Raw genomic sequence first — 56283 nt, 5'->3', positions numbered from 1 at the left:
ACGCCCACAGGACTGCGCCCAATCCGGCACAGAGGCTGAAGCCCCGGACGGAGACGTTGGCGATGCCGGAGGCGGCCGACGTGGCCAGCCTGCCGCCCGGGATGAACCGGGCCCCGATGATGGTGCCGTAGGTGGACGAACGGCCTGCCTTGGCCAGTGCCGCATGGATACCGGAATGGACGCGGCGGCCCCATTTCCAGCGGTCCAGCACGTGGCTCAGCCGCCGCCGGAAGAGGTGGAACACCACCATGTCGCCCAGCCACGACGCCAGGGCGGCGAGGATGAGGACCAGGAACACGTTGGCCCGCCCGTCCGCGGACAGCGCGCCGCCCGTGATCACCACCATTTCCGACGGGATGGGCGGAAAAATGGCATCGCCGAGGACCACCGGGATGACCCAGAAATAGAGGGCCGTCCCCCAGCTGTCAACGCTGCCGAAGTCCATTGCCTCAACGTACCGCACTTGGGAAACTGGCGGCATGCGGGTCTCGGTTCTGCAGGGTGACATTACGGAGCGGCGCGTTGACGTGCTGGTGAACGCCGCGAATGCGTCGCTGTTGGGCGGCGGGGGAGTGGACGGCGCTTTGCACCGGGCGGCCGGGCCGGAGCTGCTGGCCGCGTGCCGGGAACTGCGGGCAACGCAGCTGCCCCATGGCCTCCAGACCGGGGCCGCCGTGGCAACACCGGCTTTCCGGCTGCCGGCCCGCTGGGTGATCCACACGGTGGGACCCAACCGCCACGCGGGCCAAACCAACCGCGCGCTCCTGGTGTCCTGCTTCAGCGAAAGCCTGCGGCTGGCAGACAGCCTGGCGGCGGGAACGCTTGCCTTTCCGGCGGTGGGAGCCGGTGCCTACGGCTGGCCGGCTGCGGCGGTGGCGCAAGCAGCGCTGGACGCGGTTGTGGGCTTCCGGGCCACGCATCCGGCGAGCAGGCTGGAGTTGGTGGAGTTCGTGCTGCACACCGGGGAGGCGGAGACAGTGTTCAGGGACGTGCTGGAGCCGCTTCGCTAAGTTCCAGGCTGCTGCGGTACTCCACCGGGCTGCCGGAGACCGGATCCACGAACCGGATGCCGCGGGCCAGGAGCTGCAGGGGTTTGGCGTAGTTGTCCGGTGCCTTGTCCAGCAGGTCGGGGTAGAAGGCGTCGTTCACGATTCCCAGCCCCAGCGAGGCCATATGAACCCGGAGCTGGTGGGTCTTTCCGGTGTGCGGTTCCAGCCGGTACCTGGCCAGGCGCTGCCCGGCGCCGTCGGCACCTGCCGCAGGCACGCCGTCGAACGTTTCCAGCCGCTCAATCCTGGTTTCCGCGTTCGGCTCGCCGTCAATGACCTCGGCCAGCAGGTAGCTGCGGGACTTGGTCATCCGGTTGCGGACCACCACGGGAAATTCGACGGCGGGGTACCCCGGCGCGGGCTCGGCGGCCGACACGCACTCGTACTCCTTCTGCACCTGCCGCTTCTCGAACAGCACCTGGTACTTGCCGCGGGTGGCCGGGTTGGTGGAGAAGAGCAGGACGCCCGCGGTCATCCGGTCCAGCCGGTGCATGGGGATCAGGTCCGGCAGGCCCAGTCGGTTCCGCAGCCGAACCAGGGCCGACTCCTGAATGTAGGTGCCGCCCGGCGTGGTGGGCAGGAAGTGAGGCTTGTCCACCACCAGCAGGTTGCTGTCCTGGTGGAGGATGCTGATGTCCACGGGCAGCCGCGTCTCCGGCGGCAGGGTGCGGTAGTACCAAATGAAGGTGTGGTCTTCGAGCTTGGTGTGCCGGCTTAGGGGTACGCCGCCCTCGCCAACGATCTCGCCGGCGTCGAACCTGTCCTCGATGCCCTGCGGATCGATGTGCCCCCAGCGGGTGCATCATGTAGTCCATTGCGGTGTCCCACGGCCCCTCTTCCGGGAGGCGCAGGCGGGTGGCGTTGACGCCGTCGCGCACGGGGAGGGGGGATTGCATCACCGGTCCATTCTACCGGCGCCTGTGTGGGCCGCTCCCGCCAGGGGTTGCAGCCGCCGAATCGTGGGAAAGCGTCCAGTTTGCCGGAACGTTCCGGCGATCCCGGCGCTTTCCGGCGGGTCCGCTTCCGACGATAAAAAAGTTCTTGACAATAAAAGTTGTCGGTTGCCACACTGGAGGCATGCAGGACATCGCAGTCATCGAGGACCCGGCCGCAGCCGAGGTATCCCTGGATCCCATCCGCACCCGGATCCTGCGGGAGCTGGTCCAGCCGGCCTCCGCCACGCAGTTGGCGGTCCGGGTGGGACTGCCCCGGCAGAAGGTGAACTACCACCTCAAGACGCTGGAGCGGCACGGGCTGGTGGAGCTGGTGGAGGAACGCCGCAAGGGCAACGTGACCGAGCGGGTCCTGCAGGCTACGGCAGCCTCCTACCTCATCTCACCCTCAGCGCTGAACGAAGTTTCCCCGGATCCGCGCCGGTTCGCCGACCGCTTCTCCGCCTTCTGGCTGCTGGCGCTCGCCGGCCGGATGGTGCAGGAGGTGGGGAAGCTGATTGCCGGCGCCGCCGCTGCCCGGCAGAAGCTGGCCACCTTCGCCATCGACGGTGAGATCACCTTCCGCACCGCCGCCGACCGGGCGGCCTTCGCAGAGGAGCTCGGCACCGAGGTCACCCGGCTGGTGGACAAGTATCACGACGGCGGGACGTCACCAAAGGGGCGGCGGCACCGGCTCGTCGTGGCGCTGCACCCTGCACTCAAAGAGACCAGTGCCCTCAAGGCAACCCATGAATTTCAACCAGGCAACGAATCCCACCCAGGCAAGGAGCAGGACAAATGACCGACAACCGCAACTTCGAAATCGACTACGACACGGAGCTCCCCGGCACTCCCGAACGGGTGTGGGAAGCGGTGACCAAGGGAACGCCCGGGTGGATGTTCCCCACGGACCAGTGGCCGGACGTCAAGACGGTGGAGGACTACCCGCACCACCTGGTCTCCCGGATGGACGGGCCGGACGGCTGGTTCAACCAGCTGGAACACGTGCTGGAACCGCTCGAAGGCGGCAGGGCCCGGCTGCACTACGTCCACAGCGGCATCTTCGCGGACAACTGGGACCAGCAGTACGACGGCGCCAGCCGCCACACCGAGTTCTACCTGCACACGCTGGGCCAATACCTGCAGTACTTCGACGGCAGGCCGGTGGTGTTTACGGACATCCAGGCGCCGTCGGCCTCCCAGGCCCCGGACGGCTTCATGCGGCTCCGTGAAGCACTGGGCGTCAGTTCCGCCGGGCAGGGGGCTCAGGTGGATGTGGAGCTCGACGGCGTAGGCCGGCTTGCGGGCGAGGTGGACTTTTCGAACGAGCACTTCCTGGGCCTGCGCGCAGCGGATGCCCTCTATCGGTTCTTCGGCCGCAACGCCTTCGGCGCCCCTGTGGGCATGACCGTCCACGACTTCAGCGGCGCCGGTGACTCCGAAACCACGGCCAAGGCCTGGGTCGGCTTCCTGGAGCGCGTGTACGCGTAAAGTGCGCTGGGGCGCAGCGACGCGCAAAATACTGATCGACCCGGGAAATACCTGGCGCGGTGGAATGTCCGCCGCGCCAGGTATTTTTGCATGCCGTGCTCGAACATGCGCCTCGAAAAGCGGTGGCGTCAGGCGGCCCAGCCGCGGGCTATCGCGTCCAGGGCGGAGTTGTAGGCGCCGGACCAGTCGGCTTCCGGCGGCCCTACCTGCGCCAGTTCGAGGCTCACAAGGCCGTGCACTTGGCCCCAGATGGCGATGGCCACCATTTCCACCGGTTCACTCCTCAGCGTGCCCGCGACTTGGGCCGCAGCCACGGCCTCCATCAGGGGATCCATCGCGCCCGCGGTGACTTCAGGGCTCGGCTCGCAATCCACGTAGGCGGCGAGGGCTCCGCCGAACATCAGCCGGTAGAGCGCCCTGTGCTCCAATGCCCATGTCCGGTAGGCGGCCCCAAGTCCCTGCAGCCCATCCGGGGCTGCCGCCACTTGCGAGTCCCGGAAGGAGCGGAACCCATCCTCCACTACGGCAGTGAGGAGCTGCGACTTGCCGCCGAAGAGGGAGTAGACGGCCGTGGTGGAAGTTCCCACGGCAGACGCCACGTCCCGCAGCGTCACCTTGGCCGGTCCATCCCGGTCCACCAGCTCTGCGGTCACCGTGAGCAGTTCCTGCCGCAGGGAATCGTTATGGATCACAGGTCTTGCCATGCGCTCCATTGTTTCATAACCTTGTTTCATAACAGTGTTACGAAACTATTTGTACAACCCAAGGAGCTTCCCATGGCGCAAGGTGTCTTTCCCGGCCGCTACACCGCAGATCCCGGCCGGGACTCTGTGACGGTCTTCCTGATCGGCATGCGGGCCAACAGGTGGTGGAGGCTGGGAACGGTCGGCAAGGTGGCAAGCGCCATGCCCCGGATGCTCCAGCACTTAGCGGGGGACCCGGCGTCGGGAATGCTGGGGTACCAGCAGTGGTTTGGCCGGACCACCATGCTGCTCAGCTACTGGGAAAGCCCGGAACATCTGCGGAAATTCGCCGCCGACCGGGAATCCCCCCACCTTGAACCCTGGCGGCGGTTCATGAAGGAGACTGCCGGAAGCGGAGATGTCGGCGTGTGGCACGAGACCTACCAGGTGCCTGTTACCGGAATTGAAGTCATTTACAACGGGATGCCGCTCTTTGGCCTGGCCAAAGCGACGGCCCATGTTCGGGTGGGAGCCGGGACCAATACTGCCACGCAGCGGATGGGCCGGTTTGGCAGTCACCCGGCACCGGTCAGGCAATAGCCACGTCGGGGGCCTTCTTGAGGCTCCGGCGCAGTTGCGGGGCGGCGTCGAGCCGGTTCTGGGCTGCCCTCAAGGCCAACACTGCGGCTTCCAGCTTGTCCGGCGGCAGCGTAAACGGCACGCGAAGATACCGTTCGAACGCGCCGCCGATTCCAAACCGTGGCCCCGCCGCCAGCCGGATGCCGAAGTCCGGGGCAATGACCGTCAGGGCAGTGCTGGTGGGGCCGGGCAGCCTGCACCACGCGGACAGGCCCCCGGACGGGTAGAGGGTTTCCCACGCCGGGAGGTGACCCGCGAGGAGTTCCAGCAGGACTGCCCGGTTCTCGCGGAGTCCAGCGAGGCGGGCCGGGAGCGGCTCGTCCAGGGCACGGACCAGATGGGCTGCCGCAAGCTGCTCCATGACGGGGCCGCCCAGGTCCAAGGATGTCCTGGCGGCTGCAAACCGCTGGATCATGTCCCCTGATGCACGGATCCAGCCGGTCCGCAGGCCGCCCCAATGGGACTTGCTGAGCGTGCCGATGGTCACCACCGCAGGGCTGAACGCTGCCACCGGAGTTGTGGGAGCGCCGTCGAGGTTCAGTTCCCGCAGGGTCTCGTCCACCACCAGGATGGTACCGGCGACAGCAGCCGCCTTCACCAGCTCGCGGCGCTGGCTGTCCGGCATGAGCTGGCCGGTGGGGTTGTGGAAGTCCGGCACCACATAGGCCATTTTGGGCCGCTGCTGCACTAGTGCGGCCTTGAGCCCCTGCATGTCCCAGGCCACGGTGGCCAGGTTGCCTGTCCTGCTGGCATCTGCGGGTTGAAGGACGTGAGGAGGTGCGAATGCCACGGGCACTGCACGGCACCCCGCGGCACGGATCGCATCCAGTGCGTTCGGATAGCTCGGATGTTCCACCAGCACCTTGTCCTGCCGGCCGGTCAGGGCGCGAAGGATAATGTTCAGGGCGTGCTGGGCACCGGAGGTTACCAGTACCTGGTCTGGGGTGGTGGGCACGCCTGCAGCCATGTAGCGTGCCGCGACTGCTTCGCGCAGGGGGAGCAGGCCCATGGCGTCGTAACCGAACCCGGGCAAAAGCGCCGGAAGTTCGGTCAGGGCCGCCGCGAAGGCCCGGTGGACCAATTCGCCACTGGCGGGCAGGGACGAATAAGCCAGGTCGATCAAACCCTCCGGCGCTGCCAGCCCGGGCGCTGCCAGTCCCAACTCGCCGGGGCCCGGCGCGTCGGCTACTGCCGCCGCCTTTCCCTGCCGGGACCGCCCCGGGTTGCCATTCAGTGGGCCACGAAGCATCATGGTGCCCGCCGCCGTCGTGCGCGGAATCCTGGTGCGGCTCCTGCTGCCCTGTCCGCTGCTTAGGAAACCCTGTTCGCGGAGGTGGCCATAGGCTGCCGTTACCGTGGTCCGGCTGACGCCCAGGGCTGCGGAAAGGGCACGTTCGCTGGGCAGCGCCGTGTCCAGGGCTACCCGGCCGTCCAGCACCAGGAGGCGGACGACGTCGGCGAGCTCCCGGTAGGCGGGCGACGTCCCGGGATTCCAGGTGCCAAGGAGGCGCGCAAGTGCCGATGCGGGGAGGGAAGACATCAGGCCAGTATCTCAAACTGGCTATGTATTCCAATGCCAGTTGCGTGGAATGGTTGTCTGCATGATGACCCGCAGACTCCTCCAGCTCTTCACCGGCCTTGCCATGTACGGCATATCCCTCGCCATGTTCATCCGTGCGGACCTCGGCCTGGATCCCTGGGATGTGTTCCACCAGGGCTTGGCCAACCGGACCGGCCTGAGCATCGGCGTGGTGGTCATCATCGTGAGTTTCCTGGTCTTGCTGCTGTGGATTCCGCTGAGGCAGTGGCCCGGCTTCGGAACGTTGTGCAACGCGGTGCTCGTGGGAGTGTTTGCCGACGTTGGACTGGCGCTCATCCCGCCGGTGTCCCAGCCCGCAGGCCAGTTTGCGCTCCTGGGCGGCGCCATTGTGCTTAATGGCATCGCTTCCGCGTGCTACATCGGGGCGCGTTTCGGACCAGGGGCGCGGGACGGGCTGATGACCGGGCTGGCCCGGCGCACCGGGTGGTCAGTACGGATGTCGCGCACGCTCATTGAGGTGTGCGTCCTGGCCATCGGCTGGCTGCTGGGTGGTTCGGTGGGCGTGGGCACCGTGGTCTATGCGTTGGCCATCGGTCCTTTGGTCCATGTGCTGCTGCCGCGCTTCATGGTTCCCGCCTCCCCGCCGAAGACCGCCGCCGGGGCCACTGCCGTCAAGGCTCCGGAACACTGTGCCTGAACAAGCCTGTGCCTGAACAGGTCAAGCCCTGAACAGGTCAAGCCCTGAACAGGTCAAGCCCTGAACGGATCTGGCCCTGAACGGATCAAGCCGGCGCGGGCTGGCACTTCGGGCAGAAATAGATGTCGCGTTCCTCCTCGCCGTTCGGTTTGCCCAAAAGTCCGCGCTGGATGGGGGTGCCGCATTTCAGGCACGGCTGGCGCTCCCGGCCGTACACCCAGTAGCCGGGCCTGCCCGCCATCCTGCCCACCGGCATGCCGCGGGCGTTGAGGATGGTCACGCGGCGTCCCGGCCCAAGGTTGACCTCCAAAAGCTGTTTGGCGTCGCTCATCAGGGTCCGCACGTCCGCGACCCCGGAAACAGGAGTAGCGGGATGGACTGCGGACAGGAAACATGCCTCGCAACGGTAAATGTTGCCGATGCCCGCGAGGTTCCGCTGGTCCAGGAGCGCAACTCCCACCGGCACCTCGGGCTGGGAGCGGACCCGGCGTTCCGCCTCGTCAAGGTCCCAGTCCGGGCCCAGGAGGTCCGGCCCGAGGAATCCCACGATGGAGTCCTCGTTGGCGGTAGGCACCACTTCCACAATGCCCAGGGAGAAGCCGACGGCGTCGGCCGCGGCGGTGCGCAGCACGCACCGGGCGGTGAAACCGGGCTTCCGCCACCGTCCGCCGGGCGGATAGACCTGCCAGGCGCCTTCCATCTTCAGATGTGAGTGGATGGTCAGCCTCTTGTCCTCCGGGCCGACCACCCGCATCAGCAGGTGCTTGCCCCGGGGGATTACCTCGTCGACGGTCCAGCCGGCCAGGTTCAGCGTGGCGAACCGGGGCACCCGGAAATCGGATGCCAGCAACGTCTGTCCGGCCAGGGCCTGATGCAGCTGGCGGGCGGCCCGCCAGACGGAATCGCCCTCAGGCACGGATCCTCAATCCCTTCGGAGTGGAGTAGGCGCCGGCGGCGCTGAGGGCCGCAGCGACCGGGGTGTCCAGGATGCCCTGCCCGTTCACTTTCTCCATGATCAGCTTGTCCACGGCTCCCCGGGTCACAACACCCGCCAGCGCCGCCCCCGCAGCCGCGAGGACGGCCTCGTCATCACTGAACGACAGCAGTGTCTTTCCGCCCCGCTCCACATAGAGGACCAACGCACCGTCCACCAGGACAACCAGCGCACCGGCTTTCCGGCCGGGGCGGTGACCCGTTCCGGCGTCGTCCTGCAGTGCGGGCCAGGGGAGGGCCGCACCATAGGGGTTGGCGGGATCGGTGGCGGCGAGTGCCAGGGCCACCGGTTCCGCCTTGGCCAGTTGCGTGTCTTCCGAGTAGGAGCGCAGCCGGTCCACGGTGGCGGGAACGGCGAACTGGGCGGCGCCCAGGTGTTCGATGAAGTAACCGCGGCGGCAGCGGCCGGCCTCCTCCAGCCGGGCCAGCACCTTGTACATGAGGCCGAAGCCGCCCAGGATCTGTTCGGCCATGACAGAGCCCCTGGTGACCACGCCGTAGCGGTCCAGCAGGAGTTCCGCGGTGGCCCGGGCATGGATGGTGGGATCGAGTTCAGGCTCGGGAAGCGCGGACCAGCGGCCGGCGGCTGTGGGCGGGGTGGCGGCACCCTGCGGTCCGTACCTGCCCCCGGCCAGTCCCGGGGACCCCATCAGGCCGGTGCCGTGGGAACGTCCCAGCCGGCTCAGACGCGGCGCCCGGGCACGCGGTGCCCGGGCCACCTGCCGGTGGGCGGTGTGGCCCCCGGCGATCAATGACCGCACCGGGGCGAAAGTGTCCCCGGTGATCCTACCGGCCCACGCGAGGTCCCACAGCGCAGCCACCACTTCCTGGTCACCCAGGACGGCGTCCATGCCGCCCGCCACTTCGGTCAGCTGGCGGAAGAAATACCCGCCGCCGTTGTTCCGCAGGTGGTCCAGGAGCCGCTGGCCGGCGTCCCCCGGTTCGAACCCGGGAGCCGGGTTGAGCGTCAGTTCCGCCGAATCCGCCAGGTGCAGGCTGATCCAGCCGTCGTTTCCGGGAAGCGCTCCTGCCCCGGACCAGATCACTTCACCTGCGGCCATCAGTTCATCCAGCATGGCGGGCTGGTAGTTCGACACCCGGGTGGCCAGCACCAGGGGCTCCCACGCCGAGGCAGGAACGGGCACCCCGGAGAGCTGGTCGATGGCGGTGATGATGCCGTCCAGCCCCCGAAGGGAGGGCTGGCCGCGGCCGCCGCCGGGAGTCCTGACATGCTGCCACGCAGGCAGGAAGCGTCCGTAGGCGGCGGCATCCACCGGCTCCACTTCCGCGCGGAGGGCGGCCAGCGAACGACGGCGGAGCTTGCGCAGTACCTCGGCATCGCACCATTCACTGGAAACAATGTGCGGAACATCGGAGGCAGGAGAACCGGCTGCAGGTCTTTCCGCTGGATGTGGTCCGGGCGGTTCTCCCGTATCAAGCGAGGCGTCCCGGTCACCGTTGGAATCCGGCTCTGCGGCCTCCGGCGGGGCCTCCGGTGGTGCGGCATGCGGCCGGAACTCACCCTCCACCACACGTCCATCCGCTGCCAGGCGTTTCAGGGCCGTACCCACCACGGCCACACCGAGGCCCAGCCGGGCGGCAGCCTCGGCTGCGGTAAAGGGCCCATGCGTCCGCGCATACCGGGAAACGAGATCGCCCAGGGGATCGGCCACTGGCTCGATGAAAGCCAGCGGAACTCCCATGGGCAGGGGAACACCAATGGCGTCGCGGAGGCGGGCTGCGTCCTCCACCGCGGCGAAGCGTTCCACCCCGCCGATGTTGACTTTGATGGCGCGGTTGGCGCGCTGAAGCGCGGCCAGGTGCACCACCGCCTCTTCCACGGTGGCGGCAGACTCGACCGGCGCGGTTTCATCGGGCCCGGCCTCGACGGCTCCATGCGCGAGATCCTGCCCAACTCCACCGGCATCGTGCCCAACCACCGCCGCACCCTGGAGCCGCGCCGCCGTCTCCTCGGGCGCAAGCGGACCCAGCAGCCGCAGGAGGTCGGCTACGCCTTCCATCCCCCGTGCCCGCCGGTCCGGCGCCAGTCGCTGCAGCTCGCGTTCGGTGGCCTCAATGACCTTGGCATCCAGGAGCTCGCGCAGCTCCACCCGGCCCAGCAACTCGTTCAGGAGGGTGGAGTCCAGGGCCAGGGCGGCGGCCCGCCGTTCCGCGAGCGGGGAGTCGCCCTCGTAGAGGAACTGCGCAACGTAACCGAAGAGGAGGGACTTGGCGAAGGGCGAGGGCTGCTGGGTGGTGGTCTGGACAATCCGCAGTTCCCGCCGTTCCACGGACGCGGCAATGTCCTTCAACGCGGGCAGGTCGTAGACGTCCTGGAGGCATTCGCGCACCGTTTCCAGCACGATGGGGAACGTGGGGTACTTCCTGGCCACGTCCAGGAGCTGGGCCGACCGCTGGCGCTGCTGCCACAGCGGCTGCCGTTTCCCGGGGGTCTGGCGGGGCAGCAGGAGCGCGCGGGCGGCGCATTCCCGGAACCGCGAGGCGAACAGGGCGCTGCCGCCCACCTCGGCCGTAACGATCTGCTCAAGATCCTCGGGATCGAAGAGGAACAGCTCGGCGCCGGGCGGCTCGTCCTCCATCATGGGCACCCGGAGGACGATGCCGTCGTCCGCTGCCATGGCGGAGCCGTCCAGCCCGTAGCGCTGGTGCAGCCGTTGCCCCACGGCCAGTGCCCACGGCGCGTGCACGGGCATGCCGAAGGGACTGTGCAGGATGACGCGCCAGTCGCCCAGTTCGTCGTGGAACCGCTCCACCACCAGGGTGGTGTCACTGGGAACCACTTCCGTGGCCTGCTTCTGCTCGCTGAGGTACTGGATGAGGTTGTTGGCGGCAAAGTCGTCAAGCCCGCTGGCCTTGCAGCGCTCGATGGCAGGGCCGGCGTCGGACGCCGACAATTCGCGGACAAACGCACCCAGGGCACGGCCCAGGTCCACCGGCCGTCCCAGCGAATCGCCCTTCCAGAACGGCAGCTTGCCGGGCTGCCCGAACGCGGGGGATACCAGGACGCGGTCGTGGGTGATGTCCTCGATCTTCCAGCTGGTGGCCCCCAGGGCGAACACGTCCCCAACCCGGGACTCGTAGACCATTTCTTCGTCCAGCTCGCCCACCCGCCGGCCGCCCTTTGGTGCGCGTGCCGGTTTGCCGTCCTCGGAGGGGGAGGCGGAGCCCTCCTGTTCGGTGCCGATGATGTAGACGCCGAACAGGCCGCGGTCCGGGATGGTGCCGCCGGATGTGACGGCAAGGCGTTGGGCTCCGGGCCGTCCCTCGATGGTGCCGGCATTCCGGTCCCAGATGATGCGGGGCCGGAGTTCGGCGAATTCGTCTGACGGGTACCGCCCTGCCAGCAGGTCGAGGGTGGCCTCGAACGCTGACCGGGGGAGCGAGGCAAAAGGGGCCGAGCGCCGGACGGTGCTGAACCATTCCTCCACGTCGATGCTGCCCAGGGCGGTTGCAGCAACGGTCTGCTGGGCCAGGATGTCCAGTGGGTTTGCCGGGATGCTGAGCCGTTCAATCTTGCCGTCCAGCATCCGTTCCACGGTGATGGCCGTGTGGACCAGGTCTGCCCGGTGCTTGGGGAACAGGACGCCCTGGGAAATCTCGCCCACCTGGTGCCCGGCGCGGCCCACCCGCTGCAGCCCACTGGCCACGGACGGCGGGGACTCCACCTGCACCACCAGGTCCACGGCACCCATGTCGATGCCCAGTTCCAGGGACGACGTGGCCACGACGCACCGCAGCCGCCCGGACTTGAGGTCGTCCTCGATGAGGGCCCGCTGGTCCTTGGAGACTGAGCCGTGATGGGCTCGGGCCAGCACCGGATCGGCGCCGGCGGAGCTCCCCGCCTGGGCCATCATGTGTGCAGGGGTGGCAGTGGAAGCGGGAATGCCCGACGGCGGTCCCCCCGGTGTGCCGGCAGCACCGGCCTGCCCCTCCGGACCGGGATCGTCCCAGCCGCCGCCCACGGCAACCAGTTGGCGTTCGGCATAGATCTCGTTGAGCCGTGCAGTAAGGCGTTCGGCAAGCCGCCGGGAGTTGGCGAAGACGATGGTGGACTGGTTGGCCAGCACCAGGTCCACGATCTTTTCCTCCACGTGCGGCCAGATGGAAGCCTGCGGCTGCAGCCCGGACGCGGGGCCGGAATCGAACGCCCCGGCCGCTCCCTGCAGGTCCGACATGTCCTCCACCGGCACCGAGACCGTGAGGTCCCAGTTCTTTCTGGCCGGCGGCGCCACGATCTCGACGGGGGCCGAACCGGCAAGGAACTGGGCCACGAGTTCCCGGGGCTCCACAGTGGCGGAAAGCCCGATGCGCTGCGCTGGTTTGGGCAGCAGCGCATCCAGCCGCTCCAGGGACACGGCAAGGTGGGCCCCGCGCTTGGTCCCGGCCACGGCGTGGACCTCGTCAATGATGATCGTGTCCACCTCGGCAAGGGTTTCGCGGGCCTTCGAGGTGAGCATGAGGAACAGGGACTCGGGGGTGGTGATGAGGATGTCCGGCGGGTTGGTCAGAAGCGCGCGGCGGTCGCCCGCGGGAGTGTCCCCGGACCGGACCCCCACCGTGATCAGCGGCGCGGGAAGTTCCAGCCGCTTTGCCGTCTGGGTGATGCCGATCAGCGGGGAGCGCAGGTTCCGTTCAACGTCAACGCCCAGGGCCTTAAGTGGCGAAATGTAGAGGACACGGGTCTTGCGTTTGGGCGCCCGGACCCGCTTGCCTTTCACCGATGCCTCAGCAGCGGCGGGGTCAGGGGCGCGGGATGCCGAGACCAGGAGCCTGTCCAGGGCCCAGAGGAAGGCTGCGAGGGTCTTCCCCGAACCGGTTGGGGCCACCACCAGCGCATGCGACCCCGAGGAGATGGCGTTCCAGGCGCCTGCCTGCGCAGGTGTGGGCTCCGAAAACGCGCCCAGGAACCAGTCCCTGGTGGGCCGGCTGAATTGGCCCATTGAGGCGGCCGCGCCGGAGACACTGCTGCCGGCAGGACGCTGTTCCTGGTTCATGCCTCCATCATGCCCCAAGGCACTGACAGTGAACTCCCGGATGGCCTGTTCACGCAGGCGGAGCTTCCGGCAGGTCCCTGGTGGCGGGGCCCTCGAGCAGCTTGCCCTGGTTGGTGAAGCGCGAACCATGCAGGGGGCAGTCCCACGACTGTTCGTTGTCATTCCAGTGCAGGATGCCGCCCATGTGGGTGCAGACTGCCGAGAGCCGGCAGGTGGTTCCGGCCACAGTGGATACAGCCACGGGCCGGTTGCCCTCGCGGTAGACCTTGCCCTGGCCTTCGGCCGGGACGGCGGCAGCTGCGGAGCCCGCAGGAACAGGCGGTGTTGGTACGGCACCCTCGGAAGCAGGCGCGGCGGATCCGCCCGCGCCCCGTTTCAGGCCATCAAACTTCCGGCCCTCGGTGGTCACCTTCCCCCAGTCGGAAGCCAGTCGTGCAGCCACGCCGGCATTGAGCGCCACGGCGGACAACGCGCCTGACGGTGAGGTGATGCGGTGGTGAATGGTGTCCGCCCAGGGCACCTGGCCGCCCAGGATGTCCGCGGATATCCCCAGCGCAGCGGCGACGGCATTGGTCATTCCCCACTTGTTGTAGCCGGTGCCGAAATAGATCTGGCCCTTGCCACGCGGGAGTTTGCCGAAGAAGGGCATGAGGTTGGTGGGAAGGTAATCCTGCGCGGACCACGTGTGCGTGGCGACTGCACCGGGGTAATGCCCGCCCGCCCACTCGAGCAGGCCGGAAAGGTGCGCCTTTTCCGAATCCGTCCGGCCCACCTGATGCCCATGCCCGCCCACGAGCAGCAAATTCCTGCCGTCCACCCCGTAGTCGCGAAGGGAGTGGGTGGGCTGCTCAACCGAGATGTACATGCCCGGCGGAGGCGCCTGGTCCTCCTGCAGCTCAAGGGCCGCCGCATAGGAACGGCTGGGCTTCAGCTTGGCGAAATACAGGCCGCGGTCCAGGACGGGGATGCCCGTGGCAAGGACCGCCTTGTCCGCCCTGACACTGCCATGGTCGGTCTTGACCGCGGAGGGTGCATCGCCGGTCACGTCCCGGAGGCGCACGCCGCTGACGATATGGCCGCCACGGCTACGGATGTCAGCCACCAGTGCGTCGATGACCTCCATGGGGTTGATCTGGGCCTGGTCCCTCAGCCGCACCGCCCCGTGGACAGGGAACGGCAGGCCGGCGTCGCGCACGTAATCCACGTCCAGCCCGGCGGTACTGGCGGCGCTCACCTCTTCGCGCAGCTTTTCGGTGCCTTGTGCAGACGAGGCATAGGTGTAGGCGTCGCGGCGCTGGAAGGGCACGTTGTGTTCCTCCAGGTAGCGCAGCAGCCACGCCTGGCCTTCCCGGTTCCCGTCCACGTACGCCTGCACCTGCTTCTGCGAATACTGGCGTGCGAGCTGGGACAGGAACGTTCCTTGCAGCAAGGTCACCTTGGCGGTGGTGTTGCCGGTGGTCACCGCCCCGGGGAAGCGGGCTTCCAGGACCAGGACGCTTTGTCCGGACCGGGCCAGCAGCAGCGCGGTGACCAGGCCCGTGAGGCCGGCGCCCGCCACCACTGTGTCATACCTGGTGTCCGGTTCGAACGGATCAGAACTGAAGGGTTCCCTGCGGTCCAGCCAAATCGACGTCATGCCAGTCCAACCTGCCTACGGTCCACGGCCCTCGCAGGCCAGTTTGTGATGGGTCTGTTATCGGCCCCTACTATCCGCTGCGGATTTGCTAAGTATACTTACGATGTCGGGGATTAAGTATATGGTCAGGCACTATCGGTCACGCTTCGCCCGGCAGTTAGAAACGTCAACGACACAAGCAGGAGAAATCATGACAACCATGAATTCCGGCGGTCGCACTGTAGGCCGGACCAACATCCAAAAAGCCACCCTTGCCGTAGGTGTGGTCTTCCTCCTGGTAGGGGTTCTGGGGTTCATCCCCGTCATCACTTCCAACTATGACTCCCTGGGGTTCGCGGGGCACGGATCCGGGGCGATGCTGCTGGGCCTCTTCCAGGTATCGATCCTGCACAACATCGTCCACCTGCTGTTCGGCGCCGCAGGCATTGCTATGGCCCGCAGCGTGCCCGGCTCAAAGAACTACCTGGTGGTGGGCGGCGCCATCTACCTGGTGCTGTGGCTCTACGGCCTGCTCATCGGCCAGGACAGTGCTGCCAACTTCGTACCGGTCAACACGGCGGACAACTGGCTGCACTTCGTCCTCGGTGTTGCCATGATCGGCCTGGGCGTGGCCCTGTCCCGCGGCACGGCAGGCGCCGGCCGCACCACCACGGCCACCAGGTAACAACCAAAGGCGGTAACAGCGTCGAGGGGCAGCCGGCGGGAATGTTCGACGGCGGTCCGGAAGTCTGAAGGCGGCCCGGCTTGATTGCCGGGCCGCCTTTGGCCGTCCAAGGTTGTCTTTGTTGGGTCAGGCCGGCTGGAATGCGCCGATGCTGAGCAGGGTGATGTTTGCGTTGCTGCAGGCCCGGGTGGGCTGCGGGATGAACAGTGACTCGGTCTCCTCGGGCGGATAGATCCGGTATCCGGCCGCATCCACAGGGGAGCAGTCCATGTAGTTGCCTGCCTGGGTGTAACGCAGCACCGCCGTGCCGGTCTGGCCCGGGGCCAGCAGGACGTCGACGACACCGGCGGATTCATCCCGCGTTGCCGGTGCACCAATGGGGGCGCCGGCGGCGTCTGCCACCAGGGAGACGCCCGGGTAACCCCTGAGGATGCAGGGCTCGGAGCCTTTGTTGGTGAGGTTGAGCTTCATGTAGACACTGCCGGCAGCGCCGCCGCCGGAGGCGTCGGTGGCAGCGGTGAGTCCTGCCGCCTTGCACAGGGCGGGGGTGCCGGCAGGGGTGGTGCCGGGAGCGGGGGAAGCAGGCATCGACGTGGCCGGCGCCGAAGAGGCCGGAGGCGGCGTTGACGCTGACGGCGAGGGGGACTGGCTGGCCTGTCCGGTAGCGGGCGGCGTGGTCGTTTGGGACTGCGGCTGGCTTGGACCGCACGCGGTGAGAAGCAGCGCTGCCGCTGCGGCCGCCGTCGTCATGGCAAACCCCTGGGAAATTTTCTGAGACCTCATGGCACCACCTTCGCGGTACCCGTTGCCCGCGTCAACGATGCCACCGGCAGTAGACGCAATTTGATGCCCGGATCGTGATGATCCCGGCATCAGACATGCCCGCAATGGGACCTGCGCGGCCGTTTCGCCGGCCGGACTGTCCCCCCCGGACCCTCAGTCGGTCTCAGGTCCGCTGCAGTAGGGGCAATCGTCGGGGCAGTCCGTCACGCCGGCACCCCTGCCAGGTCAAAGCCGTCGGCGATATGGAACAACCGGCGCCCTCCCGCGGGAGCAGCCACCCACACCACCTCGCCGTCGTCGGTCCGGGCATCCACAAGGCCGCTGAACGCGGCGCGTCCATTCCATCGGAGTTCCACAGCGTCGCCGATGTCGACGTTGTCCCAGCGGACGGGGCTTTTTACGCGGCTCGTCATTGAAGTCACGGTTCTTCCTTTGGGGAGAATGGGACGGGCAGCCATTGCCGCCCGGTGATGCCATCAAACAGCCCAGCGAGTGTCCTGCTCAATGGAGGAATGGCCACCCATGCCGGAACTGCTTTGTGCAGCCCTCCAGCAGGGTCCCTGTGCCGGCGTGGAATGGCAGGGTCTAGACTGCCTGCGTACGTGTTGGCGATCGAAGGAGAAGTTCATGGACTACACCGGAAGCCAGTCGGAAAAGGCGGTTCCCGCCGGTGACCTGGGCCGCAGCCACATCGGCCAGACAATCAGCTTCCAGCCGAACGAGTTCACCGTCGTCTTCGGCAAACTCGCCGGCATCGCGCGGACAGAGGCCATGGTCTACCTGTCCCTGACAGGGGTGGGAAACGGCACGCACCTGAAGGACGAATACGACCTTCCCGTAACCCACGAGGTCTACGTGCCGGTGGACGTCATTTCCAACGCGGAATCGACCATCAAGGACCTGTTTGGGAAGGTCCAGGAGAACCTCCGCGGCTCCGGCCACAAGGGCGGCGAGGACCTGACGGACCGGCTCTAACCCCGGCCCGCATCCTAAGGACATGGACGACGGCGGGAGGTCCCGCCGTCGTCCATGTCACGTAGGTGCCGGGCCGCGCGGCCCGGCAGGCGTTCGTCCTAGTACGCCTTGACCCGCTGCTCCACCACGAGGTGGATGAGGGCGAACACGCCGTCCCGGTCGATCGCTGCCAGGGCGGCATCCAGTGCGGCCGGGACTTCCCGGTCCTCCGTTACCGTGACTCCGAACCCGCCAAAAGCCCTGGCCATCAGCGCAAAATCGGGGTTCTTCAGCTGGGTGCCCGACACGCGCTGCGGGTAGTGCCGCTCCTGGTGGGTGCGGATGGTGCCGTACTCCTGGTTGTCCATGACCACCACCAGCGGGGTGGCGCCGTACTGGGCAGCCGTTGCCAGCTCCTGCCCGTTCATGAGGAACTCGCCGTCCCCTGCAATGGTCACCACGCGCCGTCGCGGTTCGGCCAGGGACGCGGCGATGGCCGAGGGGACGGAGTACCCCATGGAACCGTTCCGCGCGCTGATCATCGACGCGTAGCGGCGGGTGGGGAAATACCGGTGCGCCCAGTTGGTGTGCTCACCTGCGCCAAAAGTCACCATTGCATCCTCCGGCAGCCGGGGGACGAGGTTGGCCATCAGCGTGTCCATCCGTGCCTGTCCTGCCGCCGGCGCAGCCGAAGGAAGCGCGGCAAATCGCTCCTGCTCGGCACGCATCCGGCCCGTCCAGGCCTTCCACTCGTCCTTCACGGGCAGGCTGATGTCCGCCAGGCCGCGCACGAAAGCCTCCGGCTTGGCCAGGATCTGCCGCGACACCGGACCTGACCTTCCGCGGAGCGACGGGTCCACGGTGACCAGGAAATTCTCCTTGTTCCAGTCCTGCCTGCAGACGAAACCGTCCGTGATGACATCCCCGGGCACCGTCCCCACGAAGACCAGGAGGTCGGTCTCCTCCAGCAGGTCGTAGGTGGGGCGGGGACGGCCGTAGCCGATGGGGCCCACATAGGAGGGCGAATCGAAGGGCACCGTACCCTGCGTCCGCCATTCCGCCGCGGCCGGGATGTGGTGCCGTTCCAGCCACCCGGTGAGCTGGTCCGCGGCCTCCTGGGTCCAGTCATTGCCGCCCGTGACGAAAAGTGGCTTGCTCGATTCAGCCAGCGCCGCTTCCAGTGCCGCCGCATCCGTGCTGGCCATGCCGCCCCCGGCAACGGGAATGGCAGGGTGCAGGGCGGGGCTGACCTGCTGCCGGATGATGTCCTCAGGCAGGCCCACCACCACGGGCCCGGGCCGCCCGCTCATGGCCGCGAACATCGCTTCCGCCACGATCTCGGATGCCCTCTCCGGGTGGTCCAGGACCATCACCCGCTTGGCACCGGTGTCGAACCAGGACTTGATGTCGAATTCCTGGAAGGCCTCGCGGTCCCGGTGGGCGAACGGGATCAGCCCCACGAACAGCAGCATGGGGGTGGAATCCTGCCAGGCGGTGTGCAGTCCCACGTGGGCATTGGCGGCACCGGGCCCCCGGGTCACCATCGCCACCCCGGGACGCTGGTTCAGCTTCCCGTCGGCTTCCGCCATGTAGGCGGCGCCGCCTTCGTGGCGGCAGACGATGGTTTCGATCGTCGAGTTGTGCAGGCCGTCCAGCACGTCCAGGAAGCTCTCGCCGGGAACCACGTAGGTGCGTTCCACGCCGTGCGCCACCAGCGAATCAACGATCACGTGCCCCGCGGATTTCAGGGCGGGCACCGCGGCGTCCTGGTGATGGACGACGGCGGCGGGCCGGGTAGGGGAGGGGGTCAGGGTGGACTGCGGCTCTGGTGTCATGTTCTTTCTTTAGCTCGGAGGGTGGCGGAAGCGCCGGGGTCAGGAAATGGGCGTGCGGTTGGCGATGACGGGGGACTTCCCGGTGTAGCCGTCGCGGGTTTCGGCGATGTCGCGGATGCGTTGGCGGCAGGCGTACCAGCCGATGACCATGAGGATGGAGGCGATGGCGGTGACGAGCATGGTCAGGGGTGAGTCGATGAAGACCATGATGAGGACGCTGATGAGGAAGAGGAGGGAGAGGTAGCCGGTGTAGGGGGCGCCGAACATGCGGAAGGAGGGGCGGGTGAGCCAGCCTTTGTCGGCCCAGCGTTTGAGTTGGATTTGGCAGAGGACGATGGTGGCCCAGGTCATGATGATGCCGACGGAGGCGATGTTCAGGACGATTTCGAAGGCTTCGGCGGGGACGAGGTAGTTCAGGGGGACGCCGAGGAGGGAGACGACGGCGGTGATGGCGATGCCGCCGTAGGGGACGCCTGCTTTGTTCATGCGGGAGGCGAATTTGGGGGCGGAGCCGTTGACGGACATGGAGCGCAGGATCCGGCCGGTGGAGTAGAGCCCGGCGTTGAGGGAGGACAGGGCGGCGGTGAGGACCACGAGGTTCATGATGACGTCTACGCCCTGGACGCCGATGGAGCCGAAGAAGGTCACGAAGGGGCTGACGCCTTTTTGGTAGGAGGTGAAGGGCAGCAGCAGGGCCAGGAGGATGACGGAGCCGACGTAGAACACGGCGATGCGGAAGACCACGGAGTTGATGGCTTTGGGCATGATTTTTTCGGGGTTTTCGGTTTCGCCGGCGGCGGTGCCGACGAGTTCGATGGAGGCGTAGGCGAACAGGACGCCCTGCATGAGGATGATCATGGGCAGCAGGCCGTTGGGGAAGATCCCGCCGTTGTCGTTCAGGAGGCTGATGCCGACCTGTTGGCCGTCCACGGGGGTGCCGAAGATGACGAAGTAGGTGCCGATGATCAGGAATGCGACGAGGGCGGCGACCTTGATCAGGGCGAACCAGAATTCCATTTCGCCGAAGACCTTGACGGAGACCAGGTTCAGGGCGAGGACGACGATGAGGGCGGTCAGTGCCCAGGCCCACTGCGGGACGTCGGCCATCCAGGGGATGTAGTTGCCGAAGAAGTGCATGTAGAGGGCGGCGGCGGTGATGTCCACGATGGTGGTGGTGGCCCAGTTGATCCAGTAGAACCAGCCGGAGACGAATGCGGCTTTTTCGCCGAAGAATTCCCGGGCGTAGGAGACGAACGAGCCGGAGGAGGGCCGGTGCAGGACCAGTTCGCCCAGGGCGCGCAGGATCAGGAACGCGAAGAACCCGCAGACCGCGTAGGCGATGACCAGGGACGGGCCGGCCGCGTTGAGCCGGCCGCCGGCGCCCAGGAACAGGCCGGTGCCGATCGCGCCGCCGATCGCGATCATCTGGATCTGCCGGGGCTTGAGGTTCTTGTGGTAACCCTTGTCCTCCGCGTGCAGGGAGGTCTCGGACGCATGCGCGTGACCACCATCAATAATGTGGTCGAAACCAACCTCGTCATTGGGGTTGTTGGGCATGGGTATTTCCTTTCGATCCGGGGGAGATCTGATGGGGTGGGAAAATCTAGAAGACGGACCAGCCGGTGCGGTCCGAGAGATCGGCAAGGGCTGCCGTGCCGGCGAGGGAATTGCCCTTCGCATCCAGGCGGGGGCTCCAAACACAGATGGCGCACTGGCCCGGCACGATGACCAGGATCCCGCCGCCCACCCCGCTCTTGCCGGGCAGGCCCACGCGGTAGGCGAATTCGCCGGCGGCGTCATACATACCGCAGGTCAGCATGATGGAGCCGATCCTCTTGGCCTCGCTCGGCGACAACACCCTGCCGGAGGTCCCCTGGCCGTCATTGGCAAGGAACAGGCCGGCCTTGGCCAACTCGGTGCAGGTCATCATGATGGAACACTGGCGGACATAGTTTTCCACCACTGATTCCGCGGGCCGGGAGAGGTTTCCGAAGTCCTTCAGGAAGTGGGCCAGGGCCAGGTTGCGGCTGCTGCCGGCCAGTTCACCGGCGGCCGCTGCCTCGTCAATGAACGGTCCGGGCTGTCCCTGCTTGCCTGTTTGTCCCTGCCGGCCCGCCTGTTCGGTGAGGAACCGCAGGAGGTGCGCGGCGGCGTCGGGCGTCCCTTCCATCAGGTGGTCGGTGACCACCAGTGCGCCGGCATTGATGAAGGGGTTGCGGGGGATGCCGTGTTCAGCCTCGAGCTGGACCAGGGAGTTGAAGGCGGTTCCGGACGGTTCGCGCAGCACCCGTGGCCACAGGCGGGCTGATCCGCCGCCCTGCAGCGCCATGGCAAGGGTGAATACCTTGGAGATGCTTTGGATGGAAAACGGGACGTCAGCGTCGCCTGAGCAAAAGACGTCACCCGAGGTGGTGGCGACGGCGATTCCAAACCGGTTGAAGGGAACCTTGGCCAGGAAGGGGATATTGCGGGGTACTGCACCCGTCTCCTTCCGCGGCCGGTGATGCCGGACGATGTCCTCGAGGAGGACGTCCAGGGGTGGTGCGCCGAGCGTGGTGGTCATTTCCTGCCTGAAGTGTCGTAGGAGGTGGAGGCCCACTCCTGAAGGTGGAGCAGTGCCACCAGGGAGTCCCTGGGACTGCTGAAGTTGAGGCCGGTCACGCGGGAGGCTTTGGCTACCCGGTAGTACACGGTGTTCTTGTGCAGATTCAACCGCTTGGCGCATTCGGCGACGTCGAAGGACACGTCGAAATACGCGCGGAGGGTCTCGGCGAGTTCGGCGTCTTCCTGCAGGAGTGTTGCCAGGCTGCGGTGGCGGAAGGGTGAAGAGTGGAAGTTCCGTACCGCCTCGCGGTAGAGGATCTCGGCTTCGAAATCTCCTACCGAGGCAACCGTGCCGGATTCCGCGGTGCCCACGCAGGCCAACAGCGCCTCCGTAACCCGGGTCACCGTGTGGAGGGACAACAGGTCCGGCGCCAGGGGGCCGACCGCCGCGAACGGACTGATGCCGAGGTGTTTGCCGGCATCCCGGACGATCGCTTCGGCCAGGGACCGCAGCCCCGATTCCGAGGTGCCTGACTGCAGGTCGGGCACGATGATGGCGGTGTCACCGTTGAACTGGCCCACGACGGCGGTGGGCTTGTACGCGGCGGCGTGGATGGAGGCGAGGTTGGCAAGTTCCCCGTGCTTGAGCGCTGCGTCATCGGCACGCGAGTCGGCATCGGACATGCCGATGAGGATGAGCGCGGCCGGCCTTTCCGAAGGGATCTTTCCGCTGTGCGCGCTGGCGGCTGCCTCCGCGGGTCCCGACAGGATCCGCACAACCCGGTCCTCCCGCATATGGACGGACTGCTGGTTCCGGTAGCGGATCAATTCGGCGGAAACGCGGGCCGCGGATCCCGTAAGGACGTATTCAACATCCGGCCCAAAGCCGCCGCCGGTCTCCTGGAGCCAGATGTAGCCCATGATCCGCTCGCCCGCGAAGAGCGCGATGGCAACGCGTTCCCGCAGCCCGTCCTGGGGCCTGGCGGGCACGCGGACCGGCTGGCGGGTGCGGTGGAGTTCCCGGTAGGCGCCGAGGTCCTTGAGCAGCAGTTCATACTTGCGGGGGCCGCGGCGGGCCAGGATGGACGCCTTCCGGAGTTCATCAATGTCGTTGGTGACGGTGGAATAGGCCAGGACCTTGTTGGCCGCATCCTCGATGAGCACGTGGCTGGACGTGAGCCGGGCCGTCGTCTGGGCGATCGCGAAGAGGTCTTCCTCGAGCAACGTCAACACTTCGCTCTGGTAGCTGCGCGGCTGGATCCGGTCCTTGGCAATGGACAGCAGGCGGTCCCAGTCTGCCGCCGGGTCCACCAGCAGCAGCCCGGACCCGGCTGCGCGGAGGAGTTCCTCCGCTTCTGCGAGGTCTTCAGGCCGGCCCTTCACGGCGACCACCGGGGGCGGGTCCTTCAGGAGGCGCCGGAGGGCAGGCAGCGCAGAACGTCCACGGACCCCGATGAGCAGGACAAAGGCTTTGGCGGGCTCGATCGCTTCGTCGTCCGCGTCCACAATCAGGAACCGCTCGATGGCCGGCGTCGACGGGGCAGGCCGGAGGATCAGGCTGGCGAAGCCCAGGGGAAGATCCGAGAGGATGTCATCCACCGTAACCGCGGCCATGGCTTTTCCTTTTGTGTTGATCCCAGCGGACGGCTCTGTCCGGTCACATCATGCTATCCAGCCTCAAGGCGCACGATTATGGAATTCATTCCAAGCCTGCCGACATGTTTTTGGTTTCCGGTCCATGGAACGACGGGACCCTATAAGGCGCTGCCGGGGCCCGGCCAGAAAAAGTTGTTCAACAATACCTTGCCAAGATTGTTCAACAACCTGTATCGTCGCTGGGGACGATAATTGTGACTACGGTCACCCAAGGCAATGGATGGAACCATGGCAGCAGAACCTGGCATCAAACTGAACCTAAGCACTTCCGCCCGCCGCACAGCGCTCCTTGGCGCCATGTTCCTCATGGCCACCAGTGCCATCGGACCGGGCTTCATCACCCAGACCACGGTGTTCACCGCCCAGATCGGGGCCGCGTTCGCGTTCGCGATCCTGGCCTCGATCCTGATCGATGTGGCCGTGCAAATGAATGTCTGGCGCGTCATCGGCGTCACCGGGCTCCGGGCCCAGGAACTTGGCAACAAGGTCCTTCCCGGCATCGGCTGGCTTCTCTCCGGCCTGGTGTTCCTTGGCGGGGTGGTCTTCAATATCGGCAACATTGCCGGCACTGGCCTCGGAGCCAACGCCATGATGGGTGTGGATCCGAAAGTGGGCGGTATTGTCTCGGCCGTCGTCGCCATCCTGGTCTTCCTCAGCAAGAAAGCCGGCATGGCACTGGACCGGATCGTGGTGCTGCTGGGCGCCGTCATGATCCTGCTGATGATCTACGTGGCCATCGTCGCCGCCCCGCCCCTGGGAGAGGCGCTGAAGAACACGTTCCTTCCCGAAAAGGTGGACTTCCTCATCATTACCACCCTGGTGGGCGGCACCGTGGGCGGCTACATCACCTACGCCGGTGCCCACCGCATGCTCGACTCCGGCGCCACCGGCATCCGGCACGTCAAGGAGATCACCCGCAGCTCCGTCCTGGGCATCCTGACCACCGGCCTGATGCGCGTGCTGCTCTTCCTGGCCATCCTCGGCGTCGTGGCCGGCGGGACCGTCCTGACCAGCAGCAACATGGCGGCCGAAGCCTTCGGCGCGGCCGCCGGTGAAATCGGCCTCCGGATGTTCGGTGTGGTCCTGTGGGCAGCCGCCATCACCTCGGTGATCGGCGCAGCCTTCACCTCCGTCTCCTTCATCACCTCCTCCCGCACGCCGGAGCGCAAGCGGAACCTCATCACCGTCGCATTCATTGCCGGCTGCGCCATCGTGTACTTCTTCCTCGGCCAGGCGCCCCAGCAGCTGCTGATCTTCGCCGGCGCCTTCAACGGACTGATCCTGCCGGTAGGCTTTGCGGTCCTGCTCTGGGTGGCCTGGCGCCGCCGCGACCTGATGCACGGCTACGCCTACCCCAAGTGGCTGCTCCTGGTCGGTACCGCCGCATGGCTCCTCACCGTGTTCCTCGGCTGGACCTCGCTCATGGGACTTGCAAAGCTGTGGGCATGATGGACCGCCCCAGCATCCTCCCCGCCGCAGCACGCGAAACGTTCCGAGGCGGCCTGGTGGAACCGACGTCGGGCTGGTCCCGCGGGTACGCGCAGGCGAACGTGCTTGCCATTCCGCGGGACCACGCCTTCGATTTCCTGCTGTTCGCCCAGCGCAATCCCAAGCCGTGCCCCATCCTGGGCGTCCTCGAGCCCGGCGAGACCAGCGGCCCGCTGCTGGCAGGCGGGGACATCCGCACGGACGTGGCGAAGTACACGGTGTACCGCGACGGGGAGAAAGTGGATGAACCCACCAACATCACAGACTACTGGCGTGATGACCTGGTGACGTTCCTGATCGGCTGTTCCTTCACCTTCGAGGCAGCCCTGCAGGACGGCGGCATAGGCATAGCCCACATCGAGCAGGGCGTGAACGTGCCGATGTACCGCACCAACCGCCAGTGTGCCCCCGCCGGCACCATGTCCGGTCCACTGGTGGTCTCCATGCGCCCCGTCCCCGCCTCGCAGGTGGCCGACGCGGTCCGCATCACCTCCCGCTACCCGGCCGTGCACGGCGCGCCCGTCCACGTGGGCAACCCGCACGAACTGGGCATCAGCGACCTGGCCCGGCCGGACTTCGGGGATGCCGTGACTATCCCGGAGGGGCACATTCCGGTGTTCTGGGCCTGCGGTGTCACCCCGCAGGCTGCGGTGATGCAGTCACGCCCGCCGCTGGCCATCGGCCACGCCCCGGGCCACATGCTGATCACCGACGCGAGGGACAGCGACTACCTGGTTCCCTGAACCCGCGACTAAAAAAGCCGGGAGGAGCCCGCACCAACCGGTGCGGGCTCCTCCCGGCTTTAACAGCCTCCGGTCAGTGCCCCGGGCCGGCCAGGTGGCCCAGCAGTTCGGCCTCGGCGGCGTCGAGGTAGATACGCAGCCCGGCGGCAGCTTCCTCCCGTTCGCCTGCCCGGAGCCGCTTCACGAGCTCCACGTTGCGCTCCACGTAGTGGCTGTGGAAGTCGGGGGCTGAGGCCATGGCATAAAAGACAAGCCGCATCTCGGCGAGCACGCGGTCCATCAGTTCCTGCAGGGTGCCGCTTCCCGTCAGGCCCACCACCGCCCGGTGGAGGGCCTGGTTGGCGTCTGCCATATCCGTGACGGAACCGGCATTCCGGGCCGCCTGGGCGCGCTGGACGATGGCTTCCATCTCATCCAGGATCTGCGGCGAGAGATCGCCCCAGAGCACGGCGGCGGGTTCGATGGTGCGGCGGATGCGGTAGATTTCCCGCACCTCCTCCGCGCCCGGCGACGCGACAAAGACGCCCCGGTTGGGAATATGGGTGACGATTGACTCGCCGGCAAGGATGGTGAAGGCCTGCCGCAGGGTGTTGCGGGAGACGCCCAGCGAGGTGGACAGGGATTGTTCGGAGAGCTTGGACCCGGGGGTCAGCTCGCCCGCGGCGATGCGCCCGCGCAGAACGGACGCGATCCATGCCGTGGTGTGCGCGTGTTCCGCCGCACCGTGTGTCCCGGTGTCCATGTCCGTTCCCCCGCTTTCGTCAACATCCGATGTTAGCTGACCGTCCCCAGCACCTCGCCACGGACGACGACGGCCCCCGGAACCTGTTCGCCGCGGCGGAAGGTGCCGGCCGCGGAAGAGGCAACAACGGTCTCCATTTTCATCGCCTCAACGACGGCGAGCGGCTGGTCGGCGCCAACTTCGGCGCCGTCGTCGGCCAGCCACTTGACCAGGTTGCCGCCCATGGGCGCCGTCACCTTGCCGTTGGCCGCGTCACTGCCGTGGCCGGGGGCGTCGCCTGCGCCGGCCGAAACAGCTCCGGCCCCTCCGTGCATCAGCGCGGCATAAACCTGTGCGGGCAGTCCCAGCTGGACAGCCTTGCCGTCGATTTCCACGGTAAGGGTTTGGCGCCGCGCCACAGGCCCCGCAACGCCGCTCTTCAGCGAGGCCGCCAGCCGGCCGGAGAACTCTGATTCGATCCAGGTGGTGTAGACGCCCAGCCGGTCCGGTGCCGTGAAGTCCGGGTCCCGCACCACGGCGCGGTGGAACGGAACCACCGTGGGCACGCCTTCGATCCGCAGTTCGTCCAGGGCGGCACGGGCACGGCGCAGCGCCTGCGCCCGGTCCTCGCCGCGGACGATCAGCTTGGCCATCAGGGAGTCGTACTCGGCAGGGACGACCGAGCCGGAACGGACCCCGGAATCCACGCGGATGCCGGGGCCGGTGGGTGCTTCGAACACGTCCACGGGGCCGGGGGAGGGCAGGAAGCCACGGCCGGCGTCCTCGGCGTTCAACCGGAATTCGATGGCGTGGCCGGTGGGTTCTGGATCCTCGGTGATGGAGAGCGGCAGCCCGGCAGCAATGCGGAACTGTTCGCGCACCAGATCGATGCCGGAGGTTTCCTCGGTAACAGGGTGCTCCACCTGGAGGCGGGTGTTGACCTCGAGGAAGGAGATGACGCCGTCAGGTGCCACCAGGTACTCCACGGTGCCTGCTCCGGTGTAGCCGGCTTCCCGGCAGATGGCGCGGGCGGATTCGTGGATGCGGCTGCGCTGCTCCGGCGTGAGGAACGGTGCGGGTGCTTCCTCCACCAGCTTCTGGTTGCGCCGCTGGAGAGAGCAGTCACGGGTGCCCACCACCACCACATTTCCGTGCGTGTCCGCGATGACCTGGGCTTCGACGTGGCGGGGCCGGTCCAGGAAGCGCTCCACGAAGCATTCGCCGCGGCCGAAGGCCACGGTCGCCTCCCGCACCGCCGATTCGAAGGCATCGTCGATGTCCTCCATCCGGTAGGCGATCTTCAGGCCGCGGCCGCCGCCGCCGAAGGCCGCCTTGATGGCCACGGGAACGCCGTACTCCGCGGCGAACGCGCGGACCTCGTCGGCGTTTGCGGCAGGCCCGTCCGAGCCGGGCACCAGCGGGGCGCCGGCCCGGACGGCAATGTCCCGCGCCGTTACCTTGTTGCCCAGGCTCCGGATGGCTTCCGGTGACGGGCCCACCCAGGTGAGTCCGGCGTCGAGCACTGCCTGCGCGAAGTCGGCGTTCTCGGACAGGAAGCCGTAGCCGGGATGGACGGCGTCGGCACCGGCGCGGGCCGCGACGGCAAGGAGCTTTTCGATGTTCAGGTACGTCTCCGAACTGGCGGAGCCGTTCAATCCGTAGGCCTCGTCGCTGAGGCGCACGTGCAGGGCGTCGGCGTCGGGATCCGCGTAGACGGCGACGGATGCCAGGCCTGCATCGGCGCAGGCGCGGGCCACGCGGACGGCGATCTCACCGCGGTTGGCGATCAGGACTTTTTTCATGGCTGCTTCTTTCACAGGCTGTTTGTGGCAGGCGTGGGAGTGGTGGGTTGTGGCTGCTGCAGGGCCCCGGGCCGGAGCGGCTCCATGGTTCCCGGATCCACGGCCTGGAACCGGATGAGGGCACCGGGCGGGAGCTGCGCCGCCACCGGCAGGTCTTCCGGAACGACGACGGCGATCACCGGGTAGCCGCCGGTCACGGGGTGGTCGGCAAGGAAGAGGACGGGAAGGCCCGACGGCGGTACCTGCAGTGAACCGGCTACCACGCCTTCGCTGGGCAGTTCCTCCGTCCGCGAGCGTTCCAGCGGCATCCCTCCGGCTGTTGTGTCCAGCCGCACGCCGATGCGGTTGGATTCGGCGGTGACGGTCCAATCCTGCCCGGTCAAAGCCTGGAGGGACTGCGGGGTGAACCAGTCATCGCGGGGCCCGGGGGCGACCCGAAGCACCACGGTGGCATTGCCGGAGCCGCCCCCGCTGAGGGCCGGATGCAGGGTTGGCGGTTCGGGCTGGCCCACTACGCGGCCCTGGTCTGCCGGGCCTATGGGCAGCACGGTACCGGCGGCCAGCGGAGCCGGGCCGATCCCGGACATCAGGTCGGTGGACCGGCTGCCCAGCACGGGAGGCACGTCGATTCCGCCGCGGACGGCAAGGTAGGTGCGGAGGCCTGCGTCGGGGGTGCCGAGGTGGAGGCTGTCGCCGTCGTGCAGTGGGAAGGGGGCGTACATCGGGGCCGGGCGGCTGCTGCCGCCGGAGCGGATTTCTGCCCCTGCGGGGGCGCCGGTGAGCGCGGCCGTCAGTTCACCGCGGGCCTGTACCGACAGGCCGCCCAGGACGGTTTCGAGCACGGCGTCGCCCGGCGGGTTTCCCACCAGCCGGTTCGCTTGGCGGGCGCCCGCGGCGTCGGCAGCGCCTGCAGGGGAGACACCCAGGTCGCCATAGCCGGGGCGGCCAAGGTCCTGGATGAGGGACTGCGGGCCGGGCGTGATGATCTCCAGGGCGGGGCCGGAGGCCCGGGCGCCGGCGGGGGTGTCCTGCTGTCCGGCGGGTTCGGTGATTTCCACGACTTCCCGCACTGCGACATACCGGACGGTGCTGCCGGGCCGGAGGAGGGCTGGCTGTTCACGGCCCAGGTCCCACATCCGGGCTGCGGTGCGGCCGATCAGCTGCCAGCCGCCAGGGGAGCGCCGCGGGTAGACGGCGGAGAAGTTGCCGGCCAGGGCCACGGATCCGGCGGGAACGGCGGTCCTTGGCGAGCTGCGCCGCGGAACGTTCAGTGCGTCGTGCTCGCCTACCAGGTAGGCGAAACCGGGGGCGAACCCGCCGAACGCCGCTGTCCACAGCTGCCCGGTGTGGGCTGCGATCACGCCGTCGGCGCCCAGCCCGGTCAGCCTGCCCACGTCGGCGAGGTCGTCGCCGTCGTACACCACCTCAATCCTGACGGGCTCGGAACCAATGTGGCCCACCGGCGCCGCGTCCCTGTCCAGCATGGCGACGGCGGCATGGGCCGCCTGTGCCGACGCGCGGGAGTCGAAGACGGCCAGGACGGTCCGTGCGGCGGCCAGGACATCCACCTGGCCGGGCAGGGGCGCCTCCTGCAACCGGGCGTGGACGGTCAGGACAGTGTCCAGGGAGTCGAGTTCGAGGAGGAGGGCGCGCGGGCCGGCCCAGCGGATGTGGAGGGGGCTCACACGAAGCTCCGGATTTCCACGCCGGCGGCTTCCAGTTCGCGCCGCACGGCGGCGGCCATGGACACGGCGCCGGCGGTGTCACCGTGAAGGCAGATGCTCTCCGCTTCCGCCTTGATGGTGGACCCGTCCCGGGCGATGATGGTCCCCGCGGTGGCAAGCCGGACCATGTTGGCGGCGACGGCGTCCTCGTCGTGGAGGACCGCGCCGGCCTCGCGCCGGGAAACCAGGGTGCCGTCGGGGTTGTAGGCGCGGTCGGCGAAGGCTTCGGCCACGCCGCGGAGCCCGGCGGCTTCGGCGCGGGCCAGTGCCACGGAGCCGGGGAGCAGGAGCAGCGGCAGGTCGCCGCCGAACGCCTTGACCGCGTCGACGACGGCCTGGGCATGCGTTTCGTGGGTCACGATGGTGTTGTAGAGGGCGCCGTGTGGCTTGACGTACTGGATGCGGCCGCCGGCGGAGGTGGCCAGTGCGCTGAGGGCGCCCAGCTGGTAGAGGACGTCATCCGCCAGTTCGGTGGCGGAGCAGTCCAGGAACCGGCGGCCGAACCCGGCAAGGTCGCGGTAGCCCACGTGTGCACCGATGACGACGCCGGCCGCGACGGCATCCCGGCAGGTGCGGGCGATGGTGGAGGGGTCCCCGGCGTGGAAGCCGCAGGCGACGTTGGCGCTGGAGACTGAGCGGAAGATTGCTGCGTCATCGCCCATGGTCCAGTTGCCGAAGGATTCCCCGACGTCGCTGTTGAGGTCAATGAAGGCCATAGTGATTCTCGTCTCGTTGAAGTGGTCTCTCTAGGATGCACGAGAATCAAGGATTGTTCAACAATCTTGGGGTGACGATTTTGCCTAAAAGGAAGCCCGGGGCCGCGCGTCGGACGGCCCCGGGCGTTGAACCGCGGGACGGCGGGCTAGATCCAGGCCGGCGCCGGCGGCGCCGGGGTGACCAGTCCGCCGTCGCGCTTTGCTGTGGTTCCGTCCGTGCCGCGGCCGGTGGCCCACTGCGCGATGGCCGGCAGGGAGCCGGAAACCACCGTGGGTGCGGCGGCGGCCGTGTCACCGAAGGTCAGCGGCGACGACTGGCCGGTGACCTCCACTACCAAGTCCTTGTCCGTCCCGCCGGCGTGCCAGGCACCGGTGATGTCCTTGAGCAGCCGTTCCAGGACGGGCGCGGGGATGTCCTTGAACGTGGCCCCGTTGTCCAGGTCCACGGCGTGCACCCAAACCTCGCGGGTGCGCATCCACACCGTTTCCTCCGCCGGGACGGTCCTGCCCTGGACGGTTTTGACCTTGTGGTGCCAGTTGTCGGCGGGCAGGTCGCGCCATTCCACGTTCAGGTGGACCGCGGAGTGGTCGAACAGGTTCCGCAGTGCGATGGGACTCAGGGTGGCGCCGAAGTCGATCTCGTGGTTGCGGACCTCGACGGAGGGGTACATGGGTGTTTCCACTCCAGTGGCTGCCCACTCCACCAGGCGGGCGATGGCACGGGCGTTGTAACCCACGTGGGCTACAACGTGGCGGCGGCTCCAGCCCGGCAGCAGCGAGTCCCCGTCGAGTTCCGCGTCCGGGAGCTCGTTGAGCTTACGGGCGAAGAACGCGGTGCCGCGCCGGGCCTGCAGCAGTCCATCAAGCAGGACGGGATCGGTGGCCTGGTCGTGGCGGGCAACCATCAGGCTTCCTTGACCACGCGGTTCGTCAGCTGGCCCAGGCCCTCGATGGTGGTCACCAGAACCTGGCCCTCCTGCAGGTAGCGCTTGGGGTCCTGCGCGTGGCCCACGCCGCCGGGGGTGCCGGTGGCAATGACGTCGCCCGGGTTGAGGGTGATGATCGTGGAGATGTAGGAGACCAGGAACTCGGGGGTGAACACCAGGTCCGAGGTGGGGGTGCTCTGCTGGACTTCACCGTCCACGGCCGAGGTCATGAGCGGGCCGGGGGTGAACTCGTCCTTCGTGACCAGGGCGGGGCCGAACGGGGTGGACTTTTCCCAGGTCTTGCCCTGCAGCCACTGAATCGTGCGGAACTGGTAGTCGCGCATGGAGACGTCGTTGAGCACGGAGTACCCGGCGATGTGGTCCGCCGCGTCAGCCTCGCTGATCCGGCGGCCGGACTTGCCGATGACGATAGCGAGTTCGGCTTCCCAGTCCACGGTGTCCGATTCCTGCGGCAGGGCCAGGTCGTCGTTGGGGCCGATCAGGGATTCGGCGTACTTGGCGAACAGGGTGGGGTGGTCCGGGACTTCCCGGCCCATCTCCTTGATGTGGTTGCGGTAGTTGTGGCCCACGCAGATGATCTTGCCGGGGGACGGCACGACGGCGGCGAGGTCGGCGCCGTCGAGCGCGTGCGTTGCGCCGTGGGCTTCCTTCGCCGTGGTTTCCCAGTTGGGGTCCTTCAGCAGGGCCCCGACGTCGGAGAAGCCCGGAATCTCGGTGAGGGTGTCACCGTCCTGGCGGACCGCCGTCGTGCTCTTGCCGTTGCCTGTGTCTGCGGAATTCAGGCGGAGGGTGAGGAGTTTCATTACTTGGTGCGTCCTTCGATGTAGGTGCGGTTGAAGTTCAGGCGCTCAAAGATGGGTGCGTCGCTAAACCGGAAGAGGTCAAACTCTGATTCGGCCTGCAGGGACCAGGCGGCCCACGACGGCACCACGAAGAGGTCGCCCTTGGCCAGGACCTTCGTTTCGCCGTTAAGCACCACCGTGCCGGTGCCTTCGAAGACCTGCCAGACGCTGGAGCCCACTTCGCGCAGCGGCTCGGTGCTGGCGCCGGCGCGCAGCCGGTGGAACTCGGCCCGGATGGTGGGCATCACGTCCCCGCCGGTGGTGGGGTTGGTGTACCTGACGGCGGCGTGGCCCTGGGAGACGGTGGCGGGGTGGCCCTCGTCCTCGAGGAGCAGCTGTTCGCGCAGGGCGGCGTCGGTGTACTTCCACCGGTACGCGGCGATGGGGGAGTTGGTGGTGTTATCGAGCCCGGAGAGCGGGCGCAGGCCCGGGTGGGCCCAGAGCCGCTCGGAGCGGGAGATGTCCGGGGTGGCCTCATCGGTGACGCGCTCGGTGCCGAACTCGAAGAACCCGGCGTCGGCGTAGTGCACGAACGGGATGTCCAGCCCGTCGATCCATGCCATGGGCTCGTCGGTGTCGTTGTGGTGGCCGTGGAAGTTCCAGCCCGGGGTGAGCAGGAAGTCGCCGCGGGACATCCTGACGGGGTCCCCGTTAACCACGGTCCACACGCCCTCGCCCTCAACGACGAAGCGGAAGGCGTTCTGCGAGTGGCGGTGCTCCGGGGCTGTCTCGCGGCCGCCCAGGTACTGGATGGCTGCCCACAGCGTGGGGGTGGCGTAGGGGGTGCCGGCCAGGCCCGGGTTGGCCAGCGCGATGGCGCGGCGTTCCCCGCCGCGGCCCACCGGCACCAGGTCCCCGGCGCGGGCGGCCAGGGGGTACAGGTCATCCCACCGCCAGACGTGCGGCACTGCCTTGGGGGACGGGACCATGGGCATCAGGTCCGCGATCTCCGTCCACAGCGGAATCAGGTTCTCTTTATCGAAATCCCGGTACAGCTGCTCCAGCTGGGCAGCCTCCTCCGGGGTGGGCTCGGGAACATGGTGTTCCTGCGCTACGGACTCGTGCGTTTGGTTTTCAGCGCTGATCGACACTGGCCTTCTCCTTGCGTGCGGACTGACTGCGACGTGGATTCGACCCTAGGGAAGATGTGCTGTGATCCCCAGCATATTCTGGCTGCCAGAATTCCTTCCGGCACCGCTGCCGGCCCTGCTCAGGCGCCCTCTGCGCTGTCGGCCGGATTGGCGGCGATGTCTATTTCCAGCTGCCGCCGGGTTTCCACCATGACGCCCACCAGTCCGGCGTCGAACAGCGGGCGGAACCGTGCCACCGGAGTGGCCACGCTCAGGGCGCCCACTACCATGCCCTTGCCGTTGTGCAGGGCCATCCCGAAGGCGCTGATGCCCTCCTCGGTGCCTTCGAAGTTGGCGGCAAACCCGTTCGCGCGCACGGACTCCAGCTCGCGCAGGAAGGCCGGATACTCGGAGTCCGGAATGTAGTCGCCGCCCAGCTCCGCATTGGGGCTGCGGAACAGCTGCTCCAGCACGGCGGGATCCAGTTCGGCCAGGATGGCTTTGCCGCCCGAGGCTTTGTGCGCAGGGAGCAAGGTGCCCTGGCGGTCTCCTACGCGCAGGATGTTGGTGCTCTCCACCGTGTCCAGGAAGCGGACCTTGGTGCCCACCCGGATCATGAGGTTGACAGTCTCGTTGGTGCGGGCGCACAGCAGTTCCATGTGCGGCCGCGAGATGTCCCGCAGCTTCCGGGTCCAGCTGAACCCCGCCGGGCCCGCCCCCATCGCCGGACCGGGGACATACCGGCGCGTCTCATCCTGGACCGCAAAGCCGCGGTACACCAGCATGGCCAGGAGCCGGTGGGCGGTGGACGGTGCCACGTCCAGTTCCTCTGCCGCGTCCTTGAGCCGCAGGCTGCCAACGTCCCGGAGGAGCTGGAGGAGCTGCAGGGCGTTGTCCACCGCTTCGATGGAGTAGGTGGGCTTCCGCCGGGCCGGAAGATTCTGCATGACAGAATCTTATGGGTGGAGTGCTATGACTGCCAGCACAGTGGTGGGATGAATCACACAACTTCCGCTGCAGCGCCGCAGCGCACGGCCGCCCCCGCTCTGGGCGCAGGCCGTTCCGGGTTCCCCCGGCGTTCCGTGCTGGCCGTCCTGGTGTGCTGGCTGCTGGTCGTTTTCGACGGCTACGACCTGATCGTCTACGGCACCGTCCAGGGCTCGCTCATCAACGACACCGGCTGGGGCCTCACCAAGGCCACGGCCGGAACCATCGGGTCCATGGCCTTTGTCGGCATGATGATCGGGGCGGTCTTCGCCGGCCGCATGTCCGATACCTGGGGCCGGCGGCGCACCATTATCGGCTGCGCCGTCGTCTTCTCCGTCTTCACCATTCTCTGCGCGTTCGCGCCCAACGCGCCGGTCTTCGGCGGCCTTCGCCTGCTGGCCGGCATCGGACTGGGCGGCCTGGTGCCCTCAGCCAATGCCCTCGTGGCCGAACTGGTGCCGGAAAAATGGCGGTCCACCATCGCCACCCTGATGATGTCCGGCGTTCCCATCGGCGGCTCCCTCGCCGCACTGGTGGGTATCCCGCTGATTCCGGCCTTCGGCTGGCCCGTCATGTTCCTGGTCGCGGTCGTCGCCCTGGTGGTGGTGATCCCGCTGGGCCTTCGCTTCCTGCCGGAAACCCTGGCACCCAAGCCTGCCGGGGCAGCCGGCGGCAGTGCCGCCAGCGCATCGGTGGGATTCGGCTCGCTGCTGCGGGCGCCCTACCTCGGGATCAGTGTCCTGTTTGCCATCGGCACCCTGGTGACCCTGTTCGCCTGGTACGGGTTGGGCACCTGGCTGCCCAACCTGATGCAGCTGGCCGGCTACAACCTTGGCTCCGCCCTGACGTTCGCCCTGGCGCTCAACCTGGGCGCCGTGGCCGGTTCGGTGCTGACCGCCTGGGCCGGCACCAGGTTCGGACCCATCCCCACGGCCATCGCGGCAGCGGCGGTTGCCGCCGTCGCCCTGATGGTCCTGGTGACCGGGCCGCCCGTCGCCGTCGTCTATTTCATGCTGGTGCTTGCCGGCGTCGGAACGCACGGCACGCAGTGTCTCATCATCGCCGCCGTGGCCAGCCACTATCCGGCGCACCTCCGCGGTACCGCCCTCGGCTGGGCGCTCGGCGTGGGCCGGATCGGCGCCGTTGCCGCACCGCAGGCCGGCGGGCTCCTGCTCGCTGCGGGCCTGGGCGTCAATTCAAACTTCCTGGCGTTTGCCGGAGCAGCCGCCGCGGCAGCAGTCCTGATCGCGGCAGTCGGCATCAAAATCAAGAAATCAACAGCAGTAGGAGTTTCCAATGTCTAACGTCAAAGAGTCCACCGACGTCCTTGTAGTGGGCGGCGGCATGGCCGGACTCGCCGGAGCCCTGGCGCTCCGCGAAAACGGCGCCGACGTCACCTTGGTCGAAGTGGCGCCGGCCTTCGGTGAAGTGGGTGCCGGCCTGCAGATGGCCCCCAACGCTTCCCGCGTCCTCAAGCGCTGGGGCCTGCTGGAAAAAGCGCTGGAAATCGGCGTCCAGCCCAAGCACCTGGTGTTCCGCGACGCCATCACCGGCGAGGAACTGACCCGCCAGACCCTGGGCGGCGAGTTCGAGGAACGCTACGGCGCCCCTTATGTGGTCATCCACCGCAGCGACCTGCACCGGATCCTGCTGGAGGCCTGCCAGGAAGCCGGCGTCACCCTGGTGAACGACGTCCTGGTGCAGAAGGTGGAAACCGATGGCGAGCGGGCCCGCGCCTACACCGCCAAGGGCGAGGTCTTCGAAGCCGACGCCATCCTGGCTGCCGACGGCCTGAAATCAACCCTCCGCGGCACGGTTGCCAACGACGGTCCGGTCAACTCGGCCTACGTGGCGTACCGCGGGACCGTGCCCATCACGGAGGAGACCCCGGCCACGGACCTGGAGGACGTCATTGTCTACCTGGGCCCGGACTGCCACCTGGTCCAGTACCCGCTGCGGAAGGGCCAGCTGCTCAACACCGTGGCGGTGTTCAAGTCCCCGTCATTCGAACGCGGCGAAGAGCAGTACGGCGGCGTGGACGAGCTCGAGGCAGCCTACAAGGACTGCGTCCCGGCTGTGCAGGAAGCCCTGAAGAACCTGGCCACCGGCATCCGCTGGCCCATGTACGACCGTAATCCCATCGGGAACTGGGTGTCCGGCCGCATGGCACTGATCGGCGACGCCGCGCACCCCATGCTGCAGTACCTGGCCCAAGGGGCCTGCCAGGCGCTGGAGGACGCTGCAGTGCTCCAGGACGTGGCGCGCAACAAGGTCTTCACCTCCGAGGGGATTGACGCCGGCGCCTGGGAGGCGGCCTTCCGCGAGTTCAATGAAGCCCGTGCCGCCCGCACGGCCCGCGTGCAGCGGACCGCCCGGATCTGGGGCGAGTCCTGGCACGTGGGCGGCGTGGCCCGCGTCCTGCGGAACATGCTGTTCAAGAGCCGCGGTGACAACAACTTCCAGTACAACGACTGGCTGTACGGCCGCGGCGAGCCCGGGGTTCCCGCGGAGGTTCCGGCCAGGGCCAAGCTGGTGGAAGCCTAAGCACCGCTTTCCAAAGGCGGGCGTACGACGGCGGGTGGCTCCCGCCGTCGTACGCCCGCCTTTGGTCTGGGCTGCCACGCACAATCCATTGCTCCGTATCTGCCGTTTTGACCCCTGAAAACGGCAGATACGGAGCAGTGGATTCGGCTAGTGGGGTGCGGGGCCGGTGGACTCACGGATGGTCAGGTGGGTGGGCATGACGGCGAGCTGGCGGCTGGCACTTCCGGACAGCGGGTTGAGCTGGGCCAGCAGCATGGACACCGCCACCCTCCCGGCCTGTTCAATGGGGCTCGAAATTGTGGTCAGCGGGGGATTGCAGAAGTCGGCGCCGAAGATGTCGTCCGAACCGATGATGCTCATGTCGGCGGGCACCCGGATGCCGCGCGCCTGCAGGCGCTGGAGCATTCCGATGGCCAGCAGGTCGTTGAAGACGATGCAGGCCGTGGCCCCCGTCCTGACCGCCGCGTCCGCCGCGGCGGCCCCTGAGGTCGTCTTCGGGGTGTAGGGGCCGATCCGGTGGACCTCCATGCCCCGCCTTGTGGCGTCTTCCTCGAAGACCTTCCATCGCGCCTGGTTTGACCATGAGGTGGGCGGCCCGGCGACATAGCAGACTCTGTGGTGGCCCAGGGAGGCCAGGTGCTCCAGGGCCTGGATGATGGCGGAGGGCGTATCGATCATCACGGTGGGGGCGCTGGTGGAGGCCCGGTTGAAGGTGACCAGGGGCTGGGTCCGTGAGACCTCAGCCAGTTGGGCGTCCGTCAGGCGCGAGGCGGCAAGGATGAAACCGTCTGCGGACTTGCGCATCTTGTGCAGCGCATCCAGTTCCATCTCGCTTGATTCCTCGGTGTCCACCAGGAGCTGGGTCACGCCGGCGGCCTTGAGCTGGTGCTGGGTGCCGCGGATGATGTCGAAGTAGAACGGGTTGGTGATGTCGGGCACCAGCACGGCTACTGCGTTGGTCCGGCCGGAACTGAGCCCGCGCGCCTGAGAACTTGGCACGTAGTTCAGTTCCGCTGCCGCCTCTTCAATGCGGACGCGCGTGCGGGGATTGACCCGGTCCGGTCGGGCAAGGGCCCGTGACACGGTGGACGTTGCCACCCCGGCCAGTTCGGCAACGTCGCGGATGGTGGGCGGGCGGTCCCGCCGGGCATCCCTTTTGGGCGCGTCCTGGGCGGTGCCTGTAGTCCCTGAATCAGCCACGGCAGTGAGCCTTTCCTTGCTGGCTGGACGAACCGCCATCCCCAGTTTCCTGCCGGCGTGCCCTTGTCTTTTTACTGCCTCCATCTGAGCACTTATGGCAACTTTTGGCAACCGCTTGCCACCTGCTTGCCATCTTCCTAGACTGGCTTTCGAGTCGCCTGCAGTGATTTCCGCCACAGGACGGATGTGGCCATGTGGGTGTCCTAGAGGAGAAAAACAATGAGGTTTAAATCGACTACTGGGCTTGCGGCGATTGTTACGGCTGCAGCACTCGCCCTGACCGGTTGCGGTTCAGGTTCCGGGGATGGCGGGGGAGGTTCCACGAATGCGGACGGCAAAGTGGACGGGACGGGCAAGACGCTCAACGTCCTGGTAGGCGTCCTTCCCCAGTACCCCGAACAGCAGAAGCAGTGGCAGAGCGATATCGCTGCCAAGTTCAAGGCTGAAACCGGGGCGGACGTGAAGTTCGAAACCTTCGCTTCGGCCAATGATGAACTCACGCGAATCCAGACCTCCGTGGTCTCCGGGCAGGGGCCGGACGTCTACGGACTGGGCACCACGTTCACCCCCACCGCCTACGCCACCAAGGCATTCGTCACCCTCTCGGATGACGACTGGAAGAAGGTTGGCGGCAAGGACCGCTTCAACCAGGCTGCACTCGGTATTTCCGGACCGGACAAGGACCACTTGGCCGGCATCCCCTTCGTCAGCCGTCCGTTCGTCATGGCGTACAACAAGGACCTCCTCGCCGCCGCAGGCATCGACAAGCCCGCAACCAGCTGGGACGAACTTGCCGCCCAGGCCAAGAAGATGACCAAGGACGGCACCTATGGCATCGCTACCGGCTACAAGGACAACTTCGATCCCTGGAAGTTCATCTGGGCAATGTCCGTCCAGGCAGGCAACCCGTTGGTGGACGGCAACAAGCTGAAGATGGACGACCCCGCCGTCAAGAAGGCCTATGAGACCTACTTCGGCTGGCTGACCAACGACAAGGTGGTTGACCCCGCTGCAGTGGGCTGGAGCAACAGCAACGCCGTGGCGGCCTTCGCCAGCGGCAAGGCCGGCTACCTGATGATGACCACGTCCAGCTCCATCCCAACCCTGGACAAATCGGAAGTTGCCGGCAAGTACCAATACACCCTGATGCCCACCATCGCGCCAGGTGAGACGCAATCCAAGTCCGACGGCGACGCAGCCAGCATCCTCTCAGGCGACAACCTGGTGGTGGCTGACTACTCCAAGCAGAAGGACCTGGCATTCGCCTACATCAAGCTGATTACTTCCAAGGACGAGCAGCTGAACTACCAGAAGACCTTCGGTGATTTCCCGGCCAACGCCGAGGCCCTCGCCACCCTCACTGACGCCAAGCTCAAGCCGCTCGCTGAGGCTGCCGCAAAGTCCAAGGCCACCCCCTTCACCGGTGCCTGGGGCGACATCCAGCTCGCCCTGCTCAACGTCACCGTCCAGTCCGTCCCGGACCTGGCCGCCGGCAAGGTGGACGAGGCCGCCCTCGAACAAAGGATCAAGGACGCCCAGAACAAGGGCCAGGCTTCCCTGGACCGGGCCTCCAAAGGATAGTTCCGATGTCAACTGACGCCTCTCATGAAGTCCGGCCTGCGGCGGATTCCGCCGCAGGCCGGGCGGCCCGGACTGCCGATGCAGCCGGCCATAGCCCCGAGCACCACGGCGGTCCCCGCCGCAAAGGCCTGAGCGAACGCAACCGGCCGCTGTGGATGCTCATCCCCGGCGGGGCCCTGATGATCATCATCATCGTGGTCCCGCTCCTGCTGGGCATCTACATGTCCGCCCTGAACCTGGACCAGTACACGCTGCGGAAATGGATCAGCGCACCATTCATCGGAGTGGAAAACTTCGTTGAAGCCGTCACCAGTTCGCCGTTGCTGCACGCAGTATGGCTCAGTGTCAGCTACTCGCTCCTGGCCATGGTGGTGACGCTGCCGCTGGGCATCGCTGCCGCCATCGCAACCCAGAACGCCTTCAAGGGCCGCGCCGTCATCCGGTCGGTCTTCCTCATCCCTTACGTCCTCCCGTCCTTCGTGGTGGCCACCGTCTGGCGGACCATCCTCCAGCCGGGCGGCATCATGGACGAGGCCCTGGCAACCGTGGGAATCAATGTTGGGCTGTGGCTGAACGGGCCGCAGACCTTCTGGACCCTGGTCCTGGTCCAGATCTGGGCGTCGTGGCCGTTCATCTACCTGCTGGCACTGTCCGGCCTGCAGTCCGTGGACCACGAGGTGCATGAAGCCTCCGCCCTGGACGGCGCGCTGTGGTGGAACAAGCTGCGTTACGTGGTGTTCCCCTACCTGAAGGGCCCGCTGGCGCTGGCCTTCCTGATCGGGATGCTGCACCACATCAACAACTTCACCCTCCCGTACGTGCTGTTCGGCGTTCCGGCACCGGCCGACGTCGAAGTCCTGCCCATCCTGACCTACGTCACCAGCTTCCAGAGCTTCCGCTTTGGCCTGAGCGCCGCCATGGCCTTCATCTCCCTGGTGCTGATCGCCATCCCGCTGTTCGTCTACCTCCGTGCCGTCAAGCTTGACGACGCCGAAACACCTGGAGCCAAGAAATGAGCACCACGACAGCCAGCCGGCAGCGTGCGGCCACCTTCGAAGTCGACCGTCCGGGATCGCACCGCCAGCATGAGGTGCTGCGGCTTCTGCCCACCCCTTTGCTGATCTTCGTCCTGGTTTTCCTGGGCGTCCTGGTCCTGACTCCTGTGCTGTACATCTTCCTGGCTTCCGTCAACTCGGACATCGGGGTGGCCAACGGGGAATTCTGGCCGTCCACGGTCACGTTCGAGAACTACTCGAAGATCTGGACCAGCGTGGGCCTGGCCACCGGCCTGACCAACAGCGTCCTGGTGGCCGGGGCAACCGCAGTGGTCTCGGCGGCGATGTCCATCTCCACGGCGTTCGTCCTGGTCCGCTACAGCTTCCGCGGCCGGCTGACCATCCTCCGCGGCCTGCTGGCACTGCAGTCCGTGCCCGGCACCCTCATGGTGCTGCCGGTCTTCGTCCTGTTTTCCTCGGCCTCAACCTATCTGGGAATCCAGGTCATCGGGACCCAGTGGGGCCTGTTCGTCACCTACCTGACGTTCGCCATGCCGTTCTCCACGTGGGTGATGGTCACCTACCTCCGCGGGCTTCCCAAGGAGCTTGAAGAGGCAGCAAGGATCGACGGCGCGTCCCACCTTGGCGTGCTGTTCCGGATCATCCTGCCGCTGAGCTGGCCCGGCATCGTTGTGTCGGGCATCTTCGCCTTCCTGCTTGGCTGGAACGACGTGCTGTTCGCCTCGGTGATGACCCGTCCGGAAAGCCAGACCGCCGCCGTCGCGCTTCAAATTTTCGGCGCTTCCCAGGAAGGCGGGGCCATTCCCTACTACGGCCAGATGATGGCGGCGGCGCTGGTGTGCGCCGCTCCCGTGGTCATTCTTTACCTGATTTTCCAGCGTTACCTAGTAGGCGGGCTGACCGCCGGAGGAGTTAAATAACCATGGTTTCGACCACCCAGGTCACTTGGCAGCTGTCAGGCTTCGGCGACGAGATCGACGACGACCCTGCCGTCCAGATCGCAGTGCTGCAGGCGCTCGGCGCCAACCACATCGAAGTCCGCAGCGCCTGGGGCACCAACATCGTGGACCTGAGCGATGAACAGCTCCAGGCCCTCAAATCCCTGCTGGCGGAAAAAGGCATGAAGGTCTCGGCCATCGCTTCCCCTATCGGCAAGGTGGATGTCAGCCTCCCGGTAGAGCATGAAGTGGAACGGCTCCGCCGGGCCGTGAACGCCGCCAAGGTCCTGGACGCCAGGTACATCCGCATCTTCTCCTTCTACTACGGCGAATCCGTGCAGGTGGACAGCATCCGCGACGCCGTCATGGAACGGATGCAGGCGCTCGCCGACGTGGCGGAGGAAGCCGGCGTGATCCTGCTGCACGAAAACGAGAAGGACATCTTCGGCGACGTCCCGGACCGGGTCCTGGACATCATCCAGACCGTCAACTCGCCCGCCCTGAAGGTGGCCTGGGATGCGGCGAACTTCGTCCAGGTGGGCGTCAAGCCCTTCGACGAGGCGTACGCGAAACTGCGTCCGCACCTGGAGTACCTGCAGGTCAAGGACGCCTTGTTCGAAAACGGCCACGTGGTACCCGCCGGGGAAGGGGACGGGGACGTGCTCCGCACCGTGGAGGCACTCAAGGCTGACGGCTACCAGGGCTTCGCCTCCCTGGAGCCGCATCTCGCCGGTGCCCACGGGCTGGGCGGTTTCTCCGGCCCCACCGCATTCGGTATCGCAGCACGCGCCTTCGCAAAAGTCACCGCAGAAGCAGGAGTCCAGACCGCATGAGCACTTTGAACGTAGCCATTACCGGGTGCGGCACCATTGGCCGCACGCACGCCGTAGCCCTTGAAGCATTTCCGGAGGTCCGGATCGTTGCGCTCGTGGATGCCATCCCTGCAGCATCGGAGTCCCTGGCGGACTTCATTGAAAAGAAAGGCGGGCCACGGCCGCCGCAGTTCACCACTTTGCAGGAAGCCTTCGGCGCTGTCGACATCGACCTCGTGGCGCTGGCAACCCCCAGCGGCCTCCACATCCAGCAGGGCCTGGAAGTCCTGGCCGCCGGGAAGCACGTGGTGATTGAAAAGCCGCTTGACGTTGACCTCACCCGGGCCCAGGAAATCGAAGCCGCGGCCAAGGAAGCGGCGGGCAAGGGGATTGTGGCTTCCGTCATCAGCCAGCACCGGTTTGACCAGTCAAGCGTCGCCGTTGCGGACGCCGTGGCGAAGGGCCGCTTCGGCCGGCTCACCTCCGCCATCGCATCCGTCGCCTGGTGGCGCAGCCAGGGCTACTACGACTCCGGCGACTGGCGGGGCACCTGGTCCATGGACGGCGGAGGGGCACTGATGAACCAGGGCGTGCACACCGTGGACCTGCTGCTGTGGTTCATGGGACGCCCCGTTGAGATCCACGCGCACACGGCCCGGCTCGCCCACGAGCGCATCGAAGTGGAAGACACCGCCGTTGCCACCATCACTTTCGAAAACGGCGGGCTGGCAGTCCTGCACGCCACCACCGCGGCCTACCCGGGCCTGACGGTGCGCGTCCAGCTCATGGGATCCGAAGGATCCGCTGTGGTGGACAACGACCGGCTGCAGTACTTCCACAGCAAGGATGCCGGCGGCGAGTCCGCGGACATGGGCCTGCAGGGCGGCGGCAACCAGGCGGAAGAGGAACTGGCCAAGTACCCAGAGGAGGACTACAAGGCCGCGGATCCCACCGTGTATCCCGCCGGCCACGTCCGGCAGTACCGGGACATCCTGGCGGCCATCGCCGGTGGACGGCAGGCGGGTGTGACCGTCAGCGACGCCGTCAACGCGCTCGCCGCGGTGCGTTCCGTCTACGTTTCGGCCACCCTCGGCCAGCCCGTCCTCTTCGACGACGTCCTGGCAGGCAAGTACAACGACCTTGAAGTCCGCACCGGAAACACCGCGGCAGAAAGCGCCTGAGGCTATGAAGTTTTCAGTATTTACCGCATCAACCCCCGAATGGACTCCCGAAGAAGCAGTGCAGCACCTGGCCGACCAGGGCTGGGACGGCGTGGAGTGGCGGATCACGGACCAGGCCGACGCTGCCGAGCCGGGATTCTGGGCCGGCAACAAGGCCACAGTCCCGCTCACCGGCATGGAAGACCACCTGGACCGCATCGCCGCCCTTACATCCGGCGCCGGCCTGGAATTCTCCGGTATCGGCGGATATGCACGGTGCGACAACCATGAGGATGTTGACCGCATGCTGGCGGCCACCGCCAGGCTGGGTGCCGGCCAGGTCCGGGTGACCACACCTCCCTTGGGAACAGCGGCATGGGGAAACGAGCCTGCCAGCGGCACGCCCTACCCTGAGCTCTTTGCCGGTGCCCGCCGCGATTTCGAGTGGATCGCCGAACGGGCCGCCCACCATGGAGTCAAGGCCCTCGTGGAACTGCACCACCGCACCATCACGGCGTCGGCTTCGTCCGCGCTCCGGCTGCTGGATGGGCTGGATCCGCGCCATGTGGGCGTGATCCATGACCTGGGCAACTTGCTGATCGAAGGGCAGGAGGACTACCTCCCCGCGTTCCAGCTCCTGGGCGACTACCTGGCCCACGTCCACGTAAAGAATGCGGTCTGGGTCAACAGTGGTGACACCGACGAGTCCGGCGCCGAGGTCTTCCGGAACGAATGGGCTCCGCTGCGGTCGGGCCAGGGCAGCGTGCTGGCGTACTTCAAAGCGCTCGCGGCACACGGTTATGACGGGTGGGTGACGGTGGAGGACTTCTCCACCGAACTTCCCCTGGCGGAACGGACGGCAGGCAACCTTGACTACCTCCGGTCCACGGCCGCCCTGGCGGGGCTCTCCGCTGCTGCAGGGAGGCGTTGACCCATGGGAACGCCCATTGCGGACCACCCTGACCGGCTCCTGCCGGCTGATCCCGGCGTCAGGGAAGTTGCACGGTCCCTTTTCAAAGCGGTGGAAGGGCTGCCCATCATTTCCCCGCATGGGCACGTGGACGCAGCCGTCATCGAGCGGAACACGCCCTTTCCGGACCCGGCCGCCCTGCTGGTCACCCCGGACCACTACGTCACCCGGCTGATCCACGCCGGCGGGGTGCCGATGGACCAGCTGGGGCTGGGCGGCCAGCCCGCCGGTTCGCGGCAGGTATGGCGGCACTTCTGTGAGGCATGGCCCGCCTTCGAAGGAACAGCCTCCGGCTACTGGATCCGGCAGGAGTTCGCCCACGTGTTCGGCCTGGCGGAGGAGCCGTCCGCCGGGAACGCGGACCGGCTGTACGACGCCCTGCAGGCCAAGCTCTCTGAGCCGGGCTTCCGGCCGCGCGAGCTGTTCAAGGAATTCAACATCGAGGTGCTGGCCACTACGGACGATCCGCTGGACACGTTGGACAGCCACGCAGCGCTGCACGCCGACCCCGCGTTCGCCGCCCGGGTGCTGCCCACCTTCCGGCCGGACCAGTACCTGAACATGGCGCATCCGGCCTGGCAGGACAACGTGGAGCGCCTCATCGGAGCTGCCGGGGACGGCGCTTCCGGCTACGGCGGGTACATCAGCGCGCTTGAGGCCCGGCGCCGGCACTTCGTGGAGCGGGGCGCCGTATCGGCCGACCATGGCGTCTTCACGCCTGCCACGCTCAAACTGGACGAAGCCGAGGCGGAGCGGCTTTTCGAGCGCGGCAGGACGGGCCAGGCAAGTGCTGCCGACCGGGACGCCTTCGAAGCGCACATGATCTACCAGATGGCGCGGATGTCCGTGGAGGACGGGCTGGTGATGACCATCCATCCCGGCTCCTTCCGCAACCACCACGCACCCACGTTCGAGGCGTTCGGGGCCGATACCGGCCACGATATCCCGGTGGCGGTCAACTACACCGAGGCCGTCCGGCCGCTGCTCCAGGATTTCGGGACCGCCAAGGACTTCCACCTGGTCCTCTTCACGCTCGACGAGACGGTCTTTTCCCGCGAACTTGCCCCGCTGGCCGGTTTCTACCCGTCGGTCTACCTGGGGGCGCCGTGGTGGTTCCTGGATGCACCGGACGCCATGCTCCGCTTTCGGTCCGCGGTCACTGAGACGGCAGGGTTCTCCCGGTCTTCGGGGTTCATCGACGACACCCGGGCGTTCTGCTCCATCCCGGCCCGCCATGACACCGCCCGGCGGATCGAAGCGTCCTTCCTGGCCCGGCTGGTGGCTGAGCACCGGGTCACCGAAGAGCGGGCGCACGAACTGATCGTGGACATCGTGGACGGCTCACCGCGGCGGGTGTTCAAGCTGTGAATGCGGCCCCGCCTGTCCCTGTGCTGGACCGGAGCCTGAAGCCGCTGCCCAAGGCCCCGGTGCGCATTGTCCACCTGGGCCTTGGAGCCTTCCACCGGTCCCACCAGGCCTGGTACACCCAGCACGCCCCGGACGCGGCCGAGTGGGGGATCGCGGCGTTCACCGGACGCCGCCCGGACGCCGCCGAGGCACTCTCCGCGCAGGACTGCCTCTACACCCTGGTGGAGAGGTCCGCCGGCGGGGACAGCTTCGAAGTCATCGGAAGCATCGTTGAAGCCGTGGATGGCGCCGACGTCGCCCGGCTTTGCGAGCTTGTCGCGGCGAAGGAGACGGCGTTGGTCACGCTGACCATCACCGAGGCCGCCTACGGGTTGGCGGCGGATGGAACGTTCGACGCCGATGCGCCGGGTGTGGCGGATGACGTCCGCGCGCTGTCGGCAGCGGCGGCCCGGGAGACTTCCACGTCCGGGGAGCCTCTCCTCGCCCCCCGCGGGACTACTGCTTCCGGAGAGGCAAGGGTGCCCGGAACTCCGTTGGGGCGCCTGGTGCTGGCCCTGGCAGGCCGGAAAGACAGCGGCGCGGGACCGATCGCCGTCGTCAGCTGTGACAACCTTTCGGCCAATGGTGACGTTGCCCGCCGTGGCGTCCTGGGCATGGCCGCAGCCTGGGGCCAGGACCTGGTGGAGTGGATCGGGGCGCATGTCAGCTTCGTCAGCACCTCGGTGGACCGGATCACCCCCCGGACCACGGACGCGGACATCGCGGAAGTGGCGGAGCAATGCGGTTACCGTGACAGCTCGCCGGTGGTTGCCGAGCCGTTCCGGAACTGGGTACTCAGCGGCAATTTCCCGGCGGGAAGGCCGCGCTGGGAAGATGCCGGCGCCGTGGTGGTTGATGACATCGACCCCTACGAAAACCGGAAACTGTGGCTCCTCAACGGTTCACACTCAATCCTGGCGTATGCCGGCCAGCTGCGCGGGCACGCCACCGTGGCCGAAGCCCTGGCCGACCCACTGTGCCGGAAGGCAGTGGAGGACTTTTGGGACGAGGCCGCCAACCACCTGCGCGCCGAGGGCCTGGACATCCCCGGGTACCGGCAGGCGCTGCTTGAGCGCTTTGGAAACGCCCGGATCGCCCACCGGCTTGCCCAGATCGCTGCGGACGCCACCACAAAACTTCGGATGCGCGCCGTACCTGTCCTGGCAGCGGAACGCGCCGAAGGCCGCAGCGGTTCCGGCGCAGCCCTGATGCTGGCCGCCTGGATCGACTACGTGGCCGCCGCCGGGGAATTCCAGGATCCGCTGGCCGGAGAGATCCGCGGGGCCGCTGCCCTTGAGGGCACCGAACGGGTCCAGGCCCTGCTCCGCCTGGTCAATGCCGGCATCGCCGAGGACGCGGACATCGTGTCCCTGGTCCACGGGCTGTGCGGATCGTTCTCCGCAACAACTGCGGCCCCCACGCATACCTGACCGTGCTTCTTGAACCCCGCTACTTGAATCCTGCTTTTACTTCCGGAAGGAACAGTTAATTCCCATGAAGATCGTTGCCGCCGAAGTGTTTGTGACCAGTCCGTCCCGGAACTTTGTGACCCTTCGTATCACTACGGAGGATGGTGTGACCGGCATTGGTGATGCCACGTTGAACGGCCGTGAGTTGGCTGTTGCCGCGTACCTGAAGGAGCACGTTGCGCAGCTGCTGATCGGCAAGGATCCGCACCGGATCGAGGACACCTGGCAGTTCCTCTACCGGTCCTCGTACTGGCGCCGCGGACCGGTCACCATGGCCGCGATCGCCGCCGTGGACATGGCCTTGTGGGATATCAAGGGCAAGCTGGCGGGGATGCCGGTGTACCAGTTGCTTGGTGGTGCGTCGCGGAACGGGTTGCGGGCGTACGGGCACGCCTCCGGGGCTGATATTCCGTCGCTGTTTGATTCGGTGCGGGAGCATCTGGAGCTGGGCTACAAGTCGATCCGGATCCAGACGGCGGTGCCGGGCATCAAAGCCGTCTATGGCGTTGCTGCCCAGGCCCAGGCCTCGGGGGAGCGGTACGACTACGAACCTGCGGGGCGGGGTGCGTTCCCGGTGGAGGAGGACTGGGACACCCGCGCCTACCTGCGGCATTTGCCCACCGTCTTCGAGGCGGTCCGCAACGAGTTCGGCCCGGAGATCCCGCTGCTGCATGACGGGCACCACCGGATGACCCCGATCCAGGCGGCGAAGCTGGGCAAGGCGTTGGAGCCGTATGACCTGTTCTGGCTGGAGGACTGCACGCCGGCGGAGAACCAGGAGGGGCTGCGGCTGGTCCGGCAGCACACCACCACGCCGTTGGCGATCGGGGAAATCTTCAACACCGTGTACGACTACCAGACGCTGATCAAGGAACAGCTGATCGATTATGTGCGGGCCGCGTCCACGCACTTTGGCGGGATCAGCCCGTTGAAGAAGGTGATGGATTTCGCCGCGCAGTACCAGATCAAGTCCGGCTTCCACGGCCCTACCGACATCTCCCCGGTGGGGTTCGCGGCGCAGCTCCATGTGGGGTTGGCGATCCATAATTACGGGATCCAGGAGTACATGCAGCACTCGGACAAGACCAACGAGGTTTTCGAGCAGTCCATGACCTTCACCGACGGCTACCTGCACCCGGGCGACAAGCCGGGCATCGGCGTCGAATTCAACGAAGAAGCAGCCGCAGCCTACCCCTACCAGCAGGCCTACCTGCCCTACAACCGCCTGGTCGACGGCACCGTCCACGACTGGTAAGGAAATTCGATGAAGAAGCAACGCATCGTGGTCATGGGTGTCTCCGGCTGCGGCAAGACCACCATCGGCGACCTCGTAGCCCGCGAGCTGGGTGTCCCGTTCATAGACGGCGACTCCCTCCACCCCGTGGAAAACGTGGCCAAGATGGCCGCCGGCGTACCACTCACGGATGAAGACCGCTGGCCATGGCTGGCAACGGTTGGAACCGAGCTGGCAAAGGCCGGTGACGGCGGAATGGTCCTGGCGTGCTCCGCGCTGCGCCGCAGCTACCGCGACGCTATCCGGGAACAGGCGCCGGACACGATCTTCCTGCACCTGAACGGCAGCAAGGAAGTCCTAAAGGCGCGGACGGAAGGCCGTACCGGGCATTTCATGCCCCCCGCCCTGCTCGACTCCCAACTCGCCACGCTCGAACCGCTCCAGGAAGACGAGGCAGGTGTGGAGGTGGACATCGCCGCGCCCGTCGCCGACGTTGTGGCCCAGGCACTCAAGGGGATCGCCGCCGTCGTACCTCCTGCCAAGGGGACCCCGGGCACCCGGCCGCGGCAGTTCGACGTCGACCTTGCGGCCGCGCCGTTCAATCTCGACGCCGACGCGGTCGCCTGGGTGGAAGGCACCCTTGGTGCCATGACGCTTGAGGAAAAGATCGGGCAGTTGTTCATCAACCACAACAATGACTATTCACCCGAATACCTCGATGGCGTGCTGGAGAACTACCACGTGGGCGGCATGCGGTACCGGCCGGGCCCGGCCGCCGCCGTCCAGGAGCACATCCGGTATGCGCAATCCAAGACGCGCGTTCCACTGCTGATTGCGTCCAACCCGGAGATGGGCGGAGCCGGCAGCTGCGACGACGGCACGTTCGTGTCCACGCACCTGCAGGCGGGCTCGCACCCGGACAAGTCCATAGCCCGCAAGATGGGGCAGGTGGCCGGGGTGGAGACGGCGGCCCTGGGCTGCAACTGGGCCTTCGCACCGATCGTGGACATCCACTACAACTGGCGGAACACGGTCATTTCCACGCGGTCCTTTGGCAACAGCCCGGAGATTGTGGTGGAGCGCGCCAAGGAGTATTTCGACGGCATCAGCGAATCGCCCACCGCCTGTGCCATGAAGCACTTCCCCGGCGACGGCATCGATGAGCGGGACCAGCACGTGGTGACGTCCTACAACACCCTTGGCTACGAGGAATGGAACCGCACCTACGGGCACGTCTACCGGGAGATGATTACGCACGGCGTGCAATCCATCATGGTGGGCCACATTGGCGCGCCTGAGGTCTCCCGGCACTTCCGGCCTGGTCTTTCAGACGCCGAAATTCTGCCGGCCACGTTGTCCCCGGAGCTGCTCCAGGACCTGCTGCGCGGCGAGCTTGGCTTCAACGGCCTGGTCCTCACTGACGCCTCGCAGATGGTGGGCCTCACGCAGGCCATGAGGCGCAGGGACCTGGTCCCGGCCACCATTGCCGCCGGCTGCGACATGTTCCTGTTCTTTCGGAACCCGGCCGAGGACTTCCAGTACATGCTGGACGGGTACAAGTCCGGGGTCATTACCGAGCACAGGCTTCATGATGCGCTGCGCCGGATTCTTGGGCTGAAGGCGTCTTTGGGGCTGCACCTGAAATCGCCGGACCAGCTGGTACCGCCTGCCGGGGCGCTTGCCGTGATTGGGAGTGCCGAACACCGGGCCATCGCCGCGGAGATCGCGGACAAGACCGTGACGCTGGTCAAGGACACGGCCGGGAATCTGCCCATCACCCCGGCCACGCATCCCCGGATCCGGTTGTACGGGATCTCCGGCGGGGCCGACTTCACCCGCGCCGACCCGCTGGCCTACCTGGAGGTGGTGAAGGAGGAACTGGAGGCTGCCGGCTTTGAGGTGTACTTATTCCGGACGGCCGATCAGCGCGAGGCGGCGGGAGAGACCGGGGTGAACTTCATGTCCGTTATCTCTGAGGAAGCCACCGGGGACTATGCGGAGAAGTACGATGCCGCGTTTGTCTTTGCCAACGTCAAAGGCTTCGCGCAGGAGGCGGCCATCCGGATCAAGTGGTCCTCGCCGATGGCGGCGGAAATCCCTTGGTACGTCACGGAAGTGCCCACGGTGTTCGTGTCCCTGAACCAGCCGAACCACCTGATTGACGTGCCGATGGTCAAGACTGCCATCCACGCCCATGCGGGCACCCGGGAAGCCATCCGGGCAGCCGTGGAAAAGATCCAGGGCAAGTCCGAATTCCAGGGCACGTTCAACGAGAACGTATTTTGCGGGTCATTCGACACCCAGCTGTAGGAGTGAACTGAAGGAGGCGCCACCGCAGCAGCGGTGGCGCCTCCTTCGTGCGTCAGCCCCGGGAGCGCTTAGGCGTCCTCGCGGTCCGGGTTCTCCAGGCGGAAGAAGTTGGACTGGTTTCCATCGGTCCGTTGCTCCTGGTAAATGAAATTGAGGCGGCGCTCGTCAAAGGTCTTGAACCATTCTTCCCAGCTGACTTCGCGCAGGTTGCTGTCCTTGTCCCGGAAATCGATGCGCAGGACGCCAAGGTGGTCGCCATGTTCGGTGCCTTCAACTGTCGCGGGCACGCCGCCGCGTTCTTCCGCCCACTGCCTGATCACCTCGTGGTGGGTGGTTGCCAGGCTTCGGCCCTCGCGTTCGGGCTCCTCATCGGTGGAGGTGATTTCCTGCGAGTACTTCAGCGATTTGGAGGAGTCGTCGCCGTAGCGGACCTTGCCGCCGTCGGGGCCGGCGCCCAGGTCCTGTGCGTCTTCCGTGTCTTCTGATTGGTTGCCGCCGCCTTTATCCTGGCTGTGGTCCCCGCCTTCCTGCCGGGCCTTGGCAACCTCCTTCACCAGCTCTTCCTTGCGCATGCCGGACGTGCCAGGGATGTTCTCCTCTTTGGCCTCGTTGCGGAGTTCGTCCACCTTCATGTTGCGCAGTTCCGTTTCACTCACATCAGGGGTGTTCGGCGTCTGGTTACCAGGTTTCTCACTCATGGCATGTCCTCCTTGCGTTGAGCTGTTCGGCAGAATCGACAAATGATAAGGCTGCTTACTTTTCTAGCCGCTGCCGGATGATGCGTCAAGCACAGGCGTCCAGTGGCAGATGCTCCACACATCCCGGCGCGGTCCGGTGCATGGGCACCCGCGTACTGTGAAGCAGTGAACTTTTCCTGCAAAATTTCTGAGGACGTTGTGCTCCGGCCCGTTGAGCAGGCGGATGCCGGGGCGCTGGCGGCGGCCTTTCAAGCGAACCGCTCACATCTCGCCCCATGGGAGCCGGTCCGGCCTGCGGAGTTTTACACCATCCAGGGCCAACAGGAACTGGTTGAACGACGGCGGGCTGAACTGGATTCGGGCACGGCACTTCCCATGGTGCTGGCGCGAGACGACGGCATCGTCGGGCTGCTGACCCTGAGCTCGATCGTGCGCGGTGCATTCCAGAACGCGCACCTGGGCTACTGGATCTCCCACGCATTTCAGGGCGCAGGGCTCATGACAGCGGCTGTGGGTGCCGCCGTCAATATTGCCGCAACTGACCTCGGCCTCCACAGGCTCGAGGCCGCAACCCTGGTGCACAACACAGCATCGCGGCGGGTGCTGGAAAAGAACGGGTTTGAGGCCTATGGCATGGCGGCCGCCTACCTCCGGATAGCGGGCCAATGGCAGGACCACCGGATGTATCAGCGGATTCTCCAAGGCAATTGAACAGCATTGCGGACTGTTCGGTGATGACGTTACGGGTCCTAAGATCAGGCGGCCGTTTCCTTCGACTGCTGATGGAAACGTCCGAGCCGCTGGAGGTATAGATACATCCCGAGGAAAGTGATGGCCCCCAAAACCGCTCCACCCCAGATTGCTATCGCTACAACGCTGATGGCCACCCCGTACATTGCGGCTAAGGCCAGCTAGTAGTTCCTGACGATGTTGTTGTCCATCAGCATCCTCATCAAAAGGGGCAAGTGGTTTACGCTATTCCTCCTGCCGGGCCCACGTATAGGGGTTTGGTTCGTGCCCGCCGCGCCGGCCTTGCTCAAACCCCTGTTGCCACGCCTTCCCAACCGCGGACACCAGGTCAGCCAGCAAGGGATAGTAGGGATGGTCAGGACCGATATAAATCATTTCGTCGGCGGCTCGGTCCACTGCGGCGCGGACTTGGTTCTCTGCAGCAGTACCGGCCATGGTGCCGCCTTCCTCCACGAAACTCCTGTGTCCGAATCGAAGGTAACGCCGAACCGCGGGAAGTGTCCACGGATACTGGCCATTGGCCCCGGTCTAGAACGACAAGGAACCGCCTTACCACCCGAGAACAGGGCAGTCGGACGAGGCCAGGGCTGGATCAAGCATGAGGAGAAGCGTCGGCTGGCGTAGGCTCGGGCCATGTCACAACTTGGGGGAGTACGACACTGTTGTCTGTGGGCTGTTCCGGCGGCCATGGCTCTGCTTGGCGCTACAGTGGCGGGCTGCGAATACCAGGATGGGTCCACGCCAGCTGCACCCGCCACGCCTTCGGTGCCTGTAACGAACCCCTTGGCGGGGCCGCCCACGAAACCCGCCGAGGTGGCAGTTCTCGAACAGGGCAACCGGACGAAGCTCGACGAGGTACTGGGTGTTCCGGTCTCGGACACCTACCTGGATGTGACGGAAGCAATCAGTGGCAGGATAACTTCCTTTGTCACGCGGGCATCCTTGCCCGCTTCCGGCACGTATGTCATTACTACAGCCTGCATCGGCACCAGCAACGCCAAACTGGTCCTCAGCCAGCGAAAGCCCGGGAGCGCATACGCTCAGGTGGACTTTTCGGAGGCGTTTGCGTCTGCCGAGCCTTCCAGTAGGACTCTTGACCTGCACGCGGGCAGTGTCACTGTCGACGTCATCAACCTCAGCCCGGATGGATCCACTTGGGGGACCGGTGCCTTCGCCAATGTCCGCATCACTCCTTGGAAGCCCAAATAAGGAAACCCGGATCAGCCGCGCAGCAGGAGGCGTGCGGTAGACAAGCAGTTGACATGCAAGCGTTTAGGGGACAGGTGAAGTTCATGTCTGAAACGACCCGTCGGTGGGCGGGAACAAGCGCCTGGATCCTGCTGGTCCTCGCCTCGATGGTCCTGATCGGCTACGGTCTGGCGCGGAGCACGTTCTTCATCTGGGCGCCGGAACCGGCGTTGCTCGACGCGGCCCGGGTCGGGGGGCTCTTCATCGATGCAGGCTGCATGCTGTCCCTTGCGGCCGCCGTCTGGTCACACTTGCGCGGCAACCCCGCCTGGGTGACAGTCTGCGTTGGACTGCCGGCCGTCCTCGTCGGCTGGGCTGCGTTGATAGACGCCCATAGCTTGATGCGGCACCTAGCCGCTGCCGTGGCGTTCCCACTGGCCCTCGCTGGTGTCGCCGAGGTCATTTGGGCCCGCGGCCACCGGCAGCGGGGATAGGAAAGGAAAAGCCGTGGCACACCTTGTCGAGCATCTTGAACATTATCTGGACTCCATCTCAAGGAAGGTGCGGAACGGCCCGAGCGGGGGAGCTTCGTCGATGACCCCGGGGCGCGCCACCTCAGGCAGGTAGTGGTTGGACCCTAGGCTACGGGAGCGGCAGGATTTGAAGGTGCGGGTGGATGAGCGGCACCGCCCAGGAGCCTCGTCGGTCTCGCGGTCGACGCCTTTGGGTTACCGTCATGATTGGGGGGAGTGCTTTCGGAGAATCGGGACGGCATGAACAGCGCGAACAAAGTGGATATTAAAGGCAAAGGCACCATGGAGTTGTCCGGCGGAGTTCTTTATGTGCGCTGGAAACCATGGGCATACATAGGCGTCGACGTAGCCAGGGCAGGCATCGCAGCCATTTCCACCCTCGGTCAGGGTGCCAGGTTGCCGATGCTGGTCGAAATCCAGGGTGTGACGCACTCCGCGGCTGCTCGAAAAGTCTTTCCCGGCTCGTCCAGCGTCTCGCGCATGGCGCTCTTGGGTTCCTCTCCCGTTGACCGGGTGGTCGCCATGTTCCGCCTGCCCCTGTTGCCGGCCGGGTTCCCGATCAGGTACTTCACATCCGAAGACAAGGCACTGGCGTGGCTGCTTGGGTCATCGGAGGAGTCAGACGCGACGCAAAGCATCCCTTAGCCTGCTCTATCAGGTAAGCGGACTGACGCTACGTCCGTGCCGCCATCACGCCAGGTTTTCGGGCCTCCACACCGGCGCTCCTGACATCGGCTGCGGTCGCGGCCCAGGAATACCAGGCCGATCGCCGCTCCTAAGGGTGCATGCCGGAGGTCCATGATTGGATGTCGCCAATGACCCTCCCGGCAGAACCGGGTCCTGCTACCGCCTGCTGCGATCCAGGAGCCACGATGCGTCCACGTCCGCCGGCGGTCGCCGGTGAAGTTTTCTGATCAGGATGGAGAAGGGCAGGAGCAGAAGTTGCAGCACTCCGGCGACGACCAGCAGCGCAAGGAACAAGATGATGTCCGGGAGGTATAGGAGGAAGATGCCTGCCGCAGCGGCGAAGTACCCGAAGGTGTACCCGAGGATCGTCCCGGTATCCATGTCTGCTCCAAGGAACGGCCACCGTCGAAGGGTGGGTGCTATTGAATTGGTGGCTGCCCGGTCTCTTACCGGGCCTCGTCAGTGCGACGGGGGTCTCCTCGTCAGCCAGGGGCCTTTTTGATGCGCAACCTGCGTCGTCTTCGGGACGGGGCTTGATCGGTCACGGGCCGGGCCCTTCGCCAGGCCCTATGGGGGCGATCGCTGGTGGGGTGGGGAGGCGGTAGCGCTGATGCCACCCTTGAGGACCCTCTCCTACGACGCCGCATCTCCAAAACAACGAGAAGGGTCAAGCCGATCCAAGCGAATGCGGCAACGAATATCAGGACCACCGATTGAGGCGTGCTCACGACGGCGTTCCTTGCCGCGCGGCGCTGAACGGCTGAAGATTAGGAGTTGGGGGATGGGTGGACATGATGTCCCGGCTTTCCGCGGCTACCGCTTCGGCCGGCTTCACAACCAATGAGTAAACTATCCGCCTGTCACAGCTGCTGAGCAAGACGTAAGAAATTTTGAAGCAACTGCAGTGCGGGTGGACGCGGAAAGGGTGCGCCCCGTTCGCTGAGCGCACCCTTTCCGATTCCCCTCGCACCGGATCCCCATCCGACTGAGCCCATCATAAGCATGCTTAGCATTGCATGCGCAAGCCCATCGAGTATTTGGTGACGTACTGCGCGTGCGGGGTCTCAGGGAGACGGCTTTCTCAAGCTCGTCCACGAACCCGAGAGCATCCCCAGCGGCTCGATACCCTCTTCCCGCCTAATGCTTCTGCCCACGCCGGTCCGCGGCAGCCAATCTCCAGGCCACCCCCTGGTTTGTGCAAGCGACAAAGGATTCAATCCAGGCGACCCCCGTCTCGCCCCCTGCTGGCTGCGCTGGTCGAGAGGTGGGCGGACCACGGACATATGTCGCATCTGGCCGAACCTGACCGGTTCGAAAAAACATGTCGCCGAATTTGTGAACTCGGTCCGGTGTTACTGCTGCCTTATCACTGAACCATTCCAGGCAAAGAAAAAGGCTCTGATTCCCATAGTTATAAGGGAATCAGAGCCTTCCTCATCAGCGGTGACGGTGGGATTTGAACCCACGTTGGCTTTTACACCAAACAACATTTCGAGTGTTGCACCTTCGGCCGCTCGGACACGTCACCAACTTCAATAGGGTACCGGAGCATGGCCTCCATCCCCAAAACGGGGGCAATGTCGGTGCCGTCTGCTGGATCGTCCGAAGGGCCGCCGCCTTCGGGACGCGATGGAG

48 protein-coding genes, 1 tRNA gene and 1 pseudogene (1 of these 50 cut by a window edge) are annotated in these 56283 nt (G+C 66.5%); 25 read left to right on the top strand and 25 right to left on the bottom strand.

Features of this window, described 5'->3' with window-relative positions; genetic code table 11:
- On the bottom strand, positions 1 to 445 hold the 5' portion of the coding sequence (locus QFZ60_RS17375) for a DedA family protein (RefSeq protein WP_307092094.1). Its footprint begins 185 nt before the window's first position; the window shows 445 of its 630 coding nt (coding positions 1-445); the start codon lies at positions 443 to 445; its stop codon lies beyond the left edge, outside the window.
- A gap of 34 nt (positions 446 to 479) precedes the next feature.
- On the opposite strand from QFZ60_RS17375, the gene QFZ60_RS17370 reads away from it, so the two are divergent.
- Positions 480 to 1010, top strand: a complete 531-nt coding sequence (locus tag QFZ60_RS17370; protein WP_307092092.1) for an O-acetyl-ADP-ribose deacetylase — start codon at positions 480 to 482, stop codon at positions 1008 to 1010.
- Here the strand turns inward: QFZ60_RS17370 and QFZ60_RS17365 are convergent.
- Positions 982 to 1945: pseudogene (locus QFZ60_RS17365) on the bottom strand (RluA family pseudouridine synthase). The gene QFZ60_RS17370 and the pseudogene QFZ60_RS17365 overlap by 29 nt on opposite strands.
- Positions 1946 to 2126: 181 nt before the next feature.
- Between QFZ60_RS17365 and QFZ60_RS17360 the strand changes: the two are divergent.
- Together QFZ60_RS17360 and QFZ60_RS17355 are read left to right on the top strand one after the other, a co-directional pair.
- On the top strand, positions 2127 to 2783 hold the full coding sequence (locus QFZ60_RS17360; RefSeq protein ID WP_307092090.1) for a helix-turn-helix domain-containing protein: 657 nt from the start codon (positions 2127 to 2129) through the stop codon (positions 2781 to 2783).
- Complete coding sequence (locus tag QFZ60_RS17355; protein WP_307092088.1) at positions 2780 to 3472, top strand: SRPBCC domain-containing protein; 693 nt, start codon at positions 2780 to 2782, stop codon at positions 3470 to 3472. The genes QFZ60_RS17360 and QFZ60_RS17355 overlap by 4 nt, the downstream gene beginning before the upstream one ends.
- Before the next feature lie 128 nt (positions 3473 to 3600).
- Here the strand turns inward: QFZ60_RS17355 and QFZ60_RS17350 are convergent, their stop codons facing one another.
- On the bottom strand, positions 3601 to 4176 hold the full coding sequence (locus tag QFZ60_RS17350; RefSeq protein ID WP_307092086.1) for a TetR/AcrR family transcriptional regulator: 576 nt from the start codon (positions 4174 to 4176) through the stop codon (positions 3601 to 3603).
- 72 nt (positions 4177 to 4248) lie between these two features.
- On the opposite strand from QFZ60_RS17350, the gene QFZ60_RS17345 reads away from it, so the two are divergent.
- Positions 4249 to 4755, top strand: a complete 507-nt coding sequence (locus tag QFZ60_RS17345; protein ID WP_307092085.1) for a DUF4188 domain-containing protein — start codon at positions 4249 to 4251, stop codon at positions 4753 to 4755.
- Here QFZ60_RS17345 and QFZ60_RS17340 read toward each other — a convergent pair.
- Positions 4745 to 6334 (bottom strand): PLP-dependent aminotransferase family protein, encoded by a 1590-nt coding sequence (locus QFZ60_RS17340; protein WP_373427692.1) that lies wholly within the window; start codon positions 6332 to 6334, stop codon positions 4745 to 4747. The two genes, QFZ60_RS17345 and QFZ60_RS17340, sit on opposite strands and share 11 nt — an antisense overlap.
- 61 nt (positions 6335 to 6395) lie before the next feature.
- Here QFZ60_RS17340 and QFZ60_RS17335 point away from each other — a divergent pair, with 61 nt between their 5' ends.
- Entirely contained in the window at positions 6396 to 7031 is a 636-nt protein-coding gene (locus QFZ60_RS17335) for a YitT family protein (RefSeq protein WP_307092083.1), read from the top strand.
- Positions 7032 to 7116: 85 nt separating this feature from the next.
- Here QFZ60_RS17335 and QFZ60_RS17330 read toward each other — a convergent pair whose 3' ends face one another.
- Genes QFZ60_RS17330 through QFZ60_RS17320 form a run of 3 tightly spaced genes read right to left on the bottom strand, consistent with a single transcriptional unit; the run spans position 7117 to position 14675 of the window.
- On the bottom strand, positions 7117 to 7947 hold the full coding sequence (locus QFZ60_RS17330; protein ID WP_307092082.1) for an Fpg/Nei family DNA glycosylase: 831 nt from the start codon (positions 7945 to 7947) through the stop codon (positions 7117 to 7119).
- Positions 7940 to 13039: a DNA glycosylase AlkZ-like family protein gene (locus QFZ60_RS17325; protein ID WP_307092081.1), complete on the bottom strand. Its 5100-nt coding sequence runs from the start codon at positions 13037 to 13039 to the stop codon at positions 7940 to 7942. The genes QFZ60_RS17330 and QFZ60_RS17325 overlap by 8 nt, the downstream gene beginning before the upstream one ends.
- Positions 13040 to 13088: 49 nt before the next feature.
- Positions 13089 to 14675, bottom strand: a complete 1587-nt coding sequence (locus QFZ60_RS17320; RefSeq protein ID WP_307092079.1) for an FAD-dependent oxidoreductase — start codon at positions 14673 to 14675, stop codon at positions 13089 to 13091.
- A 190-nt stretch (positions 14676 to 14865) separates the two neighbouring features.
- Here QFZ60_RS17320 and QFZ60_RS17315 point away from each other — a divergent pair, with 190 nt between their 5' ends.
- The gene (locus QFZ60_RS17315) at positions 14866 to 15339 is read left to right on the top strand and encodes a DUF4383 domain-containing protein (RefSeq protein ID WP_373427691.1); all 474 of its coding nucleotides are present in this window, start codon (positions 14866 to 14868) and stop codon (positions 15337 to 15339) included.
- 126 nt (positions 15340 to 15465) lie between these two features.
- On the opposite strand, the gene QFZ60_RS17310 is transcribed toward QFZ60_RS17315, so the two are convergent.
- Both QFZ60_RS17310 and QFZ60_RS17305 read right to left on the bottom strand, forming a co-directional pair.
- The gene (locus tag QFZ60_RS17310) at positions 15466 to 16122 is read right to left on the bottom strand and encodes a DUF4232 domain-containing protein (protein ID WP_307092077.1); all 657 of its coding nucleotides are present in this window, start codon (positions 16120 to 16122) and stop codon (positions 15466 to 15468) included.
- A 203-nt stretch (positions 16123 to 16325) separates the two neighbouring features.
- Positions 16326 to 16535 carry a hypothetical protein gene (locus QFZ60_RS17305; RefSeq protein ID WP_307093365.1) on the bottom strand — a complete coding sequence of 70 codons (210 nt, stop codon included), beginning with the start codon at positions 16533 to 16535 and terminating at the stop codon, positions 16326 to 16328.
- Between the two features lie 214 nt (positions 16536 to 16749).
- On the opposite strand from QFZ60_RS17305, the gene QFZ60_RS17300 reads away from it, so the two are divergent.
- Positions 16750 to 17097: a hypothetical protein gene (locus tag QFZ60_RS17300; protein ID WP_307092076.1), complete on the top strand. Its 348-nt coding sequence runs from the start codon at positions 16750 to 16752 to the stop codon at positions 17095 to 17097.
- Positions 17098 to 17195: 98 nt separating this feature from the next.
- Here the strand turns inward: QFZ60_RS17300 and QFZ60_RS17295 are convergent, their stop codons facing one another.
- From QFZ60_RS17295 to QFZ60_RS17280, 4 genes are read right to left on the bottom strand one after another with little or no spacing between them, the layout of a single operon-like run.
- Positions 17196 to 18911, bottom strand: coding sequence for a thiamine pyrophosphate-dependent enzyme (locus tag QFZ60_RS17295; RefSeq protein WP_307092074.1), 1716 nt, complete (start codon positions 18909 to 18911; stop codon positions 17196 to 17198).
- Positions 18912 to 18950: 39 nt separating this feature from the next.
- Positions 18951 to 20468: an amino acid permease gene (locus QFZ60_RS17290; protein ID WP_307092072.1), complete on the bottom strand. Its 1518-nt coding sequence runs from the start codon at positions 20466 to 20468 to the stop codon at positions 18951 to 18953.
- Between the two features lie 46 nt (positions 20469 to 20514).
- Entirely contained in the window at positions 20515 to 21474 is a 960-nt protein-coding gene (locus QFZ60_RS17285; protein ID WP_307092069.1) for a glutaminase, read from the bottom strand.
- The gene (locus QFZ60_RS17280; protein ID WP_307092067.1) at positions 21471 to 23069 is read right to left on the bottom strand and encodes a CdaR family transcriptional regulator; all 1599 of its coding nucleotides are present in this window, start codon (positions 23067 to 23069) and stop codon (positions 21471 to 21473) included. The genes QFZ60_RS17285 and QFZ60_RS17280 overlap by 4 nt, the downstream gene beginning before the upstream one ends.
- Before the next feature lie 270 nt (positions 23070 to 23339).
- Here QFZ60_RS17280 and QFZ60_RS17275 point away from each other — a divergent pair, with 270 nt between their 5' ends.
- Positions 23340 to 24560, top strand: coding sequence for an NRAMP family divalent metal transporter (locus tag QFZ60_RS17275; RefSeq protein ID WP_142119777.1), 1221 nt, complete (start codon positions 23340 to 23342; stop codon positions 24558 to 24560).
- Complete coding sequence (locus tag QFZ60_RS17270; protein WP_307092065.1) at positions 24557 to 25342, top strand: putative hydro-lyase; 786 nt, start codon at positions 24557 to 24559, stop codon at positions 25340 to 25342. The genes QFZ60_RS17275 and QFZ60_RS17270 overlap by 4 nt, the downstream gene beginning before the upstream one ends.
- A 73-nt stretch (positions 25343 to 25415) precedes the next feature.
- On the opposite strand, the gene QFZ60_RS17265 is transcribed toward QFZ60_RS17270, so the two are convergent.
- From QFZ60_RS17265 to QFZ60_RS17230, 8 genes are all read right to left on the bottom strand, one after another.
- A complete protein-coding gene (locus QFZ60_RS17265) occupies positions 25416 to 26084 on the bottom strand; it encodes a GntR family transcriptional regulator (RefSeq protein ID WP_307092064.1) in 669 nt (222 codons plus the stop codon).
- A gap of 32 nt (positions 26085 to 26116) precedes the next feature.
- Positions 26117 to 27865 carry a biotin carboxylase N-terminal domain-containing protein gene (locus QFZ60_RS17260; RefSeq protein ID WP_307092061.1) on the bottom strand — a complete coding sequence of 583 codons (1749 nt, stop codon included), beginning with the start codon at positions 27863 to 27865 and terminating at the stop codon, positions 26117 to 26119.
- 11 nt (positions 27866 to 27876) lie between these two features.
- Positions 27877 to 29550, bottom strand: a complete 1674-nt coding sequence (locus tag QFZ60_RS17255; RefSeq protein WP_307092059.1) for a 5-oxoprolinase/urea amidolyase family protein — start codon at positions 29548 to 29550, stop codon at positions 27877 to 27879.
- Complete coding sequence (locus tag QFZ60_RS17250) at positions 29547 to 30305, bottom strand: LamB/YcsF family protein (protein ID WP_142119785.1); 759 nt, start codon at positions 30303 to 30305, stop codon at positions 29547 to 29549. Before QFZ60_RS17250 ends, QFZ60_RS17255 begins: the two co-directional genes overlap by 4 nt.
- A 146-nt stretch (positions 30306 to 30451) precedes the next feature.
- Positions 30452 to 31210: a maleylpyruvate isomerase family mycothiol-dependent enzyme gene (locus QFZ60_RS17245; RefSeq protein ID WP_307092057.1), complete on the bottom strand. Its 759-nt coding sequence runs from the start codon at positions 31208 to 31210 to the stop codon at positions 30452 to 30454.
- Complete coding sequence (locus tag QFZ60_RS17240; RefSeq protein ID WP_307092055.1) at positions 31210 to 32055, bottom strand: fumarylacetoacetate hydrolase family protein; 846 nt, start codon at positions 32053 to 32055, stop codon at positions 31210 to 31212. The genes QFZ60_RS17245 and QFZ60_RS17240 overlap by 1 nt, the downstream gene beginning before the upstream one ends.
- On the bottom strand, positions 32055 to 33185 hold the full coding sequence (locus QFZ60_RS17235) for a cupin domain-containing protein (RefSeq protein WP_307092054.1): 1131 nt from the start codon (positions 33183 to 33185) through the stop codon (positions 32055 to 32057). The genes QFZ60_RS17240 and QFZ60_RS17235 overlap by 1 nt, the downstream gene beginning before the upstream one ends.
- A gap of 119 nt (positions 33186 to 33304) precedes the next feature.
- Positions 33305 to 34111: an IclR family transcriptional regulator gene (locus QFZ60_RS17230; protein WP_307092053.1), complete on the bottom strand. Its 807-nt coding sequence runs from the start codon at positions 34109 to 34111 to the stop codon at positions 33305 to 33307.
- Positions 34112 to 34159: 48 nt separating this feature from the next.
- On the opposite strand from QFZ60_RS17230, the gene QFZ60_RS17225 reads away from it, so the two are divergent.
- Both QFZ60_RS17225 and QFZ60_RS17220 read left to right on the top strand, forming a co-directional pair.
- Positions 34160 to 35455, top strand: coding sequence for an aromatic acid/H+ symport family MFS transporter (locus QFZ60_RS17225; protein WP_307092051.1), 1296 nt, complete (start codon positions 34160 to 34162; stop codon positions 35453 to 35455).
- Complete coding sequence (locus QFZ60_RS17220; RefSeq protein ID WP_307092049.1) at positions 35448 to 36695, top strand: FAD-dependent oxidoreductase; 1248 nt, start codon at positions 35448 to 35450, stop codon at positions 36693 to 36695. The genes QFZ60_RS17225 and QFZ60_RS17220 overlap by 8 nt, the downstream gene beginning before the upstream one ends.
- 147 nt (positions 36696 to 36842) lie before the next feature.
- On the opposite strand, the gene QFZ60_RS17215 is transcribed toward QFZ60_RS17220, so the two are convergent.
- Positions 36843 to 37934: a LacI family DNA-binding transcriptional regulator gene (locus tag QFZ60_RS17215; protein ID WP_307092047.1), complete on the bottom strand. Its 1092-nt coding sequence runs from the start codon at positions 37932 to 37934 to the stop codon at positions 36843 to 36845.
- Positions 37935 to 38114: 180 nt separating this feature from the next.
- Here QFZ60_RS17215 and QFZ60_RS17210 point away from each other — a divergent pair, with 180 nt between their 5' ends.
- The 10 genes from QFZ60_RS17210 to QFZ60_RS17165 all read left to right on the top strand — a co-directional run bounded on the left by QFZ60_RS17210 (position 38115) and on the right by QFZ60_RS17165 (position 50792).
- On the top strand, positions 38115 to 39476 hold the full coding sequence (locus QFZ60_RS17210) for an ABC transporter substrate-binding protein (RefSeq protein WP_307092045.1): 1362 nt from the start codon (positions 38115 to 38117) through the stop codon (positions 39474 to 39476).
- Between the two features lie 5 nt (positions 39477 to 39481).
- Positions 39482 to 40492: a carbohydrate ABC transporter permease gene (locus QFZ60_RS17205; RefSeq protein WP_307092042.1), complete on the top strand. Its 1011-nt coding sequence runs from the start codon at positions 39482 to 39484 to the stop codon at positions 40490 to 40492.
- Positions 40489 to 41412 (top strand): carbohydrate ABC transporter permease, encoded by a 924-nt coding sequence (locus tag QFZ60_RS17200; RefSeq protein ID WP_307092040.1) that lies wholly within the window; start codon positions 40489 to 40491, stop codon positions 41410 to 41412. The genes QFZ60_RS17205 and QFZ60_RS17200 overlap by 4 nt, the downstream gene beginning before the upstream one ends.
- 2 nt (positions 41413 to 41414) lie before the next feature.
- Positions 41415 to 42263: a sugar phosphate isomerase/epimerase gene (locus QFZ60_RS17195; protein ID WP_307092039.1), complete on the top strand. Its 849-nt coding sequence runs from the start codon at positions 41415 to 41417 to the stop codon at positions 42261 to 42263.
- On the top strand, positions 42260 to 43423 hold the full coding sequence (locus QFZ60_RS17190) for a Gfo/Idh/MocA family protein (protein ID WP_307092037.1): 1164 nt from the start codon (positions 42260 to 42262) through the stop codon (positions 43421 to 43423). Before QFZ60_RS17195 ends, QFZ60_RS17190 begins: the two co-directional genes overlap by 4 nt.
- A gap of 4 nt (positions 43424 to 43427) precedes the next feature.
- Positions 43428 to 44333: a sugar phosphate isomerase/epimerase gene (locus tag QFZ60_RS17185; protein WP_307092036.1), complete on the top strand. Its 906-nt coding sequence runs from the start codon at positions 43428 to 43430 to the stop codon at positions 44331 to 44333.
- 3 nt (positions 44334 to 44336) lie between these two features.
- Positions 44337 to 45740, top strand: a complete 1404-nt coding sequence (gene uxaC, locus QFZ60_RS17180) for a glucuronate isomerase (protein WP_307092034.1) — start codon at positions 44337 to 44339, stop codon at positions 45738 to 45740.
- Positions 45741 to 45760: 20 nt separating this feature from the next.
- Positions 45761 to 47209: a mannitol dehydrogenase family protein gene (locus QFZ60_RS17175; RefSeq protein WP_307092033.1), complete on the top strand. Its 1449-nt coding sequence runs from the start codon at positions 45761 to 45763 to the stop codon at positions 47207 to 47209.
- 64 nt (positions 47210 to 47273) lie between these two features.
- Positions 47274 to 48503 carry a D-mannonate dehydratase ManD gene (gene manD, locus QFZ60_RS17170; RefSeq protein ID WP_307092031.1) on the top strand — a complete coding sequence of 410 codons (1230 nt, stop codon included), beginning with the start codon at positions 47274 to 47276 and terminating at the stop codon, positions 48501 to 48503.
- 9 nt (positions 48504 to 48512) lie between these two features.
- On the top strand, positions 48513 to 50792 hold the full coding sequence (locus QFZ60_RS17165) for a gluconokinase, GntK/IdnK-type (RefSeq protein WP_307092029.1): 2280 nt from the start codon (positions 48513 to 48515) through the stop codon (positions 50790 to 50792).
- Positions 50793 to 50860: 68 nt separating this feature from the next.
- Here the strand turns inward: QFZ60_RS17165 and QFZ60_RS17160 are convergent, their stop codons facing one another.
- Positions 50861 to 51490, bottom strand: a complete 630-nt coding sequence (locus tag QFZ60_RS17160; RefSeq protein ID WP_307092027.1) for a Rho termination factor N-terminal domain-containing protein — start codon at positions 51488 to 51490, stop codon at positions 50861 to 50863.
- 165 nt (positions 51491 to 51655) lie between these two features.
- Between QFZ60_RS17160 and QFZ60_RS17155 the strand changes: the two genes are divergently transcribed.
- From QFZ60_RS17155 to QFZ60_RS17140, 4 genes are all read left to right on the top strand, one after another.
- Complete coding sequence (locus QFZ60_RS17155) at positions 51656 to 52201, top strand: GNAT family N-acetyltransferase (RefSeq protein WP_307092025.1); 546 nt, start codon at positions 51656 to 51658, stop codon at positions 52199 to 52201.
- A gap of 852 nt (positions 52202 to 53053) precedes the next feature.
- Positions 53054 to 53449, top strand: coding sequence for a hypothetical protein (locus QFZ60_RS17150; protein WP_307092024.1), 396 nt, complete (start codon positions 53054 to 53056; stop codon positions 53447 to 53449).
- A gap of 83 nt (positions 53450 to 53532) precedes the next feature.
- Positions 53533 to 53922, top strand: coding sequence for a hypothetical protein (locus QFZ60_RS17145; RefSeq protein WP_307092023.1), 390 nt, complete (start codon positions 53533 to 53535; stop codon positions 53920 to 53922).
- A 279-nt stretch (positions 53923 to 54201) separates the two neighbouring features.
- On the top strand, positions 54202 to 54606 hold the full coding sequence (locus QFZ60_RS17140; protein ID WP_307092022.1) for an STAS/SEC14 domain-containing protein: 405 nt from the start codon (positions 54202 to 54204) through the stop codon (positions 54604 to 54606).
- Between the two features lie 198 nt (positions 54607 to 54804).
- Here the strand turns inward: QFZ60_RS17140 and QFZ60_RS17135 are convergent, their stop codons facing one another.
- Positions 54805 to 55029 carry a hypothetical protein gene (locus tag QFZ60_RS17135; RefSeq protein ID WP_307092021.1) on the bottom strand — a complete coding sequence of 75 codons (225 nt, stop codon included), beginning with the start codon at positions 55027 to 55029 and terminating at the stop codon, positions 54805 to 54807.
- Between the two features lie 1060 nt (positions 55030 to 56089).
- Positions 56090 to 56176 (bottom strand) — tRNA-Ser (locus tag QFZ60_RS17130).
- Positions 56177 to 56283: the final 107 nt, after the last annotated feature.

Origin of the sequence: Arthrobacter sp. B2I5, from assembly GCF_030816735.1 — a bacterium.
Classification (GTDB): domain Bacteria; phylum Actinomycetota; class Actinomycetes; order Actinomycetales; family Micrococcaceae; genus Arthrobacter.
This window is presented reverse-complemented; position numbering and strand designations above follow the sequence as displayed.

Bases quoted from the DNA above. Each gene is read 5' to 3' on its own strand.
- QFZ60_RS17145 (WP_307092023.1), top strand. From the start codon at position 53,533: ATGTCTGAAACGACCCGTCGGTGGGCGGGAACAAGCGCCTGGATCCTG.
- QFZ60_RS17185 (WP_307092036.1), top strand. From the start codon at position 43,428: ATGAAGTTTTCAGTATTTACCGCATCAACCCCCGAATGGACTCCCGAA.
- QFZ60_RS17280 (WP_307092067.1), bottom strand. From the start codon at position 23,069: ATGGCCGCGGTTACGGTGGATGACATCCTCTCGGATCTTCCCCTGGGC.
- QFZ60_RS17370 (WP_307092092.1), top strand. From the start codon at position 480: ATGCGGGTCTCGGTTCTGCAGGGTGACATTACGGAGCGGCGCGTTGAC.
- QFZ60_RS17220 (WP_307092049.1), top strand. From the start codon at position 35,448: ATGTCTAACGTCAAAGAGTCCACCGACGTCCTTGTAGTGGGCGGCGGC.
- QFZ60_RS17140 (WP_307092022.1), top strand. From the start codon at position 54,202: ATGAACAGCGCGAACAAAGTGGATATTAAAGGCAAAGGCACCATGGAG.
- QFZ60_RS17300 (WP_307092076.1), top strand. From the start codon at position 16,750: ATGGACTACACCGGAAGCCAGTCGGAAAAGGCGGTTCCCGCCGGTGAC.
- QFZ60_RS17335 (WP_307092083.1), top strand. From the start codon at position 6,396: ATGATGACCCGCAGACTCCTCCAGCTCTTCACCGGCCTTGCCATGTAC.
- QFZ60_RS17215 (WP_307092047.1), bottom strand. From the start codon at position 37,934: ATGGCGGTTCGTCCAGCCAGCAAGGAAAGGCTCACTGCCGTGGCTGAT.
- QFZ60_RS17165 (WP_307092029.1), top strand. From the start codon at position 48,513: ATGAAGAAGCAACGCATCGTGGTCATGGGTGTCTCCGGCTGCGGCAAG.
- QFZ60_RS17310 (WP_307092077.1), bottom strand. From the start codon at position 16,122: ATGAGGTCTCAGAAAATTTCCCAGGGGTTTGCCATGACGACGGCGGCC.
- QFZ60_RS17195 (WP_307092039.1), top strand. From the start codon at position 41,415: ATGGTTTCGACCACCCAGGTCACTTGGCAGCTGTCAGGCTTCGGCGAC.
- uxaC (WP_307092034.1), top strand. From the start codon at position 44,337: ATGGGAACGCCCATTGCGGACCACCCTGACCGGCTCCTGCCGGCTGAT.
- QFZ60_RS17160 (WP_307092027.1), bottom strand. From the start codon at position 51,490: ATGAGTGAGAAACCTGGTAACCAGACGCCGAACACCCCTGATGTGAGT.
- QFZ60_RS17305 (WP_307093365.1), bottom strand. From the start codon at position 16,535: ATGACGAGCCGCGTAAAAAGCCCCGTCCGCTGGGACAACGTCGACATC.
- QFZ60_RS17200 (WP_307092040.1), top strand. From the start codon at position 40,489: ATGAGCACCACGACAGCCAGCCGGCAGCGTGCGGCCACCTTCGAAGTC.
- QFZ60_RS17285 (WP_307092069.1), bottom strand. From the start codon at position 21,474: ATGACCACCACGCTCGGCGCACCACCCCTGGACGTCCTCCTCGAGGAC.
- QFZ60_RS17245 (WP_307092057.1), bottom strand. From the start codon at position 31,210: ATGGTTGCCCGCCACGACCAGGCCACCGATCCCGTCCTGCTTGATGGA.
- QFZ60_RS17315 (WP_373427691.1), top strand. From the start codon at position 14,866: ATGACAACCATGAATTCCGGCGGTCGCACTGTAGGCCGGACCAACATC.
- QFZ60_RS17345 (WP_307092085.1), top strand. From the start codon at position 4,249: ATGGCGCAAGGTGTCTTTCCCGGCCGCTACACCGCAGATCCCGGCCGG.
- QFZ60_RS17350 (WP_307092086.1), bottom strand. From the start codon at position 4,176: ATGGCAAGACCTGTGATCCATAACGATTCCCTGCGGCAGGAACTGCTC.
- QFZ60_RS17250 (WP_142119785.1), bottom strand. From the start codon at position 30,305: ATGGCCTTCATTGACCTCAACAGCGACGTCGGGGAATCCTTCGGCAAC.
- QFZ60_RS17210 (WP_307092045.1), top strand. From the start codon at position 38,115: ATGAGGTTTAAATCGACTACTGGGCTTGCGGCGATTGTTACGGCTGCA.
- QFZ60_RS17355 (WP_307092088.1), top strand. From the start codon at position 2,780: ATGACCGACAACCGCAACTTCGAAATCGACTACGACACGGAGCTCCCC.
- QFZ60_RS17325 (WP_307092081.1), bottom strand. From the start codon at position 13,039: ATGAACCAGGAACAGCGTCCTGCCGGCAGCAGTGTCTCCGGCGCGGCC.
- QFZ60_RS17225 (WP_307092051.1), top strand. From the start codon at position 34,160: ATGAATCACACAACTTCCGCTGCAGCGCCGCAGCGCACGGCCGCCCCC.
- QFZ60_RS17295 (WP_307092074.1), bottom strand. From the start codon at position 18,911: ATGACACCAGAGCCGCAGTCCACCCTGACCCCCTCCCCTACCCGGCCC.
- QFZ60_RS17190 (WP_307092037.1), top strand. From the start codon at position 42,260: ATGAGCACTTTGAACGTAGCCATTACCGGGTGCGGCACCATTGGCCGC.
- QFZ60_RS17270 (WP_307092065.1), top strand. From the start codon at position 24,557: ATGATGGACCGCCCCAGCATCCTCCCCGCCGCAGCACGCGAAACGTTC.
- QFZ60_RS17340 (WP_373427692.1), bottom strand. From the start codon at position 6,334: ATGTCTTCCCTCCCCGCATCGGCACTTGCGCGCCTCCTTGGCACCTGG.
- QFZ60_RS17290 (WP_307092072.1), bottom strand. From the start codon at position 20,468: ATGCCCAACAACCCCAATGACGAGGTTGGTTTCGACCACATTATTGAT.
- QFZ60_RS17240 (WP_307092055.1), bottom strand. From the start codon at position 32,055: ATGAAACTCCTCACCCTCCGCCTGAATTCCGCAGACACAGGCAACGGC.
- QFZ60_RS17275 (WP_142119777.1), top strand. From the start codon at position 23,340: ATGGCAGCAGAACCTGGCATCAAACTGAACCTAAGCACTTCCGCCCGC.
- QFZ60_RS17135 (WP_307092021.1), bottom strand. From the start codon at position 55,029: ATGGATACCGGGACGATCCTCGGGTACACCTTCGGGTACTTCGCCGCT.
- QFZ60_RS17360 (WP_307092090.1), top strand. From the start codon at position 2,127: ATGCAGGACATCGCAGTCATCGAGGACCCGGCCGCAGCCGAGGTATCC.
- QFZ60_RS17230 (WP_307092053.1), bottom strand. From the start codon at position 34,111: ATGCAGAATCTTCCGGCCCGGCGGAAGCCCACCTACTCCATCGAAGCG.
- QFZ60_RS17205 (WP_307092042.1), top strand. From the start codon at position 39,482: ATGTCAACTGACGCCTCTCATGAAGTCCGGCCTGCGGCGGATTCCGCC.
- QFZ60_RS17265 (WP_307092064.1), bottom strand. From the start codon at position 26,084: ATGGACACCGGGACACACGGTGCGGCGGAACACGCGCACACCACGGCA.
- QFZ60_RS17260 (WP_307092061.1), bottom strand. From the start codon at position 27,865: ATGAAAAAAGTCCTGATCGCCAACCGCGGTGAGATCGCCGTCCGCGTG.
- QFZ60_RS17320 (WP_307092079.1), bottom strand. From the start codon at position 14,675: ATGACGTCGATTTGGCTGGACCGCAGGGAACCCTTCAGTTCTGATCCG.
- manD (WP_307092031.1), top strand. From the start codon at position 47,274: ATGAAGATCGTTGCCGCCGAAGTGTTTGTGACCAGTCCGTCCCGGAAC.